At 72.7% G+C, this 52,384-nt stretch carries 66 protein-coding genes and 3 pseudogenes (1 of these 69 cut by a window edge); 32 read left to right on the top strand and 37 right to left on the bottom strand.

Annotated elements, in window-relative coordinates:
• Positions 1-843 carry the 5' portion of a 4-hydroxy-tetrahydrodipicolinate synthase gene (dapA, locus tag AB0M83_RS29695; RefSeq protein ID WP_364521696.1) on the bottom strand. Its footprint begins 45 nt before the window's first position, so the window shows 843 of its 888 coding nt (coding positions 1-843); its start codon is at positions 841-843; its stop codon lies off the left edge, out of view.
• Positions 844-915: 72 nt separating this feature from the next.
• Here dapA and AB0M83_RS29690 point away from each other — a divergent pair, with 72 nt between their 5' ends.
• Together AB0M83_RS29690 and AB0M83_RS29685 are read left to right on the top strand one after the other, a co-directional pair.
• Positions 916-1,800: a LysR family transcriptional regulator gene (locus AB0M83_RS29690; protein ID WP_364521695.1), complete on the top strand. Its 885-nt coding sequence runs from the start codon at positions 916-918 to the stop codon at positions 1,798-1,800.
• A gap of 77 nt (positions 1,801-1,877) precedes the next feature.
• Complete coding sequence (locus AB0M83_RS29685; RefSeq protein WP_364521694.1) at positions 1,878-2,240, top strand: VOC family protein; 363 nt, start codon at positions 1,878-1,880, stop codon at positions 2,238-2,240.
• Positions 2,241-2,292: 52 nt separating this feature from the next.
• Here AB0M83_RS29685 and infA read toward each other — a convergent pair whose 3' ends face one another.
• The 6 genes from infA to AB0M83_RS29655 all read right to left on the bottom strand — a co-directional run bounded on the left by infA (position 2,293) and on the right by AB0M83_RS29655 (position 8,731).
• Positions 2,293-2,514, bottom strand: coding sequence for a translation initiation factor IF-1 (gene infA, locus AB0M83_RS29680; protein WP_364521693.1), 222 nt, complete (start codon positions 2,512-2,514; stop codon positions 2,293-2,295).
• Complete coding sequence (locus AB0M83_RS29675; protein WP_364521692.1) at positions 2,504-3,289, bottom strand: GNAT family N-acetyltransferase; 786 nt, start codon at positions 3,287-3,289, stop codon at positions 2,504-2,506. The genes infA and AB0M83_RS29675 overlap by 11 nt, the downstream gene beginning before the upstream one ends.
• A 170-nt stretch (positions 3,290-3,459) precedes the next feature.
• Positions 3,460-4,068, bottom strand: coding sequence for a TMEM175 family protein (locus tag AB0M83_RS29670; RefSeq protein WP_364521691.1), 609 nt, complete (start codon positions 4,066-4,068; stop codon positions 3,460-3,462).
• Between the two features lie 23 nt (positions 4,069-4,091).
• Positions 4,092-5,591 (bottom strand): phosphodiester glycosidase family protein, encoded by a 1,500-nt coding sequence (locus AB0M83_RS29665; RefSeq protein ID WP_364521690.1) that lies wholly within the window; start codon positions 5,589-5,591, stop codon positions 4,092-4,094.
• A 58-nt stretch (positions 5,592-5,649) separates the two neighbouring features.
• Positions 5,650-7,632: an amino acid transporter gene (locus tag AB0M83_RS29660; RefSeq protein WP_364521689.1), complete on the bottom strand. Its 1,983-nt coding sequence runs from the start codon at positions 7,630-7,632 to the stop codon at positions 5,650-5,652.
• A 301-nt stretch (positions 7,633-7,933) separates the two neighbouring features.
• Positions 7,934-8,731, bottom strand: a complete 798-nt coding sequence (locus AB0M83_RS29655; RefSeq protein ID WP_364521688.1) for a MerR family transcriptional regulator — start codon at positions 8,729-8,731, stop codon at positions 7,934-7,936.
• A 108-nt stretch (positions 8,732-8,839) separates the two neighbouring features.
• Here AB0M83_RS29655 and AB0M83_RS29650 point away from each other — a divergent pair, with 108 nt between their 5' ends.
• The gene (locus AB0M83_RS29650) at positions 8,840-9,229 is read left to right on the top strand and encodes an STAS domain-containing protein (protein ID WP_364521687.1); all 390 of its coding nucleotides are present in this window, start codon (positions 8,840-8,842) and stop codon (positions 9,227-9,229) included.
• A 45-nt stretch (positions 9,230-9,274) separates the two neighbouring features.
• Here the strand turns inward: AB0M83_RS29650 and AB0M83_RS29645 are convergent, their stop codons facing one another.
• From AB0M83_RS29645 to AB0M83_RS29635, 3 genes are all read right to left on the bottom strand, one after another.
• The gene (locus tag AB0M83_RS29645; RefSeq protein ID WP_364521686.1) at positions 9,275-9,712 is read right to left on the bottom strand and encodes an Hsp20/alpha crystallin family protein; all 438 of its coding nucleotides are present in this window, start codon (positions 9,710-9,712) and stop codon (positions 9,275-9,277) included.
• Positions 9,713-9,810: 98 nt separating this feature from the next.
• Complete coding sequence (locus tag AB0M83_RS29640) at positions 9,811-10,602, bottom strand: GAF and ANTAR domain-containing protein (RefSeq protein ID WP_364521685.1); 792 nt, start codon at positions 10,600-10,602, stop codon at positions 9,811-9,813.
• A complete protein-coding gene (locus tag AB0M83_RS29635; protein WP_364521684.1) occupies positions 10,592-10,981 on the bottom strand; it encodes an STAS domain-containing protein in 390 nt (129 codons plus the stop codon). The genes AB0M83_RS29640 and AB0M83_RS29635 overlap by 11 nt, the downstream gene beginning before the upstream one ends.
• A gap of 166 nt (positions 10,982-11,147) precedes the next feature.
• On the opposite strand from AB0M83_RS29635, the gene AB0M83_RS29630 reads away from it, so the two are divergent.
• Positions 11,148-11,918, top strand: a complete 771-nt coding sequence (locus AB0M83_RS29630) for a methyltransferase (RefSeq protein ID WP_364521683.1) — start codon at positions 11,148-11,150, stop codon at positions 11,916-11,918.
• Here AB0M83_RS29630 and AB0M83_RS29625 read toward each other — a convergent pair.
• Positions 11,894-12,481 (bottom strand): TetR family transcriptional regulator, encoded by a 588-nt coding sequence (locus AB0M83_RS29625; RefSeq protein WP_364521682.1) that lies wholly within the window; start codon positions 12,479-12,481, stop codon positions 11,894-11,896. The two genes, AB0M83_RS29630 and AB0M83_RS29625, sit on opposite strands and share 25 nt — an antisense overlap.
• A gap of 109 nt (positions 12,482-12,590) precedes the next feature.
• On the opposite strand from AB0M83_RS29625, the gene AB0M83_RS29620 reads away from it, so the two are divergent.
• Positions 12,591-13,484, top strand: coding sequence for an SDR family oxidoreductase (locus tag AB0M83_RS29620; RefSeq protein WP_364521681.1), 894 nt, complete (start codon positions 12,591-12,593; stop codon positions 13,482-13,484).
• A gap of 108 nt (positions 13,485-13,592) precedes the next feature.
• Here AB0M83_RS29620 and AB0M83_RS29615 read toward each other — a convergent pair whose 3' ends face one another.
• The 3 genes from AB0M83_RS29615 to AB0M83_RS29605 form a co-directional block, all read right to left on the bottom strand.
• Positions 13,593-15,260, bottom strand: a complete 1,668-nt coding sequence (locus tag AB0M83_RS29615; RefSeq protein ID WP_364521680.1) for an alpha/beta fold hydrolase — start codon at positions 15,258-15,260, stop codon at positions 13,593-13,595.
• 111 nt (positions 15,261-15,371) lie between these two features.
• The gene (locus AB0M83_RS29610) at positions 15,372-15,530 is read right to left on the bottom strand and encodes a hypothetical protein (protein WP_364521679.1); all 159 of its coding nucleotides are present in this window, start codon (positions 15,528-15,530) and stop codon (positions 15,372-15,374) included.
• 39 nt (positions 15,531-15,569) lie between these two features.
• Entirely contained in the window at positions 15,570-16,694 is a 1,125-nt protein-coding gene (locus AB0M83_RS29605; RefSeq protein ID WP_364521678.1) for a serine hydrolase domain-containing protein, read from the bottom strand.
• 174 nt (positions 16,695-16,868) lie between these two features.
• On the opposite strand from AB0M83_RS29605, the gene AB0M83_RS29600 reads away from it, so the two are divergent.
• Entirely contained in the window at positions 16,869-17,828 is a 960-nt protein-coding gene (locus AB0M83_RS29600) for a zinc-binding dehydrogenase (protein ID WP_364521677.1), read from the top strand.
• A gap of 14 nt (positions 17,829-17,842) precedes the next feature.
• Here the strand turns inward: AB0M83_RS29600 and AB0M83_RS29595 are convergent, their stop codons facing one another.
• From AB0M83_RS29595 to AB0M83_RS29570, 6 genes are all read right to left on the bottom strand, one after another.
• Positions 17,843-18,271 (bottom strand): cupin domain-containing protein, encoded by a 429-nt coding sequence (locus tag AB0M83_RS29595; protein WP_364521676.1) that lies wholly within the window; start codon positions 18,269-18,271, stop codon positions 17,843-17,845.
• Positions 18,272-18,340: 69 nt separating this feature from the next.
• Positions 18,341-19,273 carry a PDR/VanB family oxidoreductase gene (locus AB0M83_RS29590; RefSeq protein WP_364521675.1) on the bottom strand — a complete coding sequence of 311 codons (933 nt, stop codon included), beginning with the start codon at positions 19,271-19,273 and terminating at the stop codon, positions 18,341-18,343.
• Positions 19,270-19,434 (bottom strand): hypothetical protein, encoded by a 165-nt coding sequence (locus AB0M83_RS29585; protein WP_364521674.1) that lies wholly within the window; start codon positions 19,432-19,434, stop codon positions 19,270-19,272. Before AB0M83_RS29585 ends, AB0M83_RS29590 begins: the two co-directional genes overlap by 4 nt.
• On the bottom strand, positions 19,431-20,462 hold the full coding sequence (locus tag AB0M83_RS29580) for an aromatic ring-hydroxylating dioxygenase subunit alpha (RefSeq protein WP_364521673.1): 1,032 nt from the start codon (positions 20,460-20,462) through the stop codon (positions 19,431-19,433). The genes AB0M83_RS29585 and AB0M83_RS29580 overlap by 4 nt, the downstream gene beginning before the upstream one ends.
• Before the next feature lie 83 nt (positions 20,463-20,545).
• A complete protein-coding gene (locus AB0M83_RS29575) occupies positions 20,546-21,304 on the bottom strand; it encodes an IclR family transcriptional regulator (protein WP_364521671.1) in 759 nt (252 codons plus the stop codon).
• A gap of 124 nt (positions 21,305-21,428) precedes the next feature.
• Complete coding sequence (locus tag AB0M83_RS29570; RefSeq protein ID WP_364521670.1) at positions 21,429-22,094, bottom strand: DUF4097 family beta strand repeat-containing protein; 666 nt, start codon at positions 22,092-22,094, stop codon at positions 21,429-21,431.
• Positions 22,095-22,555: 461 nt separating this feature from the next.
• On the opposite strand from AB0M83_RS29570, the gene AB0M83_RS29565 reads away from it, so the two are divergent.
• Together AB0M83_RS29565 and AB0M83_RS29560 are read left to right on the top strand one after the other, a co-directional pair.
• Complete coding sequence (locus AB0M83_RS29565; RefSeq protein WP_364521669.1) at positions 22,556-23,110, top strand: hypothetical protein; 555 nt, start codon at positions 22,556-22,558, stop codon at positions 23,108-23,110.
• Positions 23,111-23,333: 223 nt separating this feature from the next.
• Positions 23,334-24,380, top strand: a complete 1,047-nt coding sequence (locus AB0M83_RS29560; RefSeq protein ID WP_364521668.1) for a DUF2235 domain-containing protein — start codon at positions 23,334-23,336, stop codon at positions 24,378-24,380.
• Positions 24,381-24,390: 10 nt separating this feature from the next.
• Here the strand turns inward: AB0M83_RS29560 and AB0M83_RS29555 are convergent, their stop codons facing one another.
• A complete protein-coding gene (locus AB0M83_RS29555; protein ID WP_364521667.1) occupies positions 24,391-25,260 on the bottom strand; it encodes a LysR family transcriptional regulator in 870 nt (289 codons plus the stop codon).
• Between the two features lie 101 nt (positions 25,261-25,361).
• On the opposite strand from AB0M83_RS29555, the gene AB0M83_RS29550 reads away from it, so the two are divergent.
• Positions 25,362-25,994 carry a dihydrofolate reductase family protein gene (locus AB0M83_RS29550; protein WP_364521666.1) on the top strand — a complete coding sequence of 211 codons (633 nt, stop codon included), beginning with the start codon at positions 25,362-25,364 and terminating at the stop codon, positions 25,992-25,994.
• 33 nt (positions 25,995-26,027) lie between these two features.
• On the opposite strand, the gene AB0M83_RS29545 is transcribed toward AB0M83_RS29550, so the two are convergent.
• The gene (locus AB0M83_RS29545) at positions 26,028-26,846 is read right to left on the bottom strand and encodes an alpha/beta hydrolase (RefSeq protein ID WP_364521665.1); all 819 of its coding nucleotides are present in this window, start codon (positions 26,844-26,846) and stop codon (positions 26,028-26,030) included.
• 100 nt (positions 26,847-26,946) lie between these two features.
• On the opposite strand from AB0M83_RS29545, the gene AB0M83_RS29540 reads away from it, so the two are divergent.
• Positions 26,947-27,327, top strand: coding sequence for a helix-turn-helix domain-containing protein (locus AB0M83_RS29540; protein WP_364521664.1), 381 nt, complete (start codon positions 26,947-26,949; stop codon positions 27,325-27,327).
• A 36-nt stretch (positions 27,328-27,363) separates the two neighbouring features.
• Here the strand turns inward: AB0M83_RS29540 and AB0M83_RS29535 are convergent, their stop codons facing one another.
• Both AB0M83_RS29535 and AB0M83_RS29530 read right to left on the bottom strand, forming a co-directional pair.
• Positions 27,364-28,602, bottom strand: a complete 1,239-nt coding sequence (locus AB0M83_RS29535) for a cytochrome P450 (RefSeq protein ID WP_364521663.1) — start codon at positions 28,600-28,602, stop codon at positions 27,364-27,366.
• A gap of 137 nt (positions 28,603-28,739) precedes the next feature.
• The gene (locus AB0M83_RS29530; RefSeq protein WP_364521662.1) at positions 28,740-29,849 is read right to left on the bottom strand and encodes an FAD-dependent monooxygenase; all 1,110 of its coding nucleotides are present in this window, start codon (positions 29,847-29,849) and stop codon (positions 28,740-28,742) included.
• 68 nt (positions 29,850-29,917) lie between these two features.
• On the opposite strand from AB0M83_RS29530, the gene AB0M83_RS29525 reads away from it, so the two are divergent.
• The 9 genes from AB0M83_RS29525 to AB0M83_RS29485 all read left to right on the top strand — a co-directional run bounded on the left by AB0M83_RS29525 (position 29,918) and on the right by AB0M83_RS29485 (position 37,367).
• The gene (locus AB0M83_RS29525) at positions 29,918-30,598 is read left to right on the top strand and encodes a TetR/AcrR family transcriptional regulator C-terminal domain-containing protein (RefSeq protein ID WP_364521661.1); all 681 of its coding nucleotides are present in this window, start codon (positions 29,918-29,920) and stop codon (positions 30,596-30,598) included.
• A gap of 210 nt (positions 30,599-30,808) precedes the next feature.
• Positions 30,809-31,195, top strand: a complete 387-nt coding sequence (locus AB0M83_RS29520) for a hypothetical protein (RefSeq protein WP_364521660.1) — start codon at positions 30,809-30,811, stop codon at positions 31,193-31,195.
• Between the two features lie 52 nt (positions 31,196-31,247).
• Positions 31,248-31,538 carry a hypothetical protein gene (locus AB0M83_RS29515; RefSeq protein WP_364521659.1) on the top strand — a complete coding sequence of 97 codons (291 nt, stop codon included), beginning with the start codon at positions 31,248-31,250 and terminating at the stop codon, positions 31,536-31,538.
• A gap of 118 nt (positions 31,539-31,656) precedes the next feature.
• A complete protein-coding gene (locus AB0M83_RS29510) occupies positions 31,657-31,986 on the top strand; it encodes a YciI family protein (protein ID WP_364521721.1) in 330 nt (109 codons plus the stop codon).
• A 2-nt stretch (positions 31,987-31,988) separates the two neighbouring features.
• Positions 31,989-33,224 (top strand): DUF6596 domain-containing protein, encoded by a 1,236-nt coding sequence (locus AB0M83_RS29505; RefSeq protein ID WP_364521719.1) that lies wholly within the window; start codon positions 31,989-31,991, stop codon positions 33,222-33,224.
• Between the two features lie 604 nt (positions 33,225-33,828).
• Positions 33,829-35,271, top strand: a complete 1,443-nt coding sequence (locus AB0M83_RS29500) for an MFS transporter (protein WP_364521658.1) — start codon at positions 33,829-33,831, stop codon at positions 35,269-35,271.
• Positions 35,272-35,438: 167 nt separating this feature from the next.
• A complete protein-coding gene (locus AB0M83_RS29495) occupies positions 35,439-35,915 on the top strand; it encodes a TspO/MBR family protein (protein ID WP_364521657.1) in 477 nt (158 codons plus the stop codon).
• 1 nt (position 35,916) lies between these two features.
• Positions 35,917-36,861 (top strand): SDR family NAD(P)-dependent oxidoreductase, encoded by a 945-nt coding sequence (locus AB0M83_RS29490; protein WP_364521656.1) that lies wholly within the window; start codon positions 35,917-35,919, stop codon positions 36,859-36,861.
• Positions 36,858-37,367, top strand: coding sequence for a 2'-5' RNA ligase family protein (locus AB0M83_RS29485; protein WP_364521655.1), 510 nt, complete (start codon positions 36,858-36,860; stop codon positions 37,365-37,367). Before AB0M83_RS29490 ends, AB0M83_RS29485 begins: the two co-directional genes overlap by 4 nt.
• Before the next feature lie 34 nt (positions 37,368-37,401).
• On the opposite strand, the gene AB0M83_RS29480 is transcribed toward AB0M83_RS29485, so the two are convergent.
• Positions 37,402-37,842 (bottom strand): SRPBCC family protein, encoded by a 441-nt coding sequence (locus AB0M83_RS29480; RefSeq protein ID WP_364521654.1) that lies wholly within the window; start codon positions 37,840-37,842, stop codon positions 37,402-37,404.
• Between the two features lie 194 nt (positions 37,843-38,036).
• Here AB0M83_RS29480 and AB0M83_RS29475 point away from each other — a divergent pair, with 194 nt between their 5' ends.
• A complete protein-coding gene (locus tag AB0M83_RS29475) occupies positions 38,037-38,477 on the top strand; it encodes an SRPBCC family protein (protein ID WP_364521653.1) in 441 nt (146 codons plus the stop codon).
• Between the two features lie 17 nt (positions 38,478-38,494).
• Here AB0M83_RS29475 and AB0M83_RS29470 read toward each other — a convergent pair whose 3' ends face one another.
• From AB0M83_RS29470 to AB0M83_RS29460, 3 genes are all read right to left on the bottom strand, one after another.
• Entirely contained in the window at positions 38,495-39,247 is a 753-nt protein-coding gene (locus tag AB0M83_RS29470) for an ATP-binding protein (protein WP_364521652.1), read from the bottom strand.
• Positions 39,248-39,451: 204 nt separating this feature from the next.
• Positions 39,452-40,132, bottom strand: a complete 681-nt coding sequence (locus tag AB0M83_RS29465) for a DUF6766 family protein (RefSeq protein ID WP_364521651.1) — start codon at positions 40,130-40,132, stop codon at positions 39,452-39,454.
• Between the two features lie 82 nt (positions 40,133-40,214).
• Positions 40,215-40,601 carry a hypothetical protein gene (locus tag AB0M83_RS29460; RefSeq protein WP_364521650.1) on the bottom strand — a complete coding sequence of 129 codons (387 nt, stop codon included), beginning with the start codon at positions 40,599-40,601 and terminating at the stop codon, positions 40,215-40,217.
• 447 nt (positions 40,602-41,048) lie between these two features.
• Between AB0M83_RS29460 and AB0M83_RS29455 the strand changes: the two genes are divergently transcribed.
• On the top strand, positions 41,049-41,408 hold the full coding sequence (locus AB0M83_RS29455) for a hypothetical protein (RefSeq protein ID WP_364521649.1): 360 nt from the start codon (positions 41,049-41,051) through the stop codon (positions 41,406-41,408).
• A gap of 128 nt (positions 41,409-41,536) precedes the next feature.
• Here the strand turns inward: AB0M83_RS29455 and AB0M83_RS29450 are convergent, their stop codons facing one another.
• Positions 41,537-41,935 carry a ChaB family protein gene (locus AB0M83_RS29450; protein WP_364521648.1) on the bottom strand — a complete coding sequence of 133 codons (399 nt, stop codon included), beginning with the start codon at positions 41,933-41,935 and terminating at the stop codon, positions 41,537-41,539.
• Positions 41,936-42,052: 117 nt separating this feature from the next.
• On the opposite strand from AB0M83_RS29450, the gene AB0M83_RS29445 reads away from it, so the two are divergent.
• The 4 genes from AB0M83_RS29445 (at position 42,053) to AB0M83_RS29430 (ending at position 44,462) form a co-directional block, all read left to right on the top strand.
• Positions 42,053-42,277 carry a hypothetical protein gene (locus AB0M83_RS29445; RefSeq protein WP_364521647.1) on the top strand — a complete coding sequence of 75 codons (225 nt, stop codon included), beginning with the start codon at positions 42,053-42,055 and terminating at the stop codon, positions 42,275-42,277.
• A 168-nt stretch (positions 42,278-42,445) separates the two neighbouring features.
• Positions 42,446-43,252 (top strand): MBL fold metallo-hydrolase, encoded by an 807-nt coding sequence (locus tag AB0M83_RS29440; RefSeq protein ID WP_364521646.1) that lies wholly within the window; start codon positions 42,446-42,448, stop codon positions 43,250-43,252.
• Positions 43,249-43,713, top strand: a complete 465-nt coding sequence (locus tag AB0M83_RS29435) for a DUF2243 domain-containing protein (protein ID WP_364521645.1) — start codon at positions 43,249-43,251, stop codon at positions 43,711-43,713. Before AB0M83_RS29440 ends, AB0M83_RS29435 begins: the two co-directional genes overlap by 4 nt.
• A complete protein-coding gene (locus AB0M83_RS29430; RefSeq protein WP_364521644.1) occupies positions 43,677-44,462 on the top strand; it encodes a cytochrome c oxidase assembly protein in 786 nt (261 codons plus the stop codon). Before AB0M83_RS29435 ends, AB0M83_RS29430 begins: the two co-directional genes overlap by 37 nt.
• 102 nt (positions 44,463-44,564) lie before the next feature.
• On the opposite strand, the gene AB0M83_RS29425 is transcribed toward AB0M83_RS29430, so the two are convergent.
• Positions 44,565-45,029, bottom strand: a complete 465-nt coding sequence (locus AB0M83_RS29425) for a DUF4383 domain-containing protein (protein ID WP_364521643.1) — start codon at positions 45,027-45,029, stop codon at positions 44,565-44,567.
• Between the two features lie 178 nt (positions 45,030-45,207).
• Between AB0M83_RS29425 and AB0M83_RS29420 the strand changes: the two genes are divergently transcribed.
• Entirely contained in the window at positions 45,208-45,453 is a 246-nt protein-coding gene (locus tag AB0M83_RS29420) for a hypothetical protein (RefSeq protein ID WP_364521642.1), read from the top strand.
• Positions 45,454-45,511: 58 nt separating this feature from the next.
• On the opposite strand, the gene AB0M83_RS29415 is transcribed toward AB0M83_RS29420, so the two are convergent.
• The 3 genes from AB0M83_RS29415 to AB0M83_RS29405 all read right to left on the bottom strand — a co-directional run bounded on the left by AB0M83_RS29415 (position 45,512) and on the right by AB0M83_RS29405 (position 46,750).
• Positions 45,512-45,781, bottom strand: a complete 270-nt coding sequence (locus tag AB0M83_RS29415; RefSeq protein WP_364521641.1) for a hypothetical protein — start codon at positions 45,779-45,781, stop codon at positions 45,512-45,514.
• A 97-nt stretch (positions 45,782-45,878) separates the two neighbouring features.
• Complete coding sequence (locus tag AB0M83_RS29410; RefSeq protein WP_364521640.1) at positions 45,879-46,058, bottom strand: CsbD family protein; 180 nt, start codon at positions 46,056-46,058, stop codon at positions 45,879-45,881.
• A 431-nt stretch (positions 46,059-46,489) separates the two neighbouring features.
• A complete protein-coding gene (locus tag AB0M83_RS29405; protein WP_364521639.1) occupies positions 46,490-46,750 on the bottom strand; it encodes a hypothetical protein in 261 nt (86 codons plus the stop codon).
• A gap of 328 nt (positions 46,751-47,078) precedes the next feature.
• Here AB0M83_RS29405 and AB0M83_RS29400 point away from each other — a divergent pair, with 328 nt between their 5' ends.
• The 3 genes and pseudogenes from AB0M83_RS29400 to AB0M83_RS29390 all read left to right on the top strand — a co-directional run.
• Entirely contained in the window at positions 47,079-47,543 is a 465-nt protein-coding gene (locus AB0M83_RS29400; RefSeq protein ID WP_364521717.1) for a GAF domain-containing protein, read from the top strand.
• Between the two features lie 201 nt (positions 47,544-47,744).
• A complete protein-coding gene (locus AB0M83_RS29395; RefSeq protein WP_364521638.1) occupies positions 47,745-47,936 on the top strand; it encodes a hypothetical protein in 192 nt (63 codons plus the stop codon).
• 290 nt (positions 47,937-48,226) lie between these two features.
• Positions 48,227-48,583 (top strand): annotated as a pseudogene (locus AB0M83_RS29390) (serine/threonine-protein phosphatase); the annotation flags it as partial.
• A 32-nt stretch (positions 48,584-48,615) separates the two neighbouring features.
• On the opposite strand, the pseudogene AB0M83_RS29385 reads toward AB0M83_RS29390, so the two are convergent.
• Positions 48,616-48,831: pseudogene (locus tag AB0M83_RS29385) on the bottom strand (cbb3-type cytochrome c oxidase subunit I); the annotation flags it as partial.
• A 210-nt stretch (positions 48,832-49,041) separates the two neighbouring features.
• On the bottom strand, positions 49,042-49,467 hold the full coding sequence (locus AB0M83_RS29380; RefSeq protein ID WP_364521637.1) for an ATP-binding protein: 426 nt from the start codon (positions 49,465-49,467) through the stop codon (positions 49,042-49,044).
• Positions 49,468-49,671: 204 nt separating this feature from the next.
• On the opposite strand from AB0M83_RS29380, the gene AB0M83_RS29375 reads away from it, so the two are divergent.
• The 3 genes from AB0M83_RS29375 to AB0M83_RS29365 are packed head-to-tail and all read left to right on the top strand — an operon-like array spanning position 49,672 to position 51,493.
• A complete protein-coding gene (locus AB0M83_RS29375; protein ID WP_364521636.1) occupies positions 49,672-50,460 on the top strand; it encodes a hypothetical protein in 789 nt (262 codons plus the stop codon).
• A complete protein-coding gene (locus AB0M83_RS29370) occupies positions 50,460-50,888 on the top strand; it encodes a phage holin family protein (RefSeq protein WP_364521635.1) in 429 nt (142 codons plus the stop codon). Before AB0M83_RS29375 ends, AB0M83_RS29370 begins: the two co-directional genes overlap by 1 nt.
• Positions 50,885-51,493 carry a DUF3618 domain-containing protein gene (locus AB0M83_RS29365; protein ID WP_364521634.1) on the top strand — a complete coding sequence of 203 codons (609 nt, stop codon included), beginning with the start codon at positions 50,885-50,887 and terminating at the stop codon, positions 51,491-51,493. The genes AB0M83_RS29370 and AB0M83_RS29365 overlap by 4 nt, the downstream gene beginning before the upstream one ends.
• A 68-nt stretch (positions 51,494-51,561) precedes the next feature.
• Here the strand turns inward: AB0M83_RS29365 and AB0M83_RS29360 are convergent, their stop codons facing one another.
• Together AB0M83_RS29360 and AB0M83_RS29355 are read right to left on the bottom strand one after the other, a co-directional pair.
• Positions 51,562-51,711, bottom strand: coding sequence for a hypothetical protein (locus AB0M83_RS29360; protein ID WP_364521633.1), 150 nt, complete (start codon positions 51,709-51,711; stop codon positions 51,562-51,564).
• A gap of 416 nt (positions 51,712-52,127) precedes the next feature.
• Positions 52,128-52,384 (bottom strand): annotated as a pseudogene (locus AB0M83_RS29355) (catalase); the annotation flags it as partial.

The raw sequence follows: 52,384 nt of genomic DNA, 5'->3' as shown, positions 1-52,384 counted from the left end.
ACTCACGACGGCCGGGGCGGACTCGACCAGCGGGAGGCGGACCGTCGCGTGCGGGATGACCCCGAGTTCGACGAGTGCCGCCTTCGCCGCCGTCGTCCCGGGGCCGGTCCGCATGATGGTCTCCACCAGCGGAATGACCGACTGGTTGAGCGTCCGCGCCGCCTCGAGGTCGCCGCGGCGGACGGCGGCGATGAGGGCGGCCGTGCGGTCGGCCGCCACGTTGGCCACGACGCTCACCACGCCCGCCGCGCCGCACGCGAGGTACGGCAGGTTCAGCTCGTCGATGCCGCAGTAGTACGCCAATGACGTGCGGGTCATCACCGTCATCGCCTCGAACAGGTCGCCCTTGGCGTCCTTGACCGCCCGGATCCGGGGGTGGGCGGCGAGCTCGGCCAGGGTCTCCGGCGTCATCGCGATGCCGGCCCGCGCGGGGACGTCGTAGAGCATCACCGGCAGCCCGGTCGCGTCGGCCACCGCCAGGCAGTGGGCCACCACCCCGGCCTGCGTGGGCCGGGAGTAGTAGGGGCAGACGAGCAGCAGCCCGTCCGCGCCGGCGGCTTCGGCTTCGCGGGCCCGGCGGACGCTCGCGGCCGTGTCGTAGGTACCGATGCCCGCGATCACCCGGGCCCCGCCCCCGGTCCGCGCGACCACGCTCCGGACGAGCCCGGCGGCTTCGGACTCGGTCAAGGTCGGCGACTCGCCGGTGGTCCCGCCGACGACGAGGCCGTCGCAGCCGGTGGCCAGCAGGTGGTCGACGAGGTTCGCGAGGCCGGGTTCGCTGAGCGTCCCGCCGGGCTGCATGGGGGTCACCATCGCGGCGAGGTTGGTGCCGAAGTCGGTCATGGCTCGACCTTGCCCGGCGCGACTGGTGTGGTCCAGCGATGCTTTCTTGCCGGTATTGCGTAATCTGGCTTGATGATCGAGCTGGGCGCGCTCCGGGCGCTGCGGTCGGTGGCGGCGCTCGGGACGCTGGCGCGGGCGGCCGACGAGCTGGGGTTCACGGCGTCCGCGGTGTCGCAGCAGCTCAAACGGCTGGAGCGGCAGGTCGGCGTGCCGGTGCTCGCGCCGGCGGGGCGCGGGGTCGTGCTGACGCCGGCCGGGCAGGCTATCGTCGACTCGGCGCCGGAGGTGTTCCAGGCGCTGGAGCGGTGCGCCGAAGCGGCCCAGTCGGTCTCGGAGGGCGCGCCGCGCGGGACGCTGCGCGTGGTGGCGTTCTCGACCGCGATCCGCGGCCTGCTCGCGCCGGTGCTGCGCGGACTGTCGGTGCGCTGTCCCGAACTGCGCGTCGAGATCACCGAGCAGGACCCCGGCGAAGCACTGCACAGCGTCGACGCCGGGACGGCCGACCTCGCCCTCGTCCACGACGCCGACGGGCTGCCCGCCGCCCAGCCGCCGTCGCTGACGCAGCGGCTGGTGCACACCGACGTCGGCGACGTGGTGATGAGCCGGTCGCACCCGCTCGCGTCGGTCACCGGACCGCTCGGCGCCGAGGTCTTCGGCCACGCGTGGGTGACCAGCCCGCCGGGAACGGTGTGCCACCAGTGGTTCCGGCGCCTGTTCGCGGACGCGCCGGCGGAGCCGGACGTCCGTCACCTGGTCGACGACTTCGCGACGCAGCTGGCGTTGGTGGCCGCCGGCGGGGTGCTGGCGCTGATCCCGCGCCTGGCCCGGCCGCCGCTGGGGGAGGACCTGGTGGCGCGTCCCTTGCGGCGTCAGCCGAAGCGAGAGGTCCACGCGGCGTGGCGGCGGAGTGCGGACGCGAGCCCGGCGATCCGGGCGGTGCTGGCGGAGCTCGGCTAAACTGGCCGGCGAGCGGGTGCAGCGTCGGAACGCCCGCTCGGCACTCCCTTTGGCGCACTGAGCCGAAGGAGTGCGCCTTGATCACGTTCGCCGGGATGAGCCTGCCCGTCACCGACTTGGGCCGTTCGGTCCCCTTCTACGAATCCCTCGGATTCACCACCGAGATCCGCAACGGCCGGTTCGTGTTGCTGCGGCTGGACTCCGCCACGCTCGGCCTGCTGGAACTCGGCGCCGTCGTCGAGCGGGAAGCCGATCGGCTGCGCCAGTTCGTCCAGGTCGAGCTGCTGGCCGACGACCTCGACGAGCTGTACGCGGACTTCGTCGCCCGCGGGGTGCCGGTCGCCGGCCCGCCGCGCGATCGCGGCTTCGAGCGGCAGCTGCAGCTGCGGGACCCGGACGGCTTCACGGTCGAGTTCGCGGACCGGAGCCCCCGCGGCTGAGCCGGCTCGAGCGCGGTCCGGGCACCCGCGGGTTCCCGGACCGCGCCCCGGCCTAGTTCCGGTAGCGGAACAGGATCCGGCCCCGGCTCAGGTCGTACGGGCTCAGCTCCACCAGCACCCGGTCGAACGGCAGGATCTTGATGTAGTTCTTCCGGATCTTCCCGCTGATGTGCGCGAGGACCTGGTGCCCGTTCGGCAGCTCCACCTTGAACGTGGCGTTGCGCAGGCACTCCAGCACGGTGCCCTCGACTTCGATGCCGCCCTTATCCGCCATGGCGCACCAGCTCCAGGTTGCTGCCCGCCCGCCGGGCGCCGACGCTCTCGAACAGCGCCGTCGCCGCCGGGTTGGCCTCGTTCACTTCCGCCGACGCCCGGGGGATTCCCGCGTCGTGCAGGGCGCCCAGCACCTCGGCCAGCAGCGCCCGGGCGATGCCGCGGCGCCGGTGGTCCGCGCGGACCGCGATCAGGCCGATCCGGGGCAGCCGGGTCACCTGGACCACCCGGACCAGCCCGACGTACTCGCCCGCTTCGGCCGCGGCCGCGTACAACGCCGGGTCCACCACCGTGTCCCCGGGTGGGTGTGGCAGCACCTCGGCCGGCATTTCCTGCCAGCCGACCGTCGCCTCGACTTCGGCGCGGACCACGCGGTCCAGCGCGCGCAGCGGTCCCTCGGAAGCCGAGCCGCGGGGCACGATCGTCACGCCCGGCGGCGGGAGCACCCGGCCGGCGCCGCCGGTGGGCACGACGTACTCCCACTCGCGACGCCGGGTCGTGAAGCCGGCTCGTTCCCAGCCGGCCGCCAGTTCGACGTCGGCCTCGTCGACGATCGTGTGGAGCGGGGACGGGAGCTCCGCCAGCATCGCGTCGGCGAGCCGGTCGAAGACCGAGCGGTGCCAGGCGTCGATGCTGACGAAGATCCGCCCGTCGGGCCGGGTCGAAGCCTCGCCGCGGCCGACCACCCGGTCGTCCTCCAGCGCGTGCCAGTGCCGCTGCGCGACGCGCGTGATCACCACCGCGGGCTCGCCCGAGGTGAAATGCTTGAGTTGCAAAGGTTCGTACCTTTCGGGAGTGCCTGAAGCGCTCCCGGCGACCCCTACGTCAGTCGCCCGACCGTGACGACGAGGGGAGCACCCACATCGAAACAGCGTTCATGGGGCTCACCTCCCGGCGTCGAGTCACGGTCACCGGCACGATAGCGCGCCGCCGCCGTCCCGCCCACTCATTTACCGGTGCGGCCCAGCGCCCGGCGGACGACCGCCGACGGGAACGCCAGCAACAGCAGCACGAAGTAGCCGATATCAGGCTTGACGAACCCCACCACGACCGCGAGCGCGAACACCGCCGAGCTGACCACGAAGTTCCAGAGCATCTCGTCCGGCACCGGCTCGGCTCCTCCGCGCACCTGCGGGTCACGGCGGACGATGAGCACCAGCGCCGTGTGGCACAGGCTGCTGGCCAGCAGCGTCCCCAGGTAGAACAGCACGGTGAAGCGCTCGGACCGGTACGCGCCGATCAGCTCGGTGGGGAAGGGCAGCAGGGCGATCGTCAGCAGCCAGCAGAAGTTGACGCGCACGAGCGCGGTGCTGTAGGCGCGCACGTGCTCGAAGATGCGGTGGTGAACGGACCAGAAGCGGCCGATCACGACGAAGCTGAGCAGGAAGCTGACGATCTTCGACCAGTTGCCGGTGACGGCCTCCACCGCTGACCCGTGTTCCGCGACGAGCTCCGGCACGAGGTCCGTCAGCGGCAGGACCAGCAACGTCAGCGCGATCGCGACCACGGCGTCGGTGAAGAACACCAGCCGCTCGGATGATCTCTTCTGCTCCACGCGGTCATCCAACCACCAGGTGATCAGCCCCGTGGCAGCACCAGCAGCGCGTCGCCGACCGGGCGTTCGCCCGTCGCGTCCGAGGGCGAGCTCACGAGTTTGCCCTCGATCGCCATCGCCGTCGAGCCGCCGCCGTCGAGGTTGATCGCGGTCACCGCGCCCAGCCGCGCCATCAGCCGCGCGCCCTCGATCAGGGAAAGACCTTCGGCGAACCCCGGCTGACGGCCGTCGGCGGTGACGATCAGCAGCCGGCCCTCGCGGTCGAGGCCGACCATCGTGCGCGGGTTGCGCTTGACGCCCCAGCCGTACACGAACGACGGGTCGCCCGGGTGCACGATGCCGTCCGCCGCCGCGTCGACCGCGATCCGCCCGCCGCGGACCAGCCACGGGCCGCCGTTGACGACGCCGGTGGGGTGGATCGGCCGGCCGGCTTCGAAGATCCTCGATCCGACCGGCAGCTTCGCGCCCGGCCGCGCGTGGTCGCCCAGCCACGCCGCCGCGGCGCCGATGCCCTGCACGGTGTGCCCGCCGGCGGGCACGTCGCCGCCCGCGGGGCGCACCGCCGTGACGACGTCGTGGGAGTCCAGTACGGCTTCGACGCCGTCGCCGGCCGGGGTGGGCGTGCCGAGCTGCGGCGTGAAGAGCACGAGCTCGTCGGGATGGGTACAGGTCGTGTCGTGCAGCGGCCGGTCCGTCGGGACGCCGCCGGGCTCGCCGCAGTTGCGGATGAGACCGGGCTTGCGGTTGACGCCGTTGACGGCGTGCCCGCCGACGGTGAGCGCGGTCCGCGGGACGCCGATCGAGGGACGGTCCCCGAGCAGCAGCGCGGGCCGCCCGGCGGTGGCTTCGCTCTGCAGGAGCCCTTGGTAGACGCCGATGCCGGCGGGTTCGCCGGGGATGCCGTCGCGCGGGTCGATGACGAAGAAGCCGCCGTTGGTCCCGACGAGCGCCCCCGCGGCGGCCGACAGCGCCGACGTCGTGCGCCGCCCCGCCACCGACTCGCCGTGGGACGCGACGACGTCGCCGCGGAACCGCCGCGGGTCGACCGTGGCGACGCGGACGCGCTGCGGGCCCTGCGCTTCGGGTCCGTCCTGGCCGGTCCATTCGACGGCGTTGGTGAAGCCGCTCGCCGTCATGGCGCTCGCGGTGGCGGCGGCCTGCGCGCGGTCGGTGAAGGAACCGACCCGCACCCGCCAGCCGAGGGCGCCGCGCGGAGTGTCGGCGAAGGCGGGCCAGTCGACCCGCTCGGCCCGGGCCGCGAAACCCTTGCCCCGCAAGGAGGTCACGAGCGAGCCGGCGTGCTCACGGCTGCCGAGCGCGGTCGGCGGCGCGTCCGGATCGGGGCTCGACCCGCCGGGTACGAGCGCGGTGACGGTCCAGGTGTTGTGCCCGGTGCCCTCGCCGGTGACGGTGGTGGAGACGGCCAACCCGGGCGCGAGAAGCCCACCTGCGGAAGCGGGTGAGCCGAGCGCCAGGGTGAGCGCGGCGGACAGGGCCAGGGCGAGCGGCGCCGGAGTCTTCACGCGAAGCAACGTACCCAGCCGGGGTGGCCGGCGCACGGGTTCGGAATGAACTCCCGGCTCAGCCGCCCACGTGGATGCCCGGCCGGCGGGCCGGGTCCTTCTCCGCGGTGCGGATGATCTCGCGGACCACCGGGGCCGTGTCGCCGCGGCCCAGGATCAGGTAGCGGAACAGGTGCCCGAGCGGATTGCCTTCGGACCACTCGAAGTGGCACTGCGGCCGGACGCCCGTCACGTCGCGCAACGCCAGCAGGATCGCCGCGATCGCGTTCGGCGCCGCGGGGCTGTCCGCGCGGAGGATCCGGTACCCGTCGATGTCCACGCCGCGCACCTTGAGCACGTTGGCGAACTCCGACGGGTCGACCACGTCGATCTCGAGGAAGAGGACGTCGGCCGCGCCGGGGACCGGGTTCATCGAGCGCTGTTCGGCTTCCTTGGCCGAGTACTCGGCTTCGTCGCCGCCCTGGCGCTTGTTCGCGATGATGTGCAGCTTGCCGTCGTGCGCCAGCGAATCGGTGATGAACCGGCGCGCTTCCTCGTCGAACTCGATGCGCTCGGCGCGCAGCTCCGTCGTCCGCGAAACCCGCGAAATGAGGGAGACGACGATGATCCCGAGGATGAACAGGGCCGAAATGGCGATGCCGTCCGGCTTTTCGATGACGTTCTCGACGAGTGCGTACAGCAGCACCAGCGTCAGGACGCCGAACCCGATCGCCGCGCCGCGCTGCCGCCGCCGGATCGCCGAGATGCTCACCGCGACGGCGCCCGAGACCATCATCGCGAGAATCCCGGTCGCGTAGGCCCCGGCCTGCGCGTTGACGTCGGCGCCGAACGCGACCGTGATCAGGACGCTGATCACCGTGTAGACGATCACCACTGGCCGCACCGCGCGGCCCCACTCCGGCGCCATCCCGTAGGACGGCAGGTACCGCGGCACGATGTTGATCAGCCCGGCCATCGCCGACGCGCCGGCGAACCACAGGATCAGGACGCTGCTGATGTCGTAGGCGGTGCCGAAGATCTCGCCCAGCTCGTGGTGGGCGAGGTAGGCCATGGCCCGGCCGTTGGCCTCGCCGCCTTCCTTGAACGCGTCCGCCGGGATCAGCACCGTCGTGATGAAGCTCGTCGCGATCAGGAACACGGACATGATCAGCGCGGCGACGGTCAGCAGCTTGCGCGTGTTGCGGACCCGCGACTCCATCCGCTCTTCGGCGGTCTTCCCCTTCGCGGCGACGAGCGGCATCATGCTGACCCCGGTCTCGAAGCCCGAAAGGCCCAGCACCAGCAGCGGGAACGCGACCACGGCCGGCCCGATGACGCCGGTGAACCCGCCGCCGCCCGCGGTCAGCGCGTCGGTCCAGCGGGAGAGGGCCGCGGAGTCGCCGAGGAGGTCCACCACGCCGACGACCGTGACCACGGCGTTGAGCACCAGGAAGACCGCGACGAGCGGGATGGCGACGCCGACCGCTTCGCTGAAGCCCAGCAGGAACACCCCGCCGAGGATCAGCAGCAGCACGACGGTGATGAGCACGGCGTGGCCGTGCAGGAAGCCCGGCAGGTACGGGTTCTCCAGCATGTGGACGGTGGCGTCCGCCGAGGACAGCGTGATCGTGATGATCCACGACGTCGCGACGAACCCCAGCAGGGTGAGGACGAAGAGCTTCCCGCGCCAGAACGGCAGCAGGTCCTCCAGCATCGCCACCGAGCCTTGGCCGTGCGGGCTTTCGCGGGCGACGCGGCGGTACATCGGCAGCATGCCGAGCAGGGTCAGCGCGACGATCAGCAGCGTCGCCAGCGGCGAGAGCGCCCCGGCGGCGAGCGCGGCGATCCCGGGCAGGTAGGAGAGGGTGGAGAAGTAGTCGACGCCGGTCAGGCACATGACCTTCCACCAGGCCTGCGGCGTGCCGTGGTCCTCGCCGCCCTGCCGCCCGACGGGCGCGACCCGGTGCTCCAGCAGCCAGCGCGCCACCCCGGAGGCCGGCGGCTTCGGCGGCACCGGGCTGTCGACGCTCGCCGGCACGGTCACCTCGGGTGAAACACCCATTGTCGTCCCCTCGTCCCTGGACACAGCGGGTCTCAGGATGCCGGACGCCGCTGGGAGGTGGCGGCGCAGGTGGTCGGTCGCGGGCGGGGCCGGCGAGCTGATCGGACAAAAGGGACCCGGACTGTCGCCCGGCGAGACTCCCGGCCGCGCCGATGCAGTGAATGACTCATTCCTGGCGTCCGACGCAGTGAATGACTCATTCCTGTCATCACGACCAACGCCCAGCACCGGCGTGGCGAGCCTGCTTGCGGAGTCGGCGACCCGCCGGACAAAGGAATCCGGGCCGCCGGCTCGATCCTCCTCAGTCCGCGCCGGTCAGCAGTGCGACCGCCTCGCCGAGCGAGGCCGGGCGGGCGGCACGCGGTGTCCGGCGGGGCCACCCTGGTCCGGCGAGGACCAGCCGGGGTACGCGCAGCCGGCGCGGGGGCGCCGCCGGGCGGCTGCTCCACAGCACGACCGCCGCCGGGTGCGTGCGGGCGATGGCGTCGCGCAGCGCCGTGTCCGGCATGGACCCGCCCAGGAACAGGGCCGCGCGGCTGTGTTCGGCCAGCGCGGCGCGCAGCGCTTCCAGGGGCAGGGTGTGCCGGTCACCGTCGGCGCACGCCAGCAGTACCGGCGGGCCCGCGCTGCCCGGCGCCGGGATGCGGTGCAGGGCCGCGGCGATCGCCCACGAAAGCCCGTGCACCAGGTCGATGCAGCGGTCGCCGTCCAGGGCGCCCAGCGCGGGCCGGCAGAGGTGCTCCCACGTGCCGACGACGTCGTGGTCGACGAGGTGCGCCTCCAGGAGCGCGGTCGCCGTGTCGATCTTCAGGTCGCGGATCGCCCTCAGCAGTGTCGCGACATCCGTGCCGCCGCCGGGGTGGAACGCGCGCGCCGCCGCGGTTTCCGTGCCGAGCCCCTGCTCGATCAGGTGCTTCATGCGGAGCAGGGCGTCGACGTCGGCCCGTCCGTAGCGGCGGTGGCTGCCGGTCTGCGGCGCCGACAGCGGGAGGCCGTAGCGGCGGTGCCATGCGCGCAGCGTCGACGGCGGCAGCCCGAGCATCCGGGCGACCGCTCCCGCCGTCCAGGTGGCGGCGGGAGCGGTGACCGGCTGGTTCATTCCCCCATGATGGACCCGCGCGACACGCGCCGCTCGGCTCTTGAGCCGCAAATCGATGACAAAACGATGCGGGGCCTTTAAGGTCGGGCACCAGCGGAAGGAGACACGGTGACCGGCGAGCTGACGGTGCGGGTGCGCGCGGTGCCCGAAGCGGTCGTCGTCGCGGCCGCCGGCGACCTGGACCTGGGGACGGCGCCGGTGCTGCGCGCGCGGGCGCGGGCGGTGCTGGCCGACCGGCCGGAGGCGCTCATCGTCGACCTGGACGACGTCGGTTTCTGCGGCTCCGCGGGCCTGCAGGTGCTGGCGGAGCTCGCCGCGCAGACGGCCGACGGCGGCGTACCGCTCGCGGTGGTCGCGGGCCGCTACCCGGTGGTGCGCGTGGTGCGCCTCAGCCGGCTGGACGAAGCCCTCGCCCTGCACGCCTCGATGGACGACGCCCGCGCGTGGATCCGGCGGCAGCCGGACGCTGAGCCGCCGCGACCCGCCACGGCGGACTGAAGGGCGAAAATGGGCGGGCCGGGGCCGGCCCGCCCACCGAACGCCTCAGGCCTTGATCTGCTTCCGGTCGGACTCGTCGCCGGCGATTTCGATGCGGCGCGGCTTGGCCTTCTCGGCGACCGGGATGCGCAGGGTCAGCACGCCGGCCTCGTAGTCGGCCACGATGTGGTCGGCGTCGAGGGTGTCGCCGAGGAACAGCTGGCGGGAGAACACGCCGAGCGGGCGTTCGGAGACCTGCATCTGGACGTCGTCACCGCCGGGGAGGGGCCGTCGTTCGGCCTTGACGGTCAGGACGTTGCGCTCGACGTCGAGCTCGATGGCGTCCTTGGGGACGCCGGGCAGGTCGAAGCAGACGACGAACTCGTTGCCGGCGCGGTAGGCGTCCATCGGCATCGCGGCCGGCTTGGACCAGGTGCCGGGGGTGCCGAAGACCTGCTGGGCGAAGCGGTCCAGCTCGCGGAACGGGTCGGTGCGCATCAACATCGTTCTCCTCCTGTTCGCGTTCGGGGTCGTCAACACGCACTACGTTTGTAGCATGTCGTCGAAACGATGACAAGAGGTAAGTCGTCGATGTGATGACGTCAGTGGGCGGGCAGGTCGATCTCGGCGTGCCGCTCGGCGAGGGTCCTCGCCAGCTCGGACAGCTTGACGTTCAGGTCCTGGGAGGTGCGCCGGAGAACGTCGAACGCCTCGTCCGCCGAGACGCCGCGGCGGGCCATGATGATGCCCTTGGCCTGCCCGATCACGTCCCGGCCCTCGATCGCCCGGCGCAGGTGCGCCGACTGCAGCTCGCCGCGTGTCACGGCGTCGGTCGCGGCGACGGCCAGCGACGCGTGGGTGGCCAGCAGCAGCAACACGTCACGGTCCGCTTCGTCCAGCCCGCCGGCCGCGCGCGAGTAGACGTTGAGCGCGCCGACGGACCGGCCGGTCGGCGCGCCGGGGATGAGCGCGGTGGAGAGGACGGCGCCCACGCCGAGCCCGACGGCGGCCGGCGCCCACTGCGGCCAGCGGGGCTCGTGGGCGAGGTCCGGCGCGATCGCCACGGCCGGCCCGGCCGGCACGGCGGCCTCCACGCACGGCCCTTCCCGGAACCGGTACTGCAGCAGGTCCAGCTCGAGGGCGACCTCGTCGGTCTCCGCGGGCGTGTGGAACTGCCCGTCGGTGCCGATCAGCGTGAAGCTGGCCACGTCGGCGGCGGGCACCATGAGCGTGGTGGCCTCGAGCACACGCTCCAGGACGTCTTCGACGGTGGGGGCGGCGAGCAGCCGGCTCGTCAGCCGGGCGAACTCCCCGGCCAGCGGACCGGCGGCGGGCCGGTCTTCGCCGGCGACGAACGTCTCCTTGGCGCGCTGCCACTCCTGCTCATCGGACATGGTGTTCCTCCGCCTCGGCGAGCGTGCGGTACAGCGGCAGCTCGGCTTCGAGCCCCAGTGCCTCGACCGGACGCAGCACCGCGCGTCCGCCGGCGACGACGGCCACCGGGATCCCCGCCGCGCGGGCCGCGGCCACCGCGTCCAGCACCACGCCCAGCCCCCGCGCCGAGCAGAACGCGAGGTGCGTCAAGTCGATGACCAGCGCGCGCGGCGCGAGGTAGAGCTCTTCTCCGAGCAAGTCCGCGAGGCGGCCGGTCACCGACAGGTCGAGCTCGCCCGTGACCGCCACGACCGTGCGGTCGGCCGTCGTCGTGATCGCGATCCGAGGCGGCGCTTCCAGCAGCAAGGTGACGCCCGGGCGGATGATCGTGTCGTGCATGCGTCCTCACCTCGGTGAGGCGGGCGAGCCCGCCGTCCCGGCCGGCGCGCGGCGCGCTCGGCGGATGGGTGCCAGGGGGCGGCTGCTCTGCTCAACCGCAGCGAGGCCGACAGTACTCCGCGCGCCACCCCGGAGTCACCAGGGCCGCGGCGGTACCTTGACCCGGGTGGGTGACGACACGTGGTCCGCGCTGGCCGGTCAGTTCGCCGATGACGCCTACGCGTCGGTGAAGGGGCGGGTGCGCACCTACGTGCTGCACCGGCAGCTGCTGGAGCACCTCCCGCCGCCCCCGGCCACCGTGCTCGACGTCGGCGGTGGCGCGGGCCACCAGTCCTTCCCGCTGGCGCGGGCCGGTTACGACGTCACCTTGCTGGACTCGTCGCCCGCGATGCTCGGCAAGGCGCGCGAACGGCTGTCGCCCGACATCCAGGACCGCGTGACGCTCGTCGAAGCCGGCGGCGAGCACGCCGAGGAAGCCGTCGGCGGACAGCGCTTCGACGCCGTTCTCTGCCACGGCGTCCTCGGGTACCTCGAGCGGCCGGAGCCGGTGCTCGACCAGCTGTGCCGGTGCGCCGCCGCCGGGGGCGTGGTGTCGATCATGGCGGGCAACGCCCACGCGATGGCGGTGCGCCCGGCGCTGGAACAGCGCTGGGAGGACGCCCTGGCGGCGTTCGACGCCCGCGCCGAGATCGGCGTGCTGGGCGTGCCGACCCGGGCCGATACGGTGGAGGAGCTCGGCGGCCTGCTCCGGGGACGCGGGGTGGAACCCGTGCGGTGGTACGGCGTCTGGCTGTTCGTCGACTGGCTCGGGTTCGGGGGCACCGAGGTGGATCCGGCCGACGCGGAACGCGTGGCGGCCGTCGAGTTCGAAGCCGGCCGGCGAGATCCCTACCGCCGGCTCAGCCGCGTGTTTCACCTCGTGGGGCGCAAGGCCTGACGCGCCGTCGCGGCCAGCGTCAGCAGTTCGTCCAGCACCTCGGCCGCGAGGTCGGCCAGTGACCGTTCTTCGCGCAGCCACCGGGTGAACGCGATCCCGAACACGGTGGCCCCCGACTCCGCCGCGAGGGTGGCCGCGGGTTCGTCGACGCCGCGGGCGCGCAGGGCTTCGGCGACCGTCGAGGCCAAGGTCGTCAGCTTGTGGCGCTCCCGTTCCTGCAACGCGGGGTTCCGGTCGATGACGGACTGCCGGGTGCGGGAGTGCGCGCGGCGCTCGTCCGGGAAGAAGGTCGCCGCCGACCGCAGCGCCGAAGCGACGACCTCGAGCGGTGACGCGTCCGCGCGTGCGGCGGCGATGCCGTCCAGGAACGCCTGAACCAGCAGTTCCTGGCCCTGGAAGAGCACCTCGCGCTTGTCGCTGAAGTGCCGGAAGAAGGTGCGCTCGGTCAGGCCGACGGACTGCGCGATCTCCGCGGCCGTCGTCTGCTCGTAGCCGCGGGTGGCGAACAGTTCGAGCGCGGCCTTCTGCAGCCGCTCAGCGGTCCCCGGTTCCCAGCGCGCCATGGTTCCGAGTCTAGTGATGGCAGCGGCTGACATAAAGGCGTAGGGTGCGTATGTCAGCGACTGACGTCGGTCGCTGACATCGTGCCTCGAAATCGAAGGAGTTCACGCCATGCGCGTTTTCGTCACCGGAGCCTCGGGCTGGATCGGCACGGCCGTCGTCGGCGAGCTGCTCGTCGCGGGCCACGAGGTCACCGGGCTGGCCAGGTCGGCCGCGTCCGCCGCGAAGCTCGAGGCGAAGGGCGTCGAGGTCCGGCGGGGCGACCTCGACGACCTGGACGGCATCCGCGCCGGCGCCGAGGGGGCCGAAGCGGTCATCCACCTGGCGAACAAGCACGACTTCGCCGACCAGGCCGCGTCGAACGCGGCCGAGCGGGCCGCCGTCTCCACGATCGGCGACGCGCTCGCGGGCAGCGGCCGCCCGTTCCTGCTGGCGTCGGGGATCGCCGGCCTGGTGCAGGGCAGGCCGTCCACCGAAGCCGACGCGTCCCCGTTCCACGGCCCGGACTCGCCGCGCGGCGGCGCCGAGAACCTCGCGCTCGAGTACGCCGGCCGCGGCGTGCACCCGGTGAGCCTGCGGTTCTCGCCGACCGTGCACGGCACGGGCGACCACGGGTTCATCGCGCACCTCTCGGCGATCGCCCGCGAGAAGGGCGTGGCCGGCTACCCCGGCGACGGCACGAACCGCTGGGCGGCGGTGCACGTGACGGACGCCGCGCGCATGGTCGTCCTCGGCCTGGAGAAGGCGCCGGCGGGCAGCCGCCTGCACGCGGTCGCCGAGGAAGGCGTGCCGGTGAAGCAGATCGCGGAGGCGATCGGCCGCGCGTTCGACCTGCCGGTGGCGTCGATCCCGGCGGGTGACGTCCCGGCCCACTTCGGCTGGATCGGCGGCTTCTTCGCGATGGACCTGGCGGCGACGAGCACGGCCACGCAGGAGCTGCTGGGGTGGACGCCGACCGGGCGCACGCTGATCGAGGACCTCGACACGGGCGCGTACTCGGGCTAGCGCCGTCCCCCGCCGCAAGCGCCCCAAGGTGGCCTTCGGTGCGTTGAACGCACCCAAGGCGGCCTTCGGTGCGTCGAACGCACCCAAGGCCACCTTGGGGCGCGCCGGCTATCCGCGGTTGACCGCGCTGATCTCGTCCTGGAGCCGTTCCCGGGTGGGGGACAGCGCGTCCCGCGGGGCCGGCTCCTCCGCCGGCCGCCCGGCCGGGTCGCCCGCCGGGCCCGGCACCGGGAAGACCTCCTTCTCCCCGGGCAGCGGGACCCCCGGGCAGATGGTGGCGGCGGGCCGGGCGGCGCCGAGGAAGTAGCCGCTCACCAGACCGTCCACACAGGAATTGCCGCTGACCGCGTACTGGCCGTGGAACGGCGATTCCGCCACCGAAACCATCGGGACCCCGGCTGCCCGCGCCGCCGCCTCGGCCTGTTCGTAGCCGGTCTGCGGGTCGAACTCGCCCTGGACGACCAGCACGTTCTTCGCCGCGTCCGCCGGGAGCCTCGGCAGCGCGTGGCGGGGCGGGTCGGACCAGAAGCCGCACGCCTCGCTGAGCCCGTACGCCCAGCCGAACAGCGGGTACTGCGGCCCCTGGAGGTCGCTGAGCAGCTTGTACCAGGTCGCCGCGCGCGTCGGCTGGTCGCCGCACGCCACGGCCAGGCGGGTGCCGCCCACGTCCGCGTAGTCGGGCTCGGGCGGCGCCACGTCGGCCGCCGTCAGCCGGTCCGCCGGACGGCCGAACACCGAGCGCGCCACGCGGTCGAGGTCCGCCGACGGTGCCGGGGCCTTGCCGTCGAGGGCGGCCAGCCCCTTGGTGAGGATCAGCGCGCCGATCAGCCACTGCCTCTTGCTGCCGTTGCCGACGAAGACGTGGTCGAAGACGTCCGGCGACAAGCCCTGGTCGCGGAAGTAGGCGCGGGCCCGCTCCCAGTTCTTCTTGACTTCGGCGGCGGTCTTGCCCAGCTGGTCCGGGAACCGCCGGGCCAGCCACGGCGCGTAGACGCGGTCGAACTGCCGCTGGTCGATCTTCGGGAACGCCTCGAACGCGGCCTGGAGCCGGCCTTCGAAGTTGACGCTGGAGTCGAGGACCATCCGCCCGGCGTGCCCGGGGAACAGCGACGCGTACTTCGCGCCGAGCCAGGTGCCGTAGGAGTAGCCGAGGTAGTTCAGCTTTTCGTCGCCCAGCAGCGCGCGGATCAGGTCCATGTCGTGCGCGGTCTGCCAGGTGGTGACGAAGGGCGCGAGCGCGTCGCTCTGGCAGGCCTCGGCCAGCGCCCGTGGTACCCGCTGGTGCCGGTCGATGCTGGTGGCCGACCGGTCGCGCGCGTCGAGGTCTTCCTCGGCCGGGAGCCGCCCGGTCGGCACCCGGCAGACGAACCCGTCGTCGTCGCCGCCCTCCTGGCCGGTGCCGCGCGGGTCCATGCCGACGAAGTCGAAGTGCTCGTTCACCGCCGGTTCCAGCCCGGCCAGCGCGCCGGCGAGCGAGGTGCCCTGGCCGCCGGGCCCGCCCGGGTTCACCAGGATCGCGCCCCGCCGCTCGCCGGTCGCGGCGGCGCGGCTGATCGAGACCTTCAGGTCCTTCCCGGCGGCCGGCGCGGACCAGTCCCGCGGGACGGTGATCCGCGCGCACTGGGCGGCCTTTTTCGCCTGGAAAGGGCACGCGCCCCACTCGACCTGCTGGGTCAGGTAGGGCGCGAGCGGATCGGGCGTGGTCGCGGCGGCGGGCGCGACGGCCCCCACCAGGACAGCGACCGCCACCGCCAACCCCGTTCGCGACGTCCGCACCGCAGCTTCCTTCCTCGGTCCCCGGCAATTCGGGAACACCCAAGCACAGCGGGACGGGCGTAGGCAGCCCGGAGACCACCGTTCGCGCCGGGAATTCCCTCGATCCGGTGATCAGCCCGGCGGTTCGGCCTCCCCGGCGTCCTCGTCGACGTCCTGGTGCTCGGGCTCCTCGCGGTCGACCTCGGGGACGTCGACGTCGAGGTCGATCTCCGGGGTCCCGGGCGGGCGGGGTGCGTCGGGGGTGATGGGGCCGTGCTCGGCTTCGGTCATGGGGAGTGGTTACCCGGGAGCCGCCGTCTCAAGCGGACGTCACCGGCAGAACGCGGTGTCCACAGTGGAGAGAACGGCGACCGCGGCCTTCTCACCGTCTCCGAACGTGCCCGGCAGCGCGGTCACCGCCAGGCCGACCGAACGGCCGTCCTCCGTGGCGCCACCGCGGGTTTCGTAGCCGTCGATGTCGCCGCCGTGGCCCCAGTAGGCGCCGCCGCAGCTCAGCGGGACGCGGAAGAGGCCGAGGCCGTACTGCCACCCCGGGAACAGCGGCGCGTCGACGGTCTTGCGCATCTCGGCCAGCTGCGCGGCCGGCAGCAGCTCGCCGCCGAGCAGGGCCCGCGACAGTTTCGCCAGGTCGCTCGGCGTCGAGATCAGCTGGCCGGCCGCCCCACCCCACGACGGATCCATCTCGGTCGCGTCGACGACCTTCGTGCCCGTGCTGTTCGCGAGCGCGTAGCCGTGCGGGTGCGGCCCCTGGATGGTCTCGTCGCCCGGCTGCGGCCAGTACGTGTCGCGCAGGCCCGCCTTCGCGATCACCCGCTTCGTGATCTGCTCCTGCACCGGACGCCCGGTCACGTGCTCGATCAGCAGGCCGGCCAGCAGGTAGTTGGTGTTGCTGTACTCCCACTTGGTGCCGGGCGCGAACTTCGCGGGGTGGGCCAGCGCCGCGGCGAGCAGGTCGTGCGGCTGGAAGAACTTGTGCTGGACGTCTTCGAAGTTCTCCACGCCGAGGTACTCGGTGTAGTTCGGCAGCCCGCTGGTGTGCTGCAGCAGCTGCCGGACGGTGATGGCGTTCCCGTCGATGCCCTCCCCGCGCACCAGCCCGGGCAGGTACCGCTCGATCGGCGCGTCGAGCTCGACCCGGCCCTCGGCCACGAGCTGGAGGACGACGACCGCGGTGAAGGTCTTCGTGTTGCTGCCCGCCCGGACCCGGCCGTCGCGCGGGACCGGGACGCGGCGGTCGAGCCGCGCGGACCCGGCGACCAGCGACGTGCCGGTGCCGTCCCGGCCCACCCAGGCCAGCGCCGCCGGGAACTTCTCCTGGCTCACCAGCGCGTCGAGGCTCGCCTGCACGGGCGGCTTCGGCCCGGTGGCCGCCGCCGTCGTGGTCAAGCCGCCCAGCAGCCCCGCCACCGTCAAGATCACTGCACCCTTGCGCATCGCTTCTCCTTCATGTCCGGTTCGATACCGGAAATGCTGCTCGAATCCGGCGCGAAGATCAGTAGCGCGGGCTACCGGATCAGGGGTAGCGCTGGCGCTACCGTGTGCCCGTTCTTCGGGGGTACCGCGGGAAATGCGTTGCCGAAAGGGAGTTTCCCGTGCCACGGTGCCGCCGTGAGTACGACGATGCGCGCGGCGGTCTGTGTCGGAGCGGGTGGCCCGGAGGTCCTGGAGGTCCGTGACCTGCCGGTGCCGGCCGTGCGGGCGGGCTGGAGCCTGGTCCGGGTGAAGGGCGCCGGCCTGAACCGGTCGGAGCTGCGGACCCGGCAGGGCCATTCGCCGGACGTGCGGTTCCCGCGGGTGCTCGGGATCGAATGCGTGGGCGTGGTGGCCGGGTCCACCGATCCGGCGCTGCCGGAGGGGACGACCGTCGCGGCGGTGATGGGCGAGATGGGGCGCGAGTTCGACGGCGGCTACGCGGAATACGCGCTGCTGCCGGACGCGCTGCTGATGCCGATCGCCACCACATTGTCCTGGGAGGTCCTGGCGGCGCTGCCCGAGACGTACCTGACGGCCCAGGGCGCGCTGGACGCGCTGGGCATCGCATCGGGAACGCGGCTGCTGATCCGCGGCGGGACGTCGTCGGTCGGGCTGGCGGCGGCGTCGATCGCGGCCGGCCACGGCCTCGAGATCGCGTCGACGACCCGGCGCCCGGACAAGGCCGGCGCGATGACCGCGGCGGGCGTCGCCCACGTCGTGATCGACGACGGCGGACCGCTGGATCTGCCGTGGGAGCCCGACTTCGTCCTGGACCTCGTCGGCGCGCGCACGGCGGTGGACTCGCTCCGCCTGGTCCGCCGGGGTGGCACGGTGTGCGTGGCGGGCTCGTTGAGCGGCTGGTCGATCGCGGACTTCCAGCCGGTGGCGATGATCCCGTCCGGCACGCGGCTGACGGCCTTCCACAGCAAGGACATGACGGGCCGCGCGGACGTGCTGCAGCGCATCGTCGGCGAGGTCGAGGCGGGGGTGCACCGGCCCCACATCGACCGGGTCTTCGGGCTGGACGAGATCGTGGCCGCGCACCGGTACATGGAGGACGACCAGGCCAGCGGGAAGCTGGTGGTGCTGTTCTAGGCGAGCGGCACCGGTCAGTCCCCGGGCACCTCGACCGGCGCCCACAGGCTCGGCAGGTTGACGACGATCCCCTCCTGGCTGCTGCGCGCGATGATCACCACGGCCTCTTCGTCCGTCGGGTTCTCCTCGCGGTGCGGGACGTACGGCGGCACGAAGATGTAGTCCCCGGGTCCCGCTTCGATGCGCACCTCCTCGTCGCCGTCGGCGAAGACGAACACCGGGTGGCCCGACTTGACGTAGATCGCCGTCTCCGCCTCGCCGTGGTGGTGGTCGCCCGAGTTCGTCACCGGCGCGACGTGCGTCTCGCCCATCCAGACCTTCGACGAGCCCACCGTCTTCCCGGAGATCGCCTCCAGGCGCTTCATCCCGCTCGTCTGGTTCGTGTCGCCGGTCAGGTCCGCGCCGCGGATGTGCCGCAGCGGCTGGTGCCACAGGTCGGTCATCGGAGTGGTCCCTTCGTCACCCCGCCATCTTCCCCGCCGCGAGCCCGGTGCGCCCGTCCGGAGCGGTGATCAGAGGTCGAGCACGAGCCGCGGTGAGCACGAACGCGACACGCAGATCATCATCACCTCGTTCTCCCGCCGTTCCGCCGCGGTCAGCACCGAGTCGCGGTGGTCCGGGGTGCCGCCCAGGACGCCGGTTTCGCAGGTGCCGCACGTGCCTTCCTGGCACGAGGACAGCACCGGGACCCCCGACTCCTCCACCACCTCCAGGATCGAGCGGTCCGCCGGGACCGCCAGGACGCGGCCCGAGCCGGCGAGTTCGACCTCGAACGCGGTGCGCGGGCCGTCGTCCTCGACCGGAGCGAACCGCTCGACGCGCAGGGCGCCTTCGGGCCAGCCGGCGCAGTGTTCTTCCACCGCCGCCAGCAGCGGTTCCGGGCCGCAGCAGTACACCGCGGTGTCCGGCCGCGGCTCGGCCAGCAGCGCGGCCAGGTCGAGCAGCCCGTGTTCGTCCTGCGGCCGGATCGTCACCCGGTCTCCGTGGCGGGCCAGTTCGGCGGTGAAGGCCATCGAGGACCGCGTCCGGCCGCCGTAGAGGAGCTGCCACTCGCGGCCCGTTCCGGCGACCGCGTCGAGCATCGGCAGGATCGGCGTGATGCCGATGCCGCCGGCGACGAACAGGTAGCGCTTGGCGTCGACGAGCGTGAAGTGGTTGCGCGGCCCGTCGACCTCGATCCGTTGCCCGGCACCGAGTTCGTCGTGCACGTACGCCGACCCGCCCCGGCCGCCGGGCTCGCGCAGGACCGCGACGTGGTACGCCGAAGGGTCGCCGGGCCGGCCGCACAGCGAGTACTGCCGGACGACGTCGCCGGGCAGCCGCAGATCGACGTGCGCCCCCGGTTCCCAGGACGGCAGCGGCTGCCCGTCCGGTGCCCGGAGCGTCAGCCGGACGACGCCGTCGGCGAGCTTTTCCTTGTCCGCCACCACCAGTTCGAGTGTCATGCTCCGTGCCCTTCGGGATGGGCCAGCAGCCAGTCCCAGAGCGCCACCGGGTCGTCGAACTCGCGCTCGGCCCCGCAGTGGCAGACCGCGCGCAGCCGGTCGGTGCCCAGCACCCAGTGGATCCGGTGGACGTGGTCGCCGGTGAGCATCGGCCGCGTCACGACGTGACCAGCCGTTGCAGCAGCCGGCGCGCCGCGAGGCCGCCGGTGTCGATGTTGACCGAAAGCTCCTGGTAGCCCTCCGGTTCGGCGGCTATCACCCGCTCCAGGACGTCGAGCGCTTCGACGTCCTGGAGGACGACCGTGCGGTTGTTCTCCGCGAGGAAGGCCGAAACGCCGTCGTCGTCGAGGGCGAAGTCCCGGGCCACCGCCCAGAAGTCGTGCGTCGAGTTTTCGGTCTCGGGAGTGATCGCGTAGACGACCTCGACGTGGAAAGCGTCCGGGTCGCTGCCGTCCGGGTTCGGCACCGAGCCGACCGGCGCGATGCGGCTGTGCAGCTTGTAGAGGCACGGCGGCGTGTACTCGATGTCCTGCCAGCGCGTGATCCGGCCCTGCAGCCCGGTGGACTTGGCGTAGAAGGGCGGGCACGCCGCGTCGGCCATGTGCCGGGACACGTAGACGATCCCGGCCTCGTCGTCGACCTCCGTCGTGATCGGCGTTTCGGCGACCTCCGGCGTGCCGATGTAGCCGCCGTGCAGGTAGGTCTCGTGCGAAAGGTCCAGCAGGTTGTCGACCAGCAGCGAGTACCGCGCCTTCAGCGGCTCCATCCCGGCGACCGTCGTGTAGCCGGGGGAGTCGAGGTAGGGCGCGCGCGGGATCTTCGCGACGTCCGCCTTCTCCGGGTCGCCGATGAACACCCAGACGAAGGAGTCCTGTTCCACCAGGGGATAGCTCCGCAGCCGGGCGGTGCGCGGCACCCGGTTCTGGCCGGGCACGGACACGCACTTGCCGTCGACGCCGTAGGTGAAGCCGTGGTAGCCGCAGACGACCTGGTCGTCGACGAGCCGGGACGGGGCCTGCGACAGCGGGAACCGGCGGTGCACGCAGCGGTCGGCCATCGCGGTGACGCCGCCGTCGCGGGTCCGCCAGAACAGGATCGGTTCCCCGCAGACGGTGCGGCTGAACAGGTCCTGGCCGATCTCGGAGCCGTACGCGGCGACGTACCACTGGTCGCGGGGAATGGCGCTCATCGGTTTCGTCCTCTCGTGGCGGGGCTCACAGCGTGCGGGAACGCCCCGGCGCCCACGAAGGGCGTTTCCATAAGATGGAAAGTTCAGCCGAGCGCGCGCGAGATCGCGCGGGCGCTGGTCATGACCAGCGGGGCCAGCGCGTGCGGCGACGCGCTGCCGTACCGCACGACGAGCGACACGGCGGCGACGACCTGGCCGCGCGCGTCGTGGATCGGCGCGCCGACCGAGAGGCTGTCGAGGGTCACCTGGCGTTCGCTGGTGGAGAAGCCGTGGGTGCGCACGTCGGCGAGCATGTGCCGCAGCCGGTCCGGGTCGGTGACGGTCTCCGGGGTGTACCGCTCGATCGGGTTGCGCAGGACGTCCTCCTGCACCTCGGCGGGCGCGTGGGCGAGCAGGACGAGCCCGACCCCGGTCGCGGTGAGCGCGAACCGCCCGCCGACGCGGGTCAGCACGGGCACGGCCCCGGTTCCGGCGATCCGCTCGATGTAGACGACTTCGGTGCCTTCGCGGACGGCGAGCTGCACGTTCTCGCGGGTGATCTGGGAGAGGTCCTCGAGGAACGGCAGGGCCCGCTCGCGCAGCCCCAGCCCCCGCGGCGCGAGCGACCCGAGCTCCCACAGCCGCAGCCCCACGCGGTAGACGCCGGATTCGTCGCGTTCGAGCGCACCCCACTCGCAGAACTCCCGCAGGAGCCGGTGCGCGGTGGCGGTGGGCATCCCGGCCCGGCGCGCGATCTCGCCGAGCCGCAAGGCGGGCCGGTCCGGGGTGAAGGCGCCGAGCACCCGCAGCGCCCGTCCGAGCACGGGCCCGGTGGCGCCCGGAGCACGACCTCGACGCGGCACGGCCACCGAGCATAGTGGACGGAGCCGGCGGTGCCCGCTGAGCTGAAGGGGCCCTTCCTCGCCTGCGATGCCAGGCCCCTTCAGCTCGTCACCTGCCCCCGATGTCCCTTTCGTCACCGGCCGGTCAGAGGCTGTGGGCGACGATGTCGCCCTGGCTGGTGGTGGCGCGGATCGAGAGTTCGGCGGTGCCGTTGTTCTTCAGGGTGTTGTCGATGCGGCCGTAGGTCGTGCCGGCGTCCAGGGAAGCCGAGACGCCGGCGGCCGCGCCGACGGTGATGCTGCCGGCCTGGGTGGTCAGCGTGACCAGCCCGGTGGCGGCTTCGCCGATGCGGATGTCGCCGCGGGCGGTGCTGATCTCGGCCGGACCGCCGAGGCGGCCGATCTCGACGTCGCCGTCGGTGGCGGTGAGGTGGACGCTCGCGGCTTCGGCGAGCTTGATGTGGCGGTACGCGCCGGTGAAGGTGACCTCGCCGAGGCGGCCGGTGCCGTCGAGTTCGGCGCCGGCGGTGGTGGCCTCGACGCGGGACCCGGTGGGCAGCCCGACGGTGACCTCGATCGAGCCCGACGGGCCGAAGTACTGGTTCCGGCCCTGCGGGGTGTGGACCCGCAGGACGCCGTCGGTGTAGCTGACGGTGGTCTGCCCGGCGGCCTTGACGTCGCGGTTCTTGCCGGGGTCGGCGGGGCGGACGTCGACGGTGGTGTCGGCGCGGTCGGTCGCGACGAGCCGGACGCGGCCGGCGGCGAAGTCGAGGGTGGCGGTGATCGCGGCGGGGGTGGCGAAGGTCTGCATCGTGTTCTCCTGCGGTCGGTGCCCCCGGTGGTGGGGACGGGAACCACTGTCGCCGGGCGGGCTGACACCCGGCGGCCACCGCGCTGACACGGCGGCTGACACGGCCTGGGGTGACGCAGGAATCACGGGTGATCGCTTTCCGGCATTCGGGGGTGGCACCGGTCGTGCATTCGGTTCAACCGGCGTATGAGAACATTTCTTCGGGTCTGTCACAGTAGTTCTGAATGGACAGTCCTTTGTCCATGGTCCGGACGTCGACGAGCTCGATAAACGTGCTACGGTAAGGAAAATCCCGCTCGCGCGTCGCGGCGCGCAAACGAGCCGGCGCCGGATCGGTTACGGCGGGAACCGATCTCGATCAGTTGAGATTGCCCACTCCGGGTTTTTCGGTTCTTCGCGTTTCCCGGAGCCATTTCGGTGGATCCCTGGAGCGTCCCGTTCCTCCTCGGAAGGAGTTCACCATGAGAGTCCGGAAGACCGGCATCGCGGCGGTCGTCGCGATCCTCGTGACCGCGATGGTCGCCCTCTTCACCAGCCCGGCGTCCGCCGCCCCGGCCCCGGCGGCTCCGGCGATCCCGGCGCTGTCCACCCCGATCACCGGCACGTTCACCGACGCGGCCGGTGGCACCGGCACGGCGGCCGGCACCTTCACCCCGACGGACTTCGTCGCGGACGGCACCACCCTGCTGGCCAACGGCGTCGCCGACGTGACGCTGACGGATTCCGCGGGCCAGGCGGCCGGTACGGAGTCGCGTGCGGTGACCGTGCCGGTCGGCGTCGCGGCGGCGTCCTGCGAGATCCTCGACCTGGTGCTCGGGCCGCTCGACCTCGACCTGCTCGGCCTGGTCGTGCACCTCGACCGCGTCCACCTGAACATCACGGCGGAGTCCGGCCCCGGCAACCTGCTCGGCAACCTGCTGTGCGCGATCGCCGGCCTGCTCGACCCGGGCCCGCTGACCAACCTGCAGGCGCTGGTCGACTTGCTGAACCAGATCCTCGCGCTGCTCCGCGGCTGACGCGCGCCTCCGCGATGACGGGTCGGCTCACCTTCGGGTGGGCCGGCCCGTCGCCGTCGGCCCCACCGGCCGCCGGGCTCGGAAGCCGTGCCCTGGGGGCGAGTCCGGTTCGAGTGACCGGCGGGCGATCACCGGAAACCCGCCGACCCGGAAAGCCGCTGCCCGGCGTAACGGGCGACTGTCCGGATGCGACTCACGCGTGTCCGGCGGGCCGGGAGGCGGAATGAAGAAACGACTGGTGATCTGCTGCGACGGGACCTGGAACTCCCTCAAACAGCCGGCTCGGACGAACGTCGCGCGGGTGTGGGACGCCGTGCCCGGCGAGGGCGCGGACGGCGTGCGCCAGCCGACCTGCTACCTCAAGGGGGTCGGCGCCGGCCTGCCGCTGGTGGGGCACCTCGCCGGCGGAGCGTTCGGCTGGGGCCTGTCGGCCGCCGTGCGGGACGCCTACCGGTTCCTCGTCGAGAACTACGTGCCCGGGGACGAACTGTTCTTCTTCGGGTTCAGCCGCGGCGCCTACACCGCGCGCAGCACGGTGGGCTTCCTCCGCAACTGCGGCGTCCTGCGCCCCGAGCACGCCGGCCTGATCGACGAGGCGTACCGGCTGTACCGGGACCGTGACGCGGCGACCGGCCCGGACAGTCCCGCGGCCGTCCGGTTCCGCGAAGAGCACGCCCACGAGAACGTGACGCCCGTGCGGTTCATCGGGGTCTGGGACACGGTCGGCGCGCTGGGCATCCCGCTGAGCGGCGGCCGGTTGCTGCACCGGATCAACCGGCGCTGGCAGTTCCACGACATGACGCTGAGCTCGACCGTGCAGTCGGCCTTCCAGGCGCTGGCCATCGACGAACACCGCAGGTCCTACGTCCCGGCCGTGTGGCAGCCCTCGGCCAAACCCGCGGAGCGGAACCAGGAACGGGAGCAGGTCTGGTTCACCGGCGCGCATTCCGACGTCGGGGGCGGGTACCGGGAGCGCGACCTGGCGGACATCGCCCTGCGCTGGCTGGCGGACCGGGCGGCCCGGTGCGGCCTGGACTTCGACCCGGGCGCGTTCGGCGACCCGGCCGGCGCGAACCCGGAAGGGAAACTGCACAACTCCCTCAGCGTGTTCTTCCGGTTGTTCGGCTCGGCGGACCGGCCGATCGGCCAGGCGGACGCGCCGTCGGAGTCTCTGGCGTCCAGCGCGCACGACCGGCACACGGCGATGGCGTACTCGCCCGCGAACCTCGTGACCTACCTCGAAGGCAGCCCCAAGATCACCACGCTTTGAACGAATCTCGTCATACGGCCGCCGCGGCTTCGGTCAGCGCGGCGAGGAGAGCGGTGGTGGCGGGCGGATCGGGCGGTTCGCCGTACGTCGCCGCGTAGATGTGCTGGTGCGATCCCGGTAGCTCGCTCGCCTCGATGCCGTCGGCACGGTGGGCGCGCAAGGCCAGGCCGGGGCTCGTCGTCACGCCCAGCCCGGCGACGACCAGTGCCTGCATGACGACCATGTCGTCGGAGGTGTAACCGATCCGGGGTTCGAAACCCTGCTCGGCGCACAGCGACAGCAGGTGGCCCCGGCACCGGTCGCAGCCGGCGATCCAGGTGGCGTCGCGCAGGGCCGGCAGCGTCTGCCCGGGGCTGGTGGACAGCAGGTACAGCGGATCGTCGAGCAGGTGGTGCAGGCGGACGTCCGGCGGTTCGGGCTCGGTGTCGTCGTAGCGGAAGATGATCGCGACGTCGATCTTGCCGGTGCGCAGCAGTTCCAGCGCTTCCGGTGGTTCCGTGTCGGTCAGGCCGATCCGCAGGCCGGGGTGCCGGGCCGTCAGCGCGGCCACCGCCCGCGGGATGAGCGAGCCGATCACGGACGAGAAGCTGGCCACGCGCACCCGGCCGGCGCTCAGCCCGACGTGGGCGGACAGCTCGGCGTCGGCGGCGTCGATCCGCCCGAGGATCTCGGCCGCCCGGGACGCCAGCAGCTGCCCGGCCGGCGTGAGCCGGATCCCGCGCCCGGCCCGCTGCAGCAGCTGCGCGCCGGTCTCGGCTTCGAGCCGGGCGAGGTGGTGGCTGACGGTCGGCTGCGTGTAGTGCAGCTCCTTCGCCGCCGCGGTGACCGAGCCGAACCGCGCGAGCGCGTCGATGACCCGCAGTCGGGTGACGTCCAGCATGCATCGACCCTATCTATGGATCGGCATCACCATCGGCATTGGACGGAGGGGCCGATCCACTGCAGGCTCAGGGGCACACAATCTCTTGAGGAGCAGAAACCATGACACTCGTCCGCGTCCACAACTTCGCCGTCTCCCTCGACGGCTTCGGCACCGGTGAGGGCCAGACCGCCGAGGCCCACTTCGGGCACGCGGGGGACCGGCTGCACGAGTGGATGTTCACCACGGGGTGGTGGCAGGCCGGCGGCAGCGGCGGCGTCGACGACGCCTTCATCCGGCAGCACGACCCGGGGATCGGCGCCGAGATCATGGGCGCCGGGAAGTTCGGGCACCCCGGGTGGCATGAGGACCCGGAGTGGCGGGGGGCGTGGGGCCCGAACCCGCCGTTCCACACGCCGGTGTTCGTGCTGACCCACCACGTGCGCCCGCCGATCGAGATGGAGGGCGGCACGACGTTCCACTTCCTCGACGCGTCCCCGGCCGAGGCGCTCGACGTCGCCCGCGAAGCCGCGCAGGGCAAGGACATCCGCCTCGGCGGCGGCGCCACGACGATCCGCGAGTTCCTCGAGGCCGGGCTCGTCGACCACCTGCACGTCGTGATCGTCCCGATCCTGCTCGGCCGGGGCGTGCGCCTGTGGGACGGGCTGGAGGGCCTGGAGAAGGACTTCCAGGTCGAGGCGACGTCGTCACCGAGCGGCGTCACGCACGTGACTTTCACCCGCACAGCCGGCTGAGCGGGAGCCGGCGCACCGCGACCGCGAACCTGATCAGCTGCCGGACCTCAGCAACGGCACCAAGGCGTCCGGGCGGTCCAGCGGGATGATGTGACCGCAGTCGTCGAGGACGTGGGATTCGAGGACGTCGGTCAGCGGGCGCAGCTGGCGCGCGAGGGCGTCGCCCACCGGGTGGGCGCCGACCGCCGTGGTGGGCACCGTGAGCCGGGCGGCCGCCACCGCCTCCGAGATCTGCCGCGCGCTCTCGGGCATCGCGCGGTAGTGGGCGAACGCGGACCGCAGCGCGTCACGGCCGGTGTAGGCGGCGACGAAGTGCTCCCGGAGCTCGGCGGGCACGCCCCGGCGGGTGCCGGCGTCGAGGAACCAGCCGATGTAGCCGTCCTCGTGCCCGGTCAGGACCGTCTCGGCGAGGCCGGGGACCGCGTGGAACCCGAACCACCACGGCGGCCCGCCGGCGAGGAAGTCCTCCGCGCCGGGGAGGCGGCCGAGCAGGGACTCCATGAGGACGAGCCGGCGGACCCGCTCGGGCCGGCGCAGGGCGAGCAAAAAGGCGGGCGGGGTACCCGCGTCGATGCCGGCGACCGTCGCGACCGGTTCGCCGAGGGCGTCGAGGAGGGCTTCGGCGTCCTCGGCGAGGGTGGCGGCGTCGTAACCGCCGTCGGCGCGGGTGGTCGCGCCGAGGCCGCGCAGGTCCGGGGCGATGACGCGGTGGTGCGGGGTCAGGTGCGGGAGGACCGCGGTCCAGACGCGCCAGGTGTGCGGGAAGCCGTGCAGCAGCAGGAGGGCGGGTCCGCGGCCGCCGATGGCGACGTTGACGTCGATGCCGTTCGCGGTGATCCGGTGTTCGCGCACGTGGGTTCTCCTGGGTGGTTACCATTGGTTAGTGGCTAACGGTAGGTAACGACTGTGGACCGGCCAAGACGGCACTTTCCCGACAGGTGGTGAGCTCCAGGTGACCCCCTCGCCCCAGGGCACGCGCGGCGACCTCTTCGACCCGGCGTGCCCGACCCGCCGGCTGCTGGACCGGATCGGCACGAAGTGGACGTCGATGGTGGTCAAGGTGCTGGCCGACGCCGGCCCGGACGAGGTCCGGTTCGCGGAGCTGCAGCGGCGGATGCCGGGGGTGTCGCAGAAGATGTTGTCGGTGACGCTGCAGAGCCTCACCCGCGACGGCCTGGTGGCGCGCCGGGTCGAGCCGACGGTGCCGCCGAAGGTCCACTACCGCCTCACCGACCTGGGGTGCTCGCTCGAGGTGCCGCTCGCCGCCCTGCGTTGCTGGGCGGAGGAGCACATGCCGGCGATCGACCGGGCCCGCGACGCAAGCCGCGACTGACTCCGGCGCGACCACCGGCCCGCGCCGAGCGTCAGGTCACGGCTTTTCCCTGCCGAGCAACGCCGGGATCGCGGTGTGGCCGTTGGACAGGAACGACGGGACGGTGGCCAGCTCCGCCGGCTCCACGGCCAGCCGAAGCTCCGGGAACCGGGCGAACAGCGCGGGCAGGGCGATGGCGGCTTCGAGGCGGGCCAGCGGAGCGCCCAGGCAGAAGTGCACGCCGTGCCCGAAGGCCAGGTGCTGCTTGTCCTCGCGGGACAGGTCGAACTCGTCCGCCGTGTCGCCGTGCTCGGCCGGGTCCCGGCCCGCCGCCGCGTAGGCCGCGAGGATCGCTTCGCCCTTGCCGATGATCGTGCCGTCGTCCAGGGCGATGTCTTCGACCGCGTACCGCAACGGCAGGTACGGCACCGGTGCCTGCCAGCGCAGCGTTTCCTCGATGACCTCGGCCCAGGTGTGCTCCCCGCGCCGGACCGCGGCGAGCTGCGCGGGGTGGGTCAGCAGGGCGGTGACCGCGTGGTCGAGCAGGTTGACGGTGGTTTCGTGGCCCGCCGTGAGCATGAGGATGAGCGTGTCGACGAGCTCGTCCGCGTCGAGCCGGGTGGCGTCCTCGGCCCGCGCGGTGATCAGGGCGCTGGTGAGGTCGTCGGCGGGGTGCGCGGTCTTGTCGGCGACCAGGCCGCGCATGAGCTCGTACAGCTCGAGTGAGTTCGCCTGCGCCTGTTCGGCGGTGACGGTCGTGTCGAAGATGGTGTCCACGGCCGAGCGCATCGCGTCCCGGCGGCCGGGCGGCACGCCGAAGAGCCGGCAGATCACTTCGACCGGCAGCGGGTAGGCGAACTCCTCGCGCAGGTCGACCGGCTCCCCGTGCGCGCCCGAGTGCTCGAGCCGGTCGAGCAGCTCCGTCGTGAGCTGCTCGATGTCCGGCCGCATGGCGTCCACCTGACGCGGGGTGAAGGCCTTGGACACCAGCGCCCGCAGCCGCCGGTGGTCGGCGCCGTAGGTGGTGAACATGTTGCGCACCGAAACCCAGATCAGCAGGGGCCAGTCTTCGCCGATCCGCCCTTCGCGCAAGGCGGTCCAGTGCGCGCGGGGATCCTTCGACACGCGGGGGTCGGTGAGGAGCTTGCGCAGGGTGGCCGCGTCCGCGACCGCCCACGCCGGGACGCCGCCGGGCAGTTCCACGAGCCCGGCCGGGCCTTCGGCGCGCAGGAGCCGGCCCTCTCCGTGCACGTCCTGGCCGGTGACGTCGAGCCGCAAGACGTTGCCGCCGGTCATCTGGCCCCCTTCCGCGATCGGTCGGACGGCCCACGTCGAACCGTAGGCCGTCCTTCCGGTTTTACCAGCGGCCCGGCGGATTCCGGCACGGTGGCGGCCGAATCGGCGTCGCGAATAGGGGGGACCCCAGCCGGGTGTCAGCCGGGTTGGAAGAACGCGAGCAATCGCTGCGCGGCGTCCGGCGACATCAGCAGTTCCTGCATCTTCGCGGACATCCGGGCGGCGGCACCGGTGCGTTCGAACATTTCGCTTTCGTACTCCTCGACGGCGGCGGCGAAGTCGTCCGGGTGCGCGGCCAGCGCGAGGCCGAGCAGGGCGCCGTCCAGCAACGCCATGTTCGCGCCCTCGCCCACCGGCGGCATCAGGTGCGCGGCGTCGCCGATCAGGGTGACGTCCGGCTTCGACGGCCAGGTCAGCCCGATCGGCAGCGTGGCGAGCGACCGCGGCACGACCACGTCGTCGCAGGCCGCGATCAGCGCGGTGAACCGCGGGTCCCAGCCGTCGAGCAGCTCGATCAGCCGCGCGCGGGCGGCGGCCGGGTCGTCGAACGGGATCCCGCTGGTGGCGAACCAGTCTTCGCCGGTGTGGTAGAAGCTGAGGCCGATGCGGACGCGGCCGTCGCCGTTGCGTTGCGCCGAAAGGGATTTCCCGTCGCCGAGCACCCAGTAGTTGCCGCGCCCGACCATCGCCGCCAGGTCGGGGTGCGTGCGGTCGATGTCGGGGATGCCGATCTCGACGACGTTCTGGCCGAGGTGCTCCGGGCGGGCGTCGGTGAGCAGCGCGCGGACCCGGGACTGCGCGCCGTCCGCACCGACCAGCAGGTCGTACGGCGCGCTGCCGCCGTCGGCGAAGTGCACCAGGCCGTCACCGGCGGAGGCGAACGCGTGTCCCCAGCGCACCACGTCACCGGGCAGGGAATCCAGCAGCAGGGCGCGCAGATCGGCGCGGTCGACCTCGGGGCGCAGTAGCGGGGCGTCGTCCGGCGTGTCCTCCTGGAGCAAGAGAGTGCCGTCCGGCTCCAGGAGCCGCATGTCCTGGCCTTCACCACGGGCGATCGCGAAGAACTGGTCGAGCAGGCCGGCTTCGCGCAGCGCCCGTTGCCCGGAGTGGATGTCGAGCATGCCGCCCTGACCGCGCGCGCCGCGTGCCGGCTCGCGTTCGTACACGACGGCGTCGATGCCCTTCACGTGCAGCACCCGGGCGAGGGCGAGGCCGCCCAGCCCGGCTCCGACGATGGCGATCGCCATGGTTCCCCCTTCGATACGGTGTATTGCCAAATACAGTGTATCGAAGGATGCGTTGTACTGTCACCGGCATGGTGGTGTGGGAACGGCCGGAGCCGCCGGAACGACCGGTGCCGGCCCCGCTGAGCCGGGAGCGGATCGTCCGGGCGGCGCTCGGGCTGGCCGACGCGCACGGCCTGGAAGCCGTGTCGCTGCGCAAGGTCGCCGCCGCGCTGGACGTCGGGCCGATGCGGCTGTACGGCTACATCGGCACCAAGGAAGAGCTGCTCGACCTGATGGTCGACGCGGTGTACGCCGAGATCCGGCCGGCCGGCGACGGCTGGCGGGAGGTGCTCACCTCGGTCGCCGAGCTGACCCGGCGCGCCGTGCACCGGCACGAATGGATGGCCGACCTGATCGGCGGCCGGCCCCAGCTCGGGCCGAACGCGCTGGCCAGGGGCGAAGCCGTGCTGGCCGCGCTGGGCGACGTCGACGTGGACATCGTCATGCCGGTGGTCACCGCGGTCGACGCGTACGTGATCGGCACGGTGCGCCGGGAGACCGCCGAGCGGCGCGCCGAACGAGCCTCCGGGATGAACCAGCGGCAGTGGCAGGCCGCCTACGGGCCCTACCTCGAGCGCATGTTCGCGACCGGCCGGTTCCCCGCGCTGGAGACGGTCGTCCGCGACGCGGCCCACCTGGACGCCGACGAGACCTTCCGGACCGGCCTCGGCTTCCTCCTCGACGGCATCGGCGCCGGCCTCCCGGACTGAGCCGTCCTTCGCGCACCGTCCACTGAGGACGGCGCTGGGCCGGGAGGGTCCTCGGGTGCCCGGAACGCTCGAAGCGCGGGAAAGGTTGCCGTACCGCTCCCGCGGAACGTTCCGCCCTCCCCGGGCGTCCGGACCGGTCCTGGATTCGTCCGGACAACCCACAAGGCCGCGCCCGCGTCGGCCGCCTCCGGCCCGAACCTCGAGGTCACCGTGGTCGCGCAGCAGGACCGCCGGCTGTCCGGCGACACCGTCGCACTCGACGTGACGGTGAGCAACATCGGGGACGCCGTCGCCTTCGGGACGTTCGGCACCGCCTACACGGAGTCCGGGACGCCGCTGTGGATCGACCGGGGCCGATGGGGTGACCTCGCGGACGGCGGGACCGGCGCGCCCGTCGCGCAGGGGGAGACCCGGACCTTCCACCTGACCGGGCAGCTGGGCACGTTCTCCGGCGACCCGGTCGTGCACGTCGAGGTGTACACCGGGCAGGACGTCGACTACAGCGACAACATCCAGCGGGTCACCCTGCCGATGGCGCGGGGCACCGAGCGGGTCGCGGGCGTGCTGTACGACCGGGCTCGACTGCACCGCCGGTGACGGCCACACCGGTGGTGCCCCGTACATCTCCGTCACCGCCAAGGTGCCCGGCATGCGGGCCGACTCCCACGGACAGGTTTGGCTCGACAAGAACGGCAACAGCACGCTGGACGCCGGCGAAGGCCTGGCCAACCGCAACCTGGTGCTCCTCGAGGGCGGCACCATCCGCGCCTACGCCCGGACCGACGCCAGCGGCTACGCGACCTTCAAGGACATGCCGGTCGGCACCTGCCAGCTGCGGGTGCTCGGCCCGTGGAAGCCGGCGCCGTTCGAGGGCGACCTCGGTGTCTTCGCGCCGCCCTACGGCGGCGGCGAGTGGCACGTGCAGTTCGTCGCCACCTGATTCGTTGGGCGTTCCGGACGGTGCCGAACCGTCCGGAACGCCCACCGGGGCGGGCGAGCGGCGGGTGCCGGGCAGTGGCATCCTGACCGCGGTCCCGACTCCAGAGGAGATGTTCCGGATGCAGTTCCTGCTTTCCGTGGTCCACGACCGGCCGAGCCTCGCCGACCCGGACGAGGAGGCGGCGATCGACGAGTTCAACGACCGGCTCAAGGCCGGCGGCAACTGGGTCTTCGCCGGCGGGCTCGGAACACCCGACAACGCCACCGTCATCGACAACCGGGGCAAGCAGGCGGTGATCACCGACGGTCCGTTCCTGGAGTCGAAGGAGTACCTCGCCGGGTTCTGGATCATCGAAGCACCCTCGTTCGACGTCGCGGTCAAGCTCGCGACCGAGGGTTCGGCGGCCTGCAACCGGAAGGTCGAGGTCCGGCCGGTCCTGGGCGAATGAGCGTGGCCGACGTCGGCGAGGCCGTCACCCGCGCTCACCGCGAAGAGTGGGCCCGCGTGGTCGCCGCCTTGGCCCGGCGCTTCGGCGATCTCGACATCGCCGAGGAAGCCGCCGCGGAGGCGTTCGCGACCGCCGTCGAGCGGTGGCCGGCCGACGGCGTGCCGCCCAACCCCGGCGCCTGGCTGACCACGACCGCCCAGCGCAAGGCCATCGACCGGCTCCGGCGCGAGAGCAAGCGCGACGACAAGCACAAGGAAGCCGGGCTGGCGCACGACGACAGCCCGCCCGAACCGCTCGGCGCCGTCGACGACGACCGGCTCCGGTTGATCTTCACCTGCTGCCACCCGGCGCTGGCGATGGAAGCCCGCCTGGCGCTGACGTTGCGGATGGTCGGCGGCCTGACCATGCCCGAGATCGCCCGCGCCTTCCTGGTGGCCGAAAGCACCATGGGGCAGCGGATCACCCGCGCGAAAGCCAAGATCAAAGCGGCGCGCATCCCCTATCGCGTGCCGTCCGCCGAGGATCTCCCGGAACGCGTCTCCGGCGTGCTCGCCGTGCTGTTCCTGGTGTTCAACGAGGGTTACCTGGCGACCGGCCCCGACACCGACCCGGTGCGGCACGACCTGACCGCCGAGGCGATCCGGCTCACCCGCGTGATCCGTGCCCTCCTGCCGGACGACGGCGAGGTGGCCGGGCTACTGGCGCTGATGCTGCTCACCGAGGCCCGCCGCCCGGCCCGGCTCTCGGCCGCCGGTGAGCTGGTTCCCCTGGCCGAGCAGAACCGCCGGGCGTGGGACGCGACGCTGATCGCCGAGGGCCACCGGCTGGTGCGCGAGCGGCTCGCCGCGGCCGCCGCCGGGGTCGCTCCGGGCCGCTACCAGATCCTCGCGGCGATCAACGCCGTGCACACCTCCGCCGGCGACATCGGCGACACCGACTGGTCGCAGGTCCTCGCCCTCTACGACCAGCTCGTCGGCATCGACCCCTCCCCGACGATCGCCCTCAACCGGGCGATCGCGGTCGCCGAGCTCGACGGCCCGGAGGTGGCACTGTCCGCCGTGGACCGGCTCGAGGACACTTTGGCGGGGTACCACGCTTTTCACGCGACCCGCGCGGAGCTGCTGCGGCGGGCGGGCCGGGACGATCAGGCGCGGGTGGCTTACGGCCGGGCCATCGAGTTGGCTGGGAACACCGCCGAGACTGCTTATCTGACTCGTCGTCGCGACCAGCTGGGGTAGCTGGGACTCACGCTCGCGGGTGGTCGGCCCGGTGTCGGAATCGGGGTACACCTTGGCCGGTTGCTTTCACGCCTCCTCCCGTGCTGTGTTGTTGCGCCGGGCGGGCGGAGCTGGCAGGCGCGGGTGGCTTATGGCCGGGCCATCGAGTTGGCTGGGAACACCGCTGAGACTGCGTATCTGACCCGTCGTCGCGACCAGCTGGGGTAGCTCGGATCACGCGACTATCGCCGTGAGCCTGTCCCGCCGTCGCGATCAGCTGAAACAGCTCGGAATTGCGCCGGAATCCGCGCACCGCCGGCCCGCGAGTGCCGGAAATGTCGGCTACAGCCAGCTCATCGGCGAGTGCAGCGCGTACAACTTGCGCAACTTCGAAGGTGCAGTGCCCGACGTCCTTCGGAACGATGAACACCTGCCCTGCTCGAGATCGACGTCTCCGGGCCGCCATTGGCTCGCCGGTGTCGTCGTGAGTGTGTCAGACGAACGCGCACCTGACGTTCCGGAAATTCTTTCGAATGCGGTGTCGGATCGAGTCAGGGGTGTTCGTAGTACGGATGAGAGGTCGCCCAGAAGGGGCGCCCCGACAGAGCCGAGAAGGACGTTCCTCATGACAACCGTGAAGGAGCCGGGCGCGGTCGCCACAAGCCGCTCCAGCCGCCTGATGTGGGCGATCCTGGGGGTGGTGCTGCTTGCCGACGCCCTCGACGTGATCGATGCAACAGTCACGAACATCGCCGCTCCGACCATCGCCGCCGAGCTCGGCGGCGGGGAGAGCCTGATCAAGTGGTTGGGCCCGGCGTACATGCTCGCCATGGGTGTCCTGCTCGTCGTCGGCGGGCGGCTGGGTGACAAGTTCGGCCAGCGCAAGCTCTTCCTGCTCGGCGTGGCCGGGTTCACCCTCGCGTCGGCGGTCGCCGGGTTCGCGCCCGACCCGGCTCTGCTCATCGTCGCCCGGGTCGCGCAGGGAGCGTTCGGCGCCCTGCTGATTCCGCAGGGCATGGCGATCATGACGAAGAATTTCGACCGGGAAATGCTCGGCAAAGCGTTCGGCCTGTTCGGCCCGGTGCTCGGTATTTCCAGTGTGGCCGGTCCGGTGCTGGCCGGATTCATCATCAGCGCCGACATTTTCGGCCTGACCTGGCGCCCGATTTTCCTCCTGAACCTCGTGCTCGGCATCATCGGGCTGATCGTGGCCGCCAAGGTCCTGCCGCGTGACGACGACGGCGACCGGTCCACCGTCGTCGACGGCTGGGGTTCCGGCCTGCTCGCGGTGACGATGCTCGGGCTGCTGTACGGCCTGATCGAGGGCTCGACCAACGGCTGGGGCGCGATCGCCATCGTCTCGATCGTCGTCGGCGTCCTGTTCTTCGTCGCCTTCGCCTACCGCCAGCGCACGGCGGCCGACCCGCTCATCATGCCGTCGCTCCTGAAGAACCGGGGTTTCACCTCCGGCATGCTCGTCGGCCTGGTCGCGTTCGCCGCCGGCACCGGCCTGATCTTCGTGCTGTCGCTGTTCCTGCAGGAAGGTCTGCACGCCAGTGCCCGGACCACGTCGCTCGGCCTGGTGCCGCTCACCCTGGGGCTCATCGCCGCCGGGTTCGCGGCCATGGGCGGACTGGTCGCCAAGCTGGGCCGCCGGCTCGTCTTCATCGGCCTGACCGTCGCCGTCGTCGGGTGCGGCTGGGTCCTGGCCCTCGTCGCGGCCTACGGCACGGACGTCAGCCTGTGGGCGCTGGCCCCGGCGCTGCTCGTCATCGGGGTCGGCATCGGCTTCAGCTTCGCCACGATCCCCACGGTCGCCCTCGGCGACGCGAAGCCGGAAGAAGCCGGCAGCGCCAGCGGTTCGCTCAGCTCGATCCAGCAGCTCGCTTCGGCGATCGGCTCGGCCGTGGTCACGTCGATCTTCTTCCAGGCCGCCGCCGGCTCGGGGATGGCCCACGCGATGACCGTGACCCTGATCGTCGTGCTGGCCGTGACCGCGCTCAGCATCCCGATCGTCGCTCTGATGCCCCGCAAGGCGCCGGCCGGACCGCCGCCGCCCCCGGAGTGAGTCACCTTTCCGGGAAGTGACGAAATGGCCGGCCGACGTGGTGCACCGCACCCCCTCGGCCGGCCATTTTCGTTGCCGGGCCACGGCGCTGAAGCTGCGCCCCGGCCGCGGCGAAGTTACGCTCGGCCCCCTGTGGATCGTATTTGCATCGAAAGGTGGGCGCCGGCATGACGACCGTGCACCGCTCCGCCCCGGCTCCGGTCGTCCTGGCCGGTTTCCTCGCCGTGGTGGCCGCCGTCGCCGTGGTCGGCAGCCTCGCCGCCACGCGGTCGCGCGCTGTCTACATCGCGCTGAACCAGCCGTCGTGGGCCCCGCCGTCCTGGTTGTTCGGTCCGGTGTGGACGGTCTTCTACGTCTTGATCGCCGTGTCCGGCTGGCTGTACTGGCGCGCCGGCGGAACCCGGCGGGAGTTCGCCTGGTACGCCGCCGGGCTGGTGCTCAACGCGGCGTGGACACCGCTGTTCTTCGCCGCCGGTGCCTACACCGTGGCGCTGATCGAGATCGTGGTCCTCGACGCCGCCATCGTCGCCACCCTGCTCGTCTTCCGCCGCCGTTCGCCGGTCGCCGCCGGCCTGCAGGTGCCCTACCTGGCCTGGACCTCGTTCGCGACGGCGCTCAACGCCGCGATCGTGGTGCTGAACTGACGTGAAGCCGTCGACGCTGGTGGACACGCTGCTCGACCGGTCCGTCGTCGCCGGCTACACACGCCTCGGCTACGCGCTGCGCCGGCGGAGCTGGCCGGACGACGACCCCGCCCCCGACGCCCTGCACGGCCGCGTCGCGCTCGTGACGGGGGCGAGTGCCGGCCTCGGCGAGGCCACGGCGACCGGACTGGCCCGCGTGGGCGCCGAGGTGGTGCTCGTGGTGCGCGACCTCGGCCGGGGCGAGGCGGCCCTCGCCCGGATCCGCGCGGCCGTGCCGGGTGCGCAGGCCCGGGTCGCGCGGTGCGATGTCGCCGACTTCGCCTCGGTGCGCGAGTTCGCGACCCGGGAGCCCCGCGTGGACGTGCTCGTGCACAACGCCGGGGTGCTGCCGCCGAAGCGCGAGGAAAGCGTGGACGGGCACGAGCTCACACTGGCCACTCACGTGCTCGGGCCGCTCCTGCTGACCGAGCTGCTGGGGTCCGCGCTGCGCGTTCCCGGCGGTGCGCGCGTCCTCCTGATGTCGTCCGGCGGGATGTACACGCAGTCCCTCGCCGTCGCCGATCCCGAGTACCGGCAAGGGACTTATCGCGGCGCCACCGCGTACGCGCGCACCAAACGCATGCAGGTCGAGCTCACGCCGCTGCTGGCCGAGCGCTGGCGGGCCGACGGCATCGCCGTGCACAGCCTGCACCCCGGCTGGGCGGACACCCCGGGGCTGGCCGGCTCGCTCCCGGCCTTCCGCCGGCTCGTCGGCCCGGCTCTGCGGTCTCCGGCGGAAGGCGCCGACACCGCGGTGTGGCTGGCCGCGACCCGGCCCGCGCCGCCGTCGGGACGGTTCTGGCACGACCGGCGGCAGCGGCCCGCGCACCTGCTGCCCGGCACCCGCCCGGCGCCCGGGGAGCCCGGACGCCTGCTGCGGTACTGCCTGGACGCGATCGACCGGTGACCGCGTCGCCGCTCGTGGTCACGCTGACCGTCGACCAGGACACGCAGGACGCCTGGGACGCGGTGCGCCGCACCTGGTTCCCGCCCGGGCGGCTGGTCGTCGGGGCCCATCTGACGCTCTTCCACGCCCTCCCGGGCGAGTTCGCCGGCCCGGTGCTCGCCGACTGCTCCGACGTCGCCGGGGGCACGCCGGCGTTCTCCCTGGCGGTGGCCGGGGTTCGCTCTCTCGGCCGCGGGGTCGCGCTCGCGGTCTCCGCGCCGGAACTACCGGACCTGCACGCGACGCTCCGCGACCGCTGGCGGCCGTGGCTGACGCCGCAGGACCGGCAGCCCCTGCGGCCGCACGTCACCATCCAGAACAAGGTCGATGCCCACGTCGCGGCGGCCACGATGCGGGCGGTGCGGGGGAACTTCGGCCCGGCGACGGCGCGGGCCACGGGCATCGCGGTCTGGCGTTACCTCGGCGGGCCGTGGGAGCCGGTCACCGTCTGCCGGTTCCGGGACTGAACCCCGGCCGCCGCCGGCGACCGGGGTTCACGCGTCAGCGGGCTTCGATGACCGTCTTGAACTCGGCGGCGGCACGCTCGACCTTCTTCTGCGGGTCGGCCAGCAGCGAAGCGACCGCTTCGCCGAGCTTTCCGGCCGGCGGCGAGTAGTCCAGGGAGATCTCGACGCCGGTGCGGCCGTTGCCCTGGTCGTCGAAGCGGACGACGCCGGAGTTCTTCACGTCGGGATCGGCATCGTCCACCGTGGTCCACGCGATCTTGTGCGGCGGCGCGTCGTCGACGATGCGGGCTTCCCACTCCACCGACGTCCCGGCCGGCCCGTCGACCTTCCAGCGGGTGCGGGTGGCGTCACCGTCCACGGCCTCGACCGACTTGACGTCGGAAAAGACCTGCGGCAGCCGGGTCAGCGGCCGCCACCAGTCATAACACGCCTGGGCGGGGGCTTCGACCTCGATGTAGTGCGCTACTGCAGCCATTTTCGGCCTCCTCGGCAAAAGTTCGGCTGTTCCGGGCGACTCCCGGCCAGTTCGGGCTTACCCGGCACGGACGGGGCGGCAAACAGCACCGACGGGTGACCAGTGCAACGGTTATGCAACGGTTTGGGTGGCAGAAGCCCGGGTATCCGTCGAGGAAACGCAGTGTCCGACCGTCACGGAAAGAAGGTCCGCTCGTGGTCGAAGTCACCCGCACGTTCACCGTCGCCGCCGCGCCGCACGAAGTCGTGGACTACCTGAAGGACTTCGGCAACGCGACCGAGTGGGATCCCGGCACCCGCTCGTGCGACCGGCTGGGGGCCGGGCCGATCGAGGTGGGTGCCCGCTGGCGCAACGTCTCGAAGATCGGTGGGGTGCAGACCGAGCTGACCTACGAGCTCACCCGCCTGGAACCGGGACGCGTCGTGTTCAGCGGCCGCAACGACACCGCCACCACGACCGACGACATCGGCGTCACCGCGGCGGGCAGCGGCAGCACCCTCACCTACCACGCCACGATCGAGTTCCAGGGCGCCGCGAAACTGGGCGCGCCGATCGCGAAGGTCGTGTTCGAAAAGGTCGGCGCCGACACCGAAGAAAGCCTCACCCGGGTCTTCGGCGCGGTGGGAACCCCGTGATCCGCCGCGCGGGGTGATCATCGAGGCGCGCGGGGCAGCCGGAGCACGGCCCAGACCACCTTGCCGCCGGAGTGCGTCCGGGACCAGCCGGCCGCGTGCGCCAGGTGGGCGACGAGCCGCAGCCCGCTGCGCGGTTCCGGCGTCCGCGGGCCCGGCCGGGGCAGTGAGACGGGCCGGGAGTCGTCGTCGGCGACCGCGACGGTCAGCCGGCCCTGCCGCAGTTCGAGGCGCAGGCGTGCCGGTGACCGGGCGTGTTCGGCGGCGTTTTCCACCAGTTCGCCGGCCACGGTCGCGGCCGGCGCCGTCAGCGCCTCGATGTCCCAGTTGCCGCAGGTGTCGGTGACGAACCGCGTCGCCGCGGGGACGCTTCGCGGCGAGGACGGCAACCACAATTCGGCGCGGCGGCGGGGCGGCGGCTCGCCGAGGTTGTCCAGCGCGGCGAGCACGGTGGGCTCGACCGCGACGAAGCGCCGCATCGGGCCGGGCCACGACAGCGTTCCGTGCGCCGCCCCGGGAACCACCACCAGCCGCATCGACGACCACTGCGTGACGCGCAGCCACACCGTGATGAACACGCTGGCGAGGTAGTCGCTGGTGATCTCGAGCTGACCGAGGTCGACGATCACCGCGCGAGGCTGATCGGCCGCGCACTTGAGTAGTGCGTCGCGCAGGACCGGATAGGTGCGGATGTCCAGCACACCCGCCGGGCGGACGATCGTCGCCCCTTGCAGTTCGGACAGGTCACAGCTGAGCGGACTGTCCGCATCCATGCCGTACGGTCGCCGCCTCTGATCGGTCGAGCCCGGATCGCGCCCAGAACGACAGAGATTACGCCGGAAGAAGCGACACCAATAGCAGCAATCGCCAGTTCCACCCGATTCAGTGAATGTGGAGAAATAATCACGAGTAACGTTACGAGATCACCAGCGACTTACGGCAGCGAGGCTTTCCGGCCAGGTGCGCAATGGGGGCCTTCAGCCCGATTCGTCCGTGACGCCGTGTTCCGCGCCGACCGGTTTGGACTCCGGGGAGCCGCGCTGGCGCAGGTAGACGCTGAACACCGCCATCGAACCGATGGCGAGGAACTCGGACTGCCAGTTCTGCAGCGTCCGGTTCCAGAAGTCGGCCGATACGAGGTACCCGCCCCAGGAGACCGGGTCGCCGAAGTCGCTCAGCTGCTCCGCGTTGTACGCGCTCACCCCGGCCACGGACTGGGCGAGCCAGGAAAGCAGGAAGATCCCGGCCATGACCAGGCCCAGGGAGCGCGCGAACACGGCGGTCCGCCAGCCGCCCGCTTTCGCCCACCGCGGTGAGCCGCTGTGCACGTGGCGCCCGAGCAGCTGGTCCTGATCGCTTTCCGGCCCGGCCCTGGCCAGGGGCTTGGACTCGGGGGAGCCGCGCTGCACCAGCCAGACGGTGGCGAAGACGTAGAGGAAGAACTGCAGGTATTCGGATTGCCAGTTCTCGGCGACGTCGACGGCGAACGACGACGAGGTGAGGTAGTCGAGCAGCCCGATCGGCTGGGTGCCGTGGGCGAGTTGCCGGTCGTTGAAGTCGGCGAGGCCGGACCAGGTCTGACCGGCGAGGCTGATCAGGAACAGGCCGCCGAAGGCGAGGGAGAGGCCGTTGTCGCGGGCGAAGGTCCGGATGCTCATCGGCCCAGCGCCCCGATCAGGATGAAGTACGCCAGCCCGGCGAGGACCAGGACCAGGTAGGCGGCGAAGACCGGCCGGGCCTTCATCGTCCACCGACCGTGCAGTCGTAGACCTGCTCGTTGCGGGGACGGCAGCCGGCGCCGGTGACGCGCCAGCCGTCGGGGAAGTCGTGCAGGAACAGGGTGTCGGCCGTGGAGCGGGCCTGGGCTTCGTCGCCCCAGGCCGAGACGGACACGACGGGAGCGTGGGGCAGTTCGGCGAGCACCGGCCCGCACCCGGCGGGGCCGAGGGCGTCGCGGGCCCGCGGGGCGAGCAAGGCGCAGGTCTCGGTGTCCGAGCCCGCCGCGGCAGCGGTGACGAAGTGCCGAGCGGCCGCTTCGGCGTCGGGTGCGTCGGCGGCGCCGCAGGCGGCCGTCGAAATCAGCAACGCGACGGTGGCCAGGCCACCGATGATCTTGCGCACGCTCACTACTACCCACTTTTCGCGACGCTCACACCTCTCGGCATCACCCGGCCGCCGACGCCACGGAGAGGGCCGGCGCGGCCGGTTCGTGTTCTTGCGGGGGCCGAGGTGGCGGGGGCGTGTCCGGTGTGGCTGGTTCGGGTCTTTGTGGGGATCGAGGTGGCGAGGGCGAGTGGTCGGCGCGGGCGGTTCGAGTTCTTCCCGAACCGAACCGGCGAGGACGGGTGCCCGGCGCGCTGACCACTGCCGAGGCGAGTCCGGGTCCGTGGCCGATGCCCGGACCGCCGTCGGCGACCACGTACCGGCCCGGCGGCCGGGTTCGCCGTACTCGGTCGTGCGGGCCGTCGCCGCCCGGACCTCCGCGGGTGATTCCCTTGCCCGTCAAGGCGTTTCCCGGACCGGTCGCCGGGTACACCGTCGCCGGATCACCCCCGATCGGCCGAGGAGGCCGTCATGCCGCTGCTCACCCGCATCCTCGGTGGGGCCACCACGGCCTACAGCCTCGCGATCATCGCGGCACCACGCCTGCTCGCGAAACCGTGCGGGCTGACCACCGCGACCGGCGAGGTCCCACCGGGCGTCCGCCCGCTGATCGGCGGGATCGGCGCCCGCGACGTCGTCATCGGCGTCGTGATGATGGCCGCTCCGCCCGGCCGGCCCCTGCGGCTGGCCGTCGCGGGACGGGTGGCCGCCGACCTCTCCGACGCGCTGATCTTCGGGCTTTCCCTGCCGGACCGCGCGGCGCGCCGGAAGGTCGCCGCCTTCGCGACGGGCTGGGCGGCCCTGTGCGCGGTGTCCGCGTTGGCCCGGTGAACGTTGACGCGGTCTTCCCGGTGGGTGTCGGCCGGTCGGGTGGTTCACGCGCGGCAGCTCCCGAACCGGCCCTCTGGGCGACCTGACCACGGCGAGCTGCCCCGTCTCCGCGAGCCGGTGGTGTCGGGCTACTTCCGGGCTCGCGCGGTTTCGCGGCGGCTTGCCTTCTCCAGCGCCTCAACCAATTCTTCCTTCGACATCCGGGACCGCCCGGGGATGCCGAGCTGCTTGGCCCGCTCGTAGAGGTGCGTCTTGCCGGCGCGGGCGTCGACACCTCCGTGGGTCGGCCGCTCGCGCTGCCCCGCGCCGCCGGCCGCCTGGTCGTCGGACGGGCCACGGCGCGGCTTCGGTTCCCAGTGGTCGCCGACCTTCTCGAACGAGTGCTTCACCGCGGCGTACGCGGTCTGCTGCGCCCGGCGCCCCGGCCCGTAGGTCTCGAGCGCGGAGTCGTGCGCCGCGACCCAGGTGTCCTGGGCCTTGCGCGGGGAACGCAGCAGCGTGCTGGGCAGGTCGTCGCGTCCGGGCATCGCCGCTCCCTTCTTCGGTGGCACCGGATGGCTTCCCCGCCACGCGCCCGCGAAACCCGGTGTAGGGGCCCACCCGGCGGGTACCCGGCCGCGCACCCCCCAACGAGAGGAGTCGTCGTGTCGACCACCGAAACCGGCCAGACGACCGGAACGCGCGACAAGGACTACAACCTCATCTGGTTCACGGAAGCGTGCCTGAGCAACGCGCTGCGCATGGAGACCTACGCGCAGGACGCCGAGCGAGACGGCGACACCGAGCTGGCGGAGTTCTTCCGCCGGGCGCAAGGAGAAAGCCAGAAGGGCGCCGAGCAAGGCAAGCAGCTGCTCAAGCAGCGCCTCTGAACCACGGCCGGATCGCCGCGGCGCGGACGCCGTGAACGACCCTTTCACCTCGCCAGATGAGGTGAAAGGGTCGTTCACGTCATCGCCGGACCCCGCTCGCCCCGAGGAGGCGGTTACCCCGCTCAGGCCGGGGTAGCCGCCCTGCTCCGGCGCGAAAGGAGCACACCGATGTCTCCGCTCGACCTGCCCTCGGGGGACTCGCTGACCTTCGTCGGCACGGCCACCACGCTGCTCCGGCTGGGGCCGTTCACCTTGCTCACCGATCCGAACTTCCTGCACCGCGGGCAATGGTCGTACTTCGGCCAAGGCCTGTTCTCGCGACGGCGGACGGAACCCGCGCTGCAGCCGCGGGATCTCCCGCCCTTGACGGCGGTGGTGCTGTCGCACCTGCACGGCGACCACTTCGACCGCGTCGCGTCCCGGGAACTGCCCCGGGACGTCCCGATCCTGACCACCGGGCACGCGGCCGCCCGGCTGCAACGCCGCGGGTTCCACGCGCCGCTCCCGCTGCCCACGTGGCACTCCGAGTCGTTCTCCGACGGCGACGCCCGGCTGACGGTCACTTCGGTGCCCGCCCGGCACGGCCCCGGCGTCCTCGACCGCGTCCTGCCCCCGGTGATGGGCAGCGTGCTTGAGTACCGGGCCACCCCGGAAGCGGACCCGCTGCGGATCTACCTCAGCGGCGACACCGTCCTCCACGACGAGCTGGGCACGATCCGCGACCGGTTCCCCGACCTCGACCTGGCCGTGGTGCACCTGGGCGGCACGCGTGCTTTCGGCGTGCTGGTCACGCTGGACCACCGCGGCGGCGTCGACCTGCTGAACCTGCTGGAGCCGCGGCGAGCCGTGCCGGTGCACTTCGACGACTACGGCCTCTTCCGGTCGCCGGTGTCGAACTTCCTGCAGGAGGTCCGGATCCGGAAACCGCGCACCGAAGTGCACCTGCTGCAGCGCGGCGAGGTGCTGGCCCTGTGAGCCACGAAGTCCCCGTACGCCGCGAAGTCCGCCGCGCCCGGTCCGGCTGGGCCGGCGCCGCGATCGGCGTCGGGGTCGCGGCCTTCGCCGACGAGACGGTGTTCCACCAATTGCTGCACTGGCACCACTTCTACGACCGCTCGACGACGGACGCCGGCCTGGTCTCCGACGGGCTGTTCCACGCCTTCGGCTGGGTCGCGCTCGTCCTGGGCTTCGTGGTGGTGGCCGACCTGCGCCGCGGCGACCGGCTTTCCGGCCGGGCCACGGCCGGCGGGATCCTCGCCGCCGCCGGGGCGTTCCAGCTCTACGACGGCACGATCCAGCACAAGCTGCTGGGCCTGCACCAGATCCGCTACGACGTCGACCTCGCGCCGTACGACTGGACGTGGAACGTCGTCGCGGTCGTCCTGCTGGCCGCGGGGGTGTGGTTGCTCCGCTCCGCGCGGTCCAGGACGGCCTGACGGTGCTGCACCACACCGCCCCGGTCGTCCTGATCGCCGTCGTCGCTTACGAAACGGGCACCGCGCGGCTCCGTCGGCGCGGGGACCGCTGGCCGGTGGCGCGCGACCTGGCGTTCGCGGCGGGTGGGGTCGTGGTCCTGGGTGCGGGCGGGGTGCCGGGGTTCGCCGGGCACATGGTGCAGCACGTGCTGCTGGGCATGATCGCGCCCGTGCTCCTGGTGCTGAGCCGGCCGGCGACGGTGCTGCTGCGTGCCGCACCGACGCGGGCGCGACGCCGGCTCAAGCGGGTGCTGACGTCACGGTTCGCCGCCGTCCTGGTGTTCCCGCCCGTGGCGGCCCTCCTGGAGGCGTGCGGCTTGTGGGTGCTCTACCGGACCGGGCTCTACGCCGCGACGGAACGGAATCCCTGGCTGCACGGGGTGGTGCAGCTGCACGTGTTCCTGGTCGGCGTGCTGTTCGCGGCTTCGCTGTGCCAGCTGGATCCGGTGCGGCACCGGTACGGGGCGGCCCTGCGGGCCGCGACGCTCGTGGCCGCCGCGGCGGCGCACGCCGTGCTGGCCAAGACGCTGTACCTGGCGCCGCCACCCGGTGTCGCGCTCGCGGACGCCGATGCGCGGATCGCCGCGGAAGTCATGTACTACGGGGGCGATCTGGCCGAGTTGGCGCTGGCCGCGGTGATCGCCGCGCAGTGGTACGCCCGGCGCGGGCGCGAGCTGCGCAGGACGGGCGCCGTCGCGGGATCGCCCTGATGGTGGTGCTCAACCCGTTGCCGGGCAACGGCTCCCGGGATGCGGACGCCGGGACGAGCGCTTGCCCGCCCCGGCGTCCGCGTTCCGTTCGGGGAACCGGGATCACGCGGTGGTCCGCGGCCCCCGGGCGCCTCGCGCGGTCCGGCCGGTGAGCAGGCCGAGCGCGATCATCCCGATCCCGAGGCCGAGGTGGAGCCAGTTGTCGGCGCCGTTGACCGGGACGAAGTTGGCGTCGCTGTCGTGGTTGATCAGCAACCCGTAGAGCCACAGCACCAGGTAGACGACGCCGCCGACGACCAGGTACAGGAACGCGCCGCGCGGGGTGCGGGCCGCGGCGAGGCCGACGACGCCGAAGAGCAGGTGGACGATGTTGTGCAGCACGGACACCATGAACACGCCGAGCAGCATGGCCATGGAGTCGTGCCCGGCGAAGCTCAGCTGGTCGTAGTTCGTGGTGATCCCGGGGACGAACCCGAGGACGCCGACGAGCAGGAAGACGACCGCGACGACGGTCGCGGCGAGCTGACCGGCGGTGCGGCCGGTGCGGGTGGGGGTACCTGTCGACATGGCTTTCCTTCCGGGGGTGGTCTGGCTTCGCGCCGGACATACCCGGCAGCAGGTGCGCTAACCCCGCACTCGCCGGGCGGCGGGCAACGCATTCGCCACGGACGCCGGTACCCCTGACGTCGACGGTTCTCCACGGCCGCGCCGGGTACCCGGGTCGCTCGACGAACCGGAGGAACCGATGCTGAAAGTGACCGCCGACGACCTGCGCGAGCTGCTCGCGTCGCCGATACCCGACCCGGTGCTGGTGCTGACCGGGGGCCGGATCCGCGTCGAACCCGCCGGCGCGGAGACCGCCGGAGCCAGTGACGTGATCACCCGCGACGAGCTGCGGCACCGGCTGGCCGACGCGGCGGAGGTCACCGACCGCGACCTCGAACTGATCGCGGCGACCCTGACCACGGCGGTCGTCCAGCGCGGCGGCTGACGGGCCGGGTGGTCCCGGACGGCTCTACGCGGCCGCGGGCGGCGTGGCCCGGCAGGGATCAGCGCGGCTCGTCCTCGACGTGCAGTGCACCCTGTTCGGGCCCGGCGGCCGGGGCCGGACCGGCGTCGACGGCCACCTCGTCGGGCTCGGTGTCGACCGGCGGGCCGTCGCCGCCGACCGGTTCGAGCTGAATCGGACGCTGCGCCGCCGAGCCGGCCTCCGGGTTTTCCCGTTCCCAGGCGCGGGAGTCGAGGCCATCCGGTGCGCGGTCGTCGTCCAGTTCGAGCTGTTCCTGCTGTTCCGAGCGGACGGCATCCTGTTCGGACATCTTCGTTTCCTTCCGATCGTGCGCGGTCGGGAATCGCCCGCACGGCTACCCGCGATCTCGGGGGAAGACCTTCCTCGACCTCACCTGAGCGGCGGTCCTACCCCGTCGGTTCCTGGTCCGGGTCTTCGGCGGATTCCCCGGGCGCGGCCGGTTCGCGTGCCGCGTCCTGCTCGCGTTTTCCCTCGGCGACCCAACGCTCGTTCCCGGTCGCCTGCCCGGCGATCTCCTCCGCCTTGCCCGCGAGTCCGGCGGCCCCGTCCCCGATCCGGTCGCTCATCGACGCTCACCTCCGCGCGGTGGATTCCCCCGGCCGGCGCGGCGAAACGGCTCCGGTTCGACGCGGCCATCACGGTGCGCGCCAACTCGCGGGCAGGATCTGGCCGCGGAGGTAGCGGACGGTCGACGCCGTGAGCAGCTCTGGCGCCCGACTGGGCGCGGGCGCGGTGGCGGAGACCGCCCCTCGACGGTCCGGCCATCACGGCCCCGGGAGCTCGCGGGGGCAGGACCTGGGCGCGGCGAGCGTGGACTGGGCGGCGGCGTGGGAAGAACTGCACTACGGGAGCTCCGGGCGGAGGCGTTCGAGACCGGGGAGGGGGCCGGAGAACTGCGGGCGGTCCGGGACCGCTCGGCCCGGTCCGGCGGACGTCGCCCGCGTGGGGACCGACCGCGGCATCGACCCGGCACCGGAGCCGGGCGGACCGGACGGGTTCAGTCCCAGCGGGCGTCGGGGTCGGCCCGGCCGTCCGCGGCGTCGTTCACCACCGCGATGATCCGGCGGGCCTCGCCCTCCTGGCCCCCGGCGGTCCCGGTGACGTCGAGGTCGTCGCGGGCCTGGTCACGCCGGCACGCGTGCCAGACCTGGAGGATGCCGACCGCCTCGTTCGCCTCCGCCCGCAGCTGCACGCGCTCCAGCAAGCGGCGCGCGGCGTCCTCCCGCGCCGGCTCGGAACGGGACGTGGAAGAGGTCATGGGGTCGACGGTCCTCGCTTCCGGGGAGGAAAGCGAGCGGGCAGCCTGTTCCGCCTGGTCCGGGCCGGCGATCGCGGGCCGCCGCACCTCGCCGTGATCGGCCGGTCGGGTACCCGGCGTCCGGGTAACCCCGGTCGGCGGAGGGGCCGGTGGAGGCGGTGCCGCGTGAATCCCGAACTGCCGCTGACCGACGAGCCGGCGGCCGTGTTCGCCCGGATGGCCGGCCTGCTGCTGTCGGCCGAGACGGTCGATTCGGTGCTGCGGCTGGTGACCAAACTGGCCAAGGAGACCTTCCCGGGCACCGCCGGCGCGGGCTTGAGCATGGTCGATCCCCACGGGGCGCGGGTCACGACCGCTCCCACGGACGAAGTCGTCGAGCAGGCCGACCGGATCCAGTACGAGACCGGAACCGGGCCCCTGCCTGCCGGCGTGGACCGACCGCACCGTGGTGCGGGTGGACGACCTCGCCCGGGACACCCGCTGGCCGCACTGGGCGCGCCGGGCGCACGACCTGGGGCTGCGGGCGTCGCTGAGCGCACCGCTGGTCGCCGGGGACACCAGGCCGGGCGCGCTGAAGGTTAACGGCGACCGGCCGCGTGCCTACGGTTCGCGGGAGGAGTCGCTGCTGGGCATGTTCGCGACGCAGGCCGCGGTGCTGGTGGCGAACGTGAAGTCCCACGCCGACGCGAACCGTGCGAGCGCCCGGCTCGCAGCGTCGGTGCGGGGCCGCGACACCGTGAACAGAGCGCGCGGGAGAGCCGCCAGTCGCTGGTCAAGACCGCCGAAGACCTGACCCGGACGACCCTGAGGCGCCGGCGGTGAGCGAGCGGGACGCCGGGCACCAGCAGCGCGCGGTCGCCTCCGCGTTCGCCCGGGCGAACTGACCGCGGAAGAGCTGTGGCTCCGCTACTTCGAGCTGGGTGGCAGCCTCGGCTAGCTCGACGTCGAGGCTTACCTGCACGGCGCGCGGCTGGACCGCGACATCGTGGCGCACGTGGTGAACGAGCGCCTCGACGAGCTGACCTGGCACCGGCGCGCGTCCTACAGCCGCACGATCCGCGAGGTGGTGCCGCGCGGCGCCCCGCTGACCGCGTTGACGACGCTGCTGGAGGGCATGGAGCTGGCGCCGCCGGAGCGGTTGCCGGCACTGGTCGCGGACGTGGGCGAGGCGCTCGGATCCGGCTGACCGTCTACCTCGCCGACTACGAGCAGCGGTCCCTGCGGCCGGTGCCCGGCGACCGGACCGGGGCCACCGCCCTGGACATCGACACGACGCTGGCCGGGCGGGCGTACCGGCGCCTGGAGATCCTCCCGGCGGAGACCGAGCCGCCCCGGCTGTGGCTGCCACTGCTGGACGGCGTCGAGCGGCTCGGCGTGCTGGCGGCCGAGGTCGCCTCGGTGACCGACCTGTACGACCCCGGCCTGCGCACGCAGTGCCGGTGGGCGGCCTCGCTGATCGGCCACCTCGTGGTGGCGATGACGAACTACGGCGACGGCCTCGACGTCGTGCGCCGCCGGCTGTCGCGCACGGTCGCCGGCGAGCTGATCTGGTCGCTCCTGCCGCCGTTGACCGCCGGGGTCGACGGGTTCGTGGTCAGCGGCGTCGTCGAACCGCGGCACGCCGTGGCCGGGGACGCGTTCGACTACGCGCTGTCCGAGGACACCGCCCGGCTGCTCATCGTCGACGCGGTGGGGCACGACCTGCGCAGCGGCCTGCTCGCCGCCACGACCGTCGCGGCGTACCGGGCCGTCCGGCACGCGGGCGGCGGGCTCGACGAGCAGGCGCGCCTGCTCGACGAGACGCTCGGCGGCACCTTCGGTGACGCCGCCTACGTGACCGCCGTCCTGGCGGAGGTGGACCTGCGGAGCACGGTGGTGATCATGTTGACCGCGCCGAGGATGGTGCCGAGGCCGGTGATGATCAGGCCGGCGATCCAGAGGTCGCCGCCGATGCCGGGGGAGTGGATGGCGTTGGACAGGGGGGTGTAGGCGGTCCAGCCGAAGTCGGGTGGGCCGCCCGGGGTGAGGTAGCCGGAGAGGACGATGAGGCCGCCGAAGAGGTAGAGCCAGTAGGAGAAGGCACGCCGATCGTCTTGTGGTCGGTGGTGCGCAGCGTTTTCAGGATCGCCGAGCCGCGCGGGGCGCGCCACGCCGGGCGATGGGGGATGGGAACGGGCCGGCCGCCGTGTCGGTCATCGGACGTGCACCTCGTCGCCGCCGTCGGGAAAGCAGGTCGGCGCGCAGATACCCGGGCCGGCGCCGGATACACGCTCGCCGGAAACCCAGGGTGGCTACGGGGTCTCTTGCGCTTCGCGTGCCGTGCAGGGAAGGCGGGCCCAGACGAGCTTGCCGTCGTCGTGGTGGCGCACTCCCCAGCCGGCGCACAACCGGTCCACGATCAGCAGCCCGCGGCCGCCACCCCGGTCGGGGGCCCGCAGCCGCGGCTTCCCGGTGCCGGCGTCGATGACGGCCACGGTGACGTCGCAGGGCCGGTGCCGGTAGCGGATCCGAAGCTGGCGGGGGCCGCCGCCGTGCCGGTAGGCGTTGTCCAGCAGTTCCGCGACGACCATCAAGGTGTCGATCCGGTCGGGTTCGGCGAGGGTGCCGAGCTTCTTTTCGGCCCACCAGCGAGCTGTCGACAGCTCCGTGGAGTCCGTCCCCGTCATGTCCAGGACCGCCCAGTGCCCCGAGTCCTCGTCCGCGCAGTCGAACGCCACCGTGCACTACCTCCGGGAACCGGCGTCTTGTCGCTCGAAGGGAAGGGCATACCCGCTGCCGCCCCTGTTACGCACGGTCCGCGGATGCAACTTCGGGCCGATCCGTGCGCGGTTTATCCCGGAACCTCCCGGGTAGCCCGCCGCCCTACGCAGCCGATGAGCGCACCGGGCACCGGAAAGTGTCTCCAGCGCAAGGAGGACGAGATGACCCAGGGACCCGGCGGCCAGTCACCGCCGTCGAAGCCGCAAGCAGCCAAGGACGAAGCCCGCGAGGTCGCGACGACCGCCGCCGACCGGGGTGGCGAAGTCGCGCACACCGCCGCGGACGAAGTGAAACACGTGGCCGCGCACGCCCAGCGGGAAGCACGCGACCTGCTCCGCGAAGGCCGGGAGCAGCTGGAGACGCAGGCCAGGGACGGCCAGCGCAAGGCGGCGCAGAGCCTCCACCAGCTGGCCGGAGAGCTCGACCGGATGGCCGGGCAGACCGACTCTCCCGGCGTGGCCGCCGACGTCGCGCGCCAGGTGTCCGACCGGACGCGCACGGTCGCGGACTGGCTCGAGCACCGCGAACCCGGCGACCTGCTCGACGAGGTGCGGCGCTTCGCCCGCCGCCGTCCCGGCACGTTCCTCGTGGGCGCGGCCGTGGCCGGGGCGCTGGTCGGCCGGCTGACGCGAGGCGTCGTCGCCCAGCAGAAGGAAGATTCCGGTGGCTCGGCGGACGGCCAGGCGACCGCACCGCCTTCGCACGCCGGTCCGGCCGCGACCCCCGCGCTGCCCCAGCCGGGCGGGTACCCCGCGCCGCAGCCCGGCTACCCCGCGTCCGGGCCGGGAGCCCCCGGTGCGGCCCCGGGTGGGTACAACGGGCCGCAGCCGGGCGCACCCGCCGTCCCCGGCGCGGCTCCGGCCGCTCCCGGCGGCTACAACGCACCTCAGCCGCCGGACGCGCTCCCGCAGCCGAGCCCGCGCTTCTCCGCTCCCGGGCAGGTGCCGTGATGACGCAGGCACCCGGGCCCGCCTCGCGGGCGGACGAACCCGTCGACGTCGCCGGCACCTCGGTCGGCGAGCTGCTGACCAACGTGATGAACGACGTTTCCACGCTCGTGCGGCAGGAAGTCGAGCTGGCGAAAGCCGAAGTCAAGACCGAAGCGGCCAAAGCCGCGAAGGGCGCCGGCATGTTCGGCGGCGCCGGGTTTGCCGGCTACATGGTCGTGCTGTTCCTGTCCTTGGCCCTGTGGCAGGGCCTGGCGAACGTGATGGACGAGGGCTGGGCCGCCCTGATCGTCGCGGCGGTGTGGGTGGTCGCCGGCGCGGTGCTCTACGCGACGGGCCGCGCCGCGTTCCGCCGGATCAACCCGAAACCCGAGCGAACCGTCGAGACCCTGCAGCAGGTGCCCGACGCCCTGAAAGGTGGACGACCATGACCGAACCCGACCGGATCCGCCGGGAAATCGAAGGTACCCAGCGGAATCTGAGCACGGACGTGAACGCGCTGACCGAGAAGGTGAGCCCCGGCCGCATCGTCGAACGCCGCGTCGGCCGCGTCCGCACGGCGCTGGGCAGCGCCCGCGACCGGGTGATGGGAACCGCCGCCGACCACGCGTCGGCGGCGGGGGACAAGGCCGGGTCGGTCGCCTCGACGGCGAGCGACAAGGTGAGCTCCGCGGCCGACGTCGTCGGTGACGCCCCGGCGTCGATCCGCCGGGGCACGCAGGGCAACCCACTGGCCGCCGGCCTGATCGCGTTCGGCGCCGGCTGGCTGGTGTCGTCCCTGATCCCCGCGAGCGACCCGGAACGCCGCCTGGCCGGCCAGGCGACGGACCTGGCCCGCGAGCACGTGGCACCGGCGGCCAAGCACGTGGCCGAGGAGGTCAAGGAGAACCTGCGGGAGCCGGTGCAGCAGGCCGCGGAGTCGGTGCGGTCCGAGGCGGCGGAAAGCGCGTCGACGGTCAAGGACGAAGCCCGGTCGGCGACCGGCGACGTCACCGATCGCGCCCAGGAGGCCCAGCAGAACGTGCGCTCGTCCTGAGCCACGGGCTCGGCGCGCTCTCCTTCACGGAGTGCGCGCCGAGCCCGCTTTCGTTGGTGGCGGCGACGTCAGCGACCGGGGTGGAGCACAGCCCGCAGGCAGTCGTCCTTCTTGTGCTTGAACAGGTCGTAGGCACGCGGGCCGTCCGCCGGCGGCATGCGGTGGGTGGCCAGGTGGGCGGTGGACAGCTCACCGCGGGCCATCCGGTCGAGCAGCATCGGGACGTAGCGCTGGCCGTGCTGCTGTGCTTCGCGGCCAGTTCGGTGCCCCGGCCGCCGGGTGCCGGCCGCAGGCGCGTCTCGGCGTCGCCGTCGAGTGCCCCGAACGCCTCCTTGAGCCGCGGGTCGTTTTCGACCTGCTCCGGGGGCAGGTTGACGGTCACGCCGAGCCATCGGTCCGCCGCCGGGCCACGGCCGTGCTCACCGCGATCCCGGCGACGGCGACTGCTCCGAACGACCATTTCAGGCCGGTCCTCGATTCCGCCGGGTGCCTCGTGTCCCGGCCGGGCTTCCCGCTATTTCCGGGAACACACGGCGGATCGGCGACAGCGTCCGCGAGGTGGGCCGCCATCGAGACGGAGCTTTCGCCGGGAACGTGTTCCGGAGGGCGAACCTCCGGAACACTTTCCCGATGGTCACTTCTTCACGGTCTTGGCCTTCGCTTTCGCGGTGCCCTTGGCGTCCTGCAGCGGTGCGTAGGTGCCGTAGAGCGCGGGGTCCGGCTTCGGCGCGGTGCCCGGCCCGCCGAGCGGCTTCGGGTCCATCAGGTATTCGATGCCGGCGTCGGTGGTCCAGCTGGTGCCCTTGGCGCCGTCGGGGCCGTCGGAGAGGTGCCAGATGGTGTGGTTGTGGGTCTGGTCTTCTTCGTCGAGCAGGGCGTTGGGGGCGATGT

This window comes from Amycolatopsis sp. NPDC051106 (assembly GCF_040682775.1).
Lineage (GTDB): Bacteria > Actinomycetota > Actinomycetes > Mycobacteriales > Pseudonocardiaceae > Amycolatopsis.
The sequence above is the reverse complement of the archived record's forward strand: the minus strand, read 5'-3'. Positions and strand labels throughout refer to the sequence as shown.

Excerpts from the sequence above, each read along its gene's own strand:
- AB0M83_RS29480 (WP_364521654.1), bottom strand. The coding sequence starts at position 37,842 with ATGGCTGCAGTAGCGCACTACATCGAGGTCGAAGCCCCCGCCCAGGCG.
- AB0M83_RS29530 (WP_364521662.1), bottom strand. The coding sequence starts at position 29,849 with ATGGCGATCGCCATCGTCGGAGCCGGGCTGGGCGGCCTCGCCCTCGCC.
- AB0M83_RS29565 (WP_364521669.1), top strand. The coding sequence starts at position 22,556 with ATGAGAGTCCGGAAGACCGGCATCGCGGCGGTCGTCGCGATCCTCGTG.
- AB0M83_RS29625 (WP_364521682.1), bottom strand. The coding sequence starts at position 12,481 with ATGGCGCGCTGGGAACCGGGGACCGCTGAGCGGCTGCAGAAGGCCGCG.
- AB0M83_RS29525 (WP_364521661.1), top strand. The coding sequence starts at position 29,918 with ATGGTGGTGTGGGAACGGCCGGAGCCGCCGGAACGACCGGTGCCGGCC.
- AB0M83_RS29590 (WP_364521675.1), bottom strand. The coding sequence starts at position 19,273 with ATGACACTCGAACTGGTGGTGGCGGACAAGGAAAAGCTCGCCGACGGC.
- AB0M83_RS29470 (WP_364521652.1), bottom strand. The coding sequence starts at position 39,247 with ATGGATGCGGACAGTCCGCTCAGCTGTGACCTGTCCGAACTGCAAGGG.
- AB0M83_RS29660 (WP_364521689.1), bottom strand. The coding sequence starts at position 7,632 with ATGGGTGTTTCACCCGAGGTGACCGTGCCGGCGAGCGTCGACAGCCCG.
- AB0M83_RS29515 (WP_364521659.1), top strand. The coding sequence starts at position 31,248 with ATGCGGGCCGACTCCCACGGACAGGTTTGGCTCGACAAGAACGGCAAC.
- AB0M83_RS29440 (WP_364521646.1), top strand. The coding sequence starts at position 42,446 with ATGTCTCCGCTCGACCTGCCCTCGGGGGACTCGCTGACCTTCGTCGGC.
- AB0M83_RS29365 (WP_364521634.1), top strand. The coding sequence starts at position 50,885 with ATGACCGAACCCGACCGGATCCGCCGGGAAATCGAAGGTACCCAGCGG.
- AB0M83_RS29605 (WP_364521678.1), bottom strand. The coding sequence starts at position 16,694 with ATGCGCAAGGGTGCAGTGATCTTGACGGTGGCGGGGCTGCTGGGCGGC.
- AB0M83_RS29560 (WP_364521668.1), top strand. The coding sequence starts at position 23,334 with ATGAAGAAACGACTGGTGATCTGCTGCGACGGGACCTGGAACTCCCTC.
- AB0M83_RS29570 (WP_364521670.1), bottom strand. The coding sequence starts at position 22,094 with ATGCAGACCTTCGCCACCCCCGCCGCGATCACCGCCACCCTCGACTTC.
- AB0M83_RS29620 (WP_364521681.1), top strand. The coding sequence starts at position 12,591 with ATGCGCGTTTTCGTCACCGGAGCCTCGGGCTGGATCGGCACGGCCGTC.
- AB0M83_RS29410 (WP_364521640.1), bottom strand. The coding sequence starts at position 46,058 with ATGAGCGACCGGATCGGGGACGGGGCCGCCGGACTCGCGGGCAAGGCG.
- AB0M83_RS29375 (WP_364521636.1), top strand. The coding sequence starts at position 49,672 with ATGACCCAGGGACCCGGCGGCCAGTCACCGCCGTCGAAGCCGCAAGCA.
- AB0M83_RS29645 (WP_364521686.1), bottom strand. The coding sequence starts at position 9,712 with ATGTTGATGCGCACCGACCCGTTCCGCGAGCTGGACCGCTTCGCCCAG.
- AB0M83_RS29405 (WP_364521639.1), bottom strand. The coding sequence starts at position 46,750 with ATGACCTCTTCCACGTCCCGTTCCGAGCCGGCGCGGGAGGACGCCGCG.
- AB0M83_RS29595 (WP_364521676.1), bottom strand. The coding sequence starts at position 18,271 with ATGACCGACCTGTGGCACCAGCCGCTGCGGCACATCCGCGGCGCGGAC.
- AB0M83_RS29550 (WP_364521666.1), top strand. The coding sequence starts at position 25,362 with ATGACACTCGTCCGCGTCCACAACTTCGCCGTCTCCCTCGACGGCTTC.
- AB0M83_RS29500 (WP_364521658.1), top strand. The coding sequence starts at position 33,829 with ATGACAACCGTGAAGGAGCCGGGCGCGGTCGCCACAAGCCGCTCCAGC.
- infA (WP_364521693.1), bottom strand. The coding sequence starts at position 2,514 with ATGGCGGATAAGGGCGGCATCGAAGTCGAGGGCACCGTGCTGGAGTGC.
- AB0M83_RS29465 (WP_364521651.1), bottom strand. The coding sequence starts at position 40,132 with ATGAGCATCCGGACCTTCGCCCGCGACAACGGCCTCTCCCTCGCCTTC.
- AB0M83_RS29450 (WP_364521648.1), bottom strand. The coding sequence starts at position 41,935 with ATGCCCGGACGCGACGACCTGCCCAGCACGCTGCTGCGTTCCCCGCGC.
- AB0M83_RS29495 (WP_364521657.1), top strand. The coding sequence starts at position 35,439 with ATGACGACCGTGCACCGCTCCGCCCCGGCTCCGGTCGTCCTGGCCGGT.
- AB0M83_RS29360 (WP_364521633.1), bottom strand. The coding sequence starts at position 51,711 with ATGCTGCTCGACCGGATGGCCCGCGGTGAGCTGTCCACCGCCCACCTG.
- AB0M83_RS29655 (WP_364521688.1), bottom strand. The coding sequence starts at position 8,731 with ATGAACCAGCCGGTCACCGCTCCCGCCGCCACCTGGACGGCGGGAGCG.
- AB0M83_RS29510 (WP_364521721.1), top strand. The coding sequence starts at position 31,657 with ATGCAGTTCCTGCTTTCCGTGGTCCACGACCGGCCGAGCCTCGCCGAC.
- AB0M83_RS29535 (WP_364521663.1), bottom strand. The coding sequence starts at position 28,602 with ATGACCGGCGGCAACGTCTTGCGGCTCGACGTCACCGGCCAGGACGTG.
- AB0M83_RS29690 (WP_364521695.1), top strand. The coding sequence starts at position 916 with ATGATCGAGCTGGGCGCGCTCCGGGCGCTGCGGTCGGTGGCGGCGCTC.
- AB0M83_RS29420 (WP_364521642.1), top strand. The coding sequence starts at position 45,208 with ATGCTGAAAGTGACCGCCGACGACCTGCGCGAGCTGCTCGCGTCGCCG.
- AB0M83_RS29415 (WP_364521641.1), bottom strand. The coding sequence starts at position 45,781 with ATGTCCGAACAGGATGCCGTCCGCTCGGAACAGCAGGAACAGCTCGAA.
- AB0M83_RS29455 (WP_364521649.1), top strand. The coding sequence starts at position 41,049 with ATGCCGCTGCTCACCCGCATCCTCGGTGGGGCCACCACGGCCTACAGC.
- AB0M83_RS29425 (WP_364521643.1), bottom strand. The coding sequence starts at position 45,029 with ATGTCGACAGGTACCCCCACCCGCACCGGCCGCACCGCCGGTCAGCTC.
- AB0M83_RS29640 (WP_364521685.1), bottom strand. The coding sequence starts at position 10,602 with ATGTCCGATGAGCAGGAGTGGCAGCGCGCCAAGGAGACGTTCGTCGCC.
- AB0M83_RS29555 (WP_364521667.1), bottom strand. The coding sequence starts at position 25,260 with ATGCTGGACGTCACCCGACTGCGGGTCATCGACGCGCTCGCGCGGTTC.
- AB0M83_RS29610 (WP_364521679.1), bottom strand. The coding sequence starts at position 15,530 with ATGACCGAAGCCGAGCACGGCCCCATCACCCCCGACGCACCCCGCCCG.
- AB0M83_RS29635 (WP_364521684.1), bottom strand. The coding sequence starts at position 10,981 with ATGCACGACACGATCATCCGCCCGGGCGTCACCTTGCTGCTGGAAGCG.
- AB0M83_RS29370 (WP_364521635.1), top strand. The coding sequence starts at position 50,460 with ATGACGCAGGCACCCGGGCCCGCCTCGCGGGCGGACGAACCCGTCGAC.
- AB0M83_RS29580 (WP_364521673.1), bottom strand. The coding sequence starts at position 20,462 with ATGAGCGCCATTCCCCGCGACCAGTGGTACGTCGCCGCGTACGGCTCC.